Origin of the sequence: Kitasatospora sp. NPDC091207 (assembly GCF_044768625.1) — a bacterium.
Taxonomy (GTDB): Bacteria; Actinomycetota; Actinomycetes; order Streptomycetales; family Streptomycetaceae; genus Kitasatospora.
Genome location: NZ_JBIVVS010000005.1, coordinates 282,309 through 335,456, shown reverse-complemented (window position 1 = coordinate 335,456; position 53,148 = coordinate 282,309). Strand labels below are relative to the sequence as shown.

Annotated in this window: 45 protein-coding genes, 2 rRNA genes and 2 riboswitches (1 of these 49 cut by a window edge); of the genes, 30 read left to right on the top strand and 17 right to left on the bottom strand. The window is 73.0% G+C overall.

What is annotated here, in order from left to right; genetic code table 11:
• The 13 genes from ACIQTO_RS13045 to ACIQTO_RS12985 all read left to right on the top strand — a co-directional run.
• Positions 1–93 (top strand): 23S ribosomal RNA (locus ACIQTO_RS13045); the annotation flags it as partial.
• Between the two features lie 84 nt (positions 94–177).
• A 5S ribosomal RNA gene (rrf, locus tag ACIQTO_RS13040) occupies positions 178–294 on the top strand.
• Between the two features lie 98 nt (positions 295–392).
• Positions 393–1,013: a CDP-alcohol phosphatidyltransferase family protein gene (locus ACIQTO_RS13035; RefSeq protein ID WP_402386959.1), complete on the top strand. Its 621-nt coding sequence runs from the start codon at positions 393–395 to the stop codon at positions 1,011–1,013.
• A 124-nt stretch (positions 1,014–1,137) separates the two neighbouring features.
• Positions 1,138–3,633: a sugar phosphate nucleotidyltransferase gene (locus ACIQTO_RS13030; protein WP_402386956.1), complete on the top strand. Its 2,496-nt coding sequence runs from the start codon at positions 1,138–1,140 to the stop codon at positions 3,631–3,633.
• Between the two features lie 173 nt (positions 3,634–3,806).
• Positions 3,807–4,910: a DUF881 domain-containing protein gene (locus ACIQTO_RS13025; protein WP_402386953.1), complete on the top strand. Its 1,104-nt coding sequence runs from the start codon at positions 3,807–3,809 to the stop codon at positions 4,908–4,910.
• Entirely contained in the window at positions 4,907–5,239 is a 333-nt protein-coding gene (locus ACIQTO_RS13020) for a small basic family protein (protein ID WP_030062488.1), read from the top strand. Before ACIQTO_RS13025 ends, ACIQTO_RS13020 begins: the two co-directional genes overlap by 4 nt.
• Complete coding sequence (locus tag ACIQTO_RS13015) at positions 5,223–6,431, top strand: DUF881 domain-containing protein (protein ID WP_402386950.1); 1,209 nt, start codon at positions 5,223–5,225, stop codon at positions 6,429–6,431. The genes ACIQTO_RS13020 and ACIQTO_RS13015 overlap by 17 nt, the downstream gene beginning before the upstream one ends.
• A 553-nt stretch (positions 6,432–6,984) precedes the next feature.
• The gene (locus tag ACIQTO_RS13010; protein WP_402386947.1) at positions 6,985–7,527 is read left to right on the top strand and encodes an FHA domain-containing protein; all 543 of its coding nucleotides are present in this window, start codon (positions 6,985–6,987) and stop codon (positions 7,525–7,527) included.
• A 182-nt stretch (positions 7,528–7,709) separates the two neighbouring features.
• The gene (locus ACIQTO_RS13005) at positions 7,710–8,402 is read left to right on the top strand and encodes a MerR family transcriptional regulator (protein ID WP_402386995.1); all 693 of its coding nucleotides are present in this window, start codon (positions 7,710–7,712) and stop codon (positions 8,400–8,402) included.
• A 74-nt stretch (positions 8,403–8,476) separates the two neighbouring features.
• Positions 8,477–8,953, top strand: coding sequence for a bifunctional nuclease family protein (locus ACIQTO_RS13000; RefSeq protein WP_360185161.1), 477 nt, complete (start codon positions 8,477–8,479; stop codon positions 8,951–8,953).
• Between the two features lie 292 nt (positions 8,954–9,245).
• Complete coding sequence (locus tag ACIQTO_RS12995; protein WP_402386944.1) at positions 9,246–9,890, top strand: MerR family transcriptional regulator; 645 nt, start codon at positions 9,246–9,248, stop codon at positions 9,888–9,890.
• Between the two features lie 91 nt (positions 9,891–9,981).
• Entirely contained in the window at positions 9,982–10,710 is a 729-nt protein-coding gene (locus ACIQTO_RS12990) for a vancomycin high temperature exclusion protein (RefSeq protein ID WP_402386941.1), read from the top strand.
• Between the two features lie 52 nt (positions 10,711–10,762).
• Positions 10,763–12,181: a DNA polymerase IV gene (locus ACIQTO_RS12985; RefSeq protein ID WP_402386938.1), complete on the top strand. Its 1,419-nt coding sequence runs from the start codon at positions 10,763–10,765 to the stop codon at positions 12,179–12,181.
• Between the two features lie 143 nt (positions 12,182–12,324).
• On the opposite strand, the gene ACIQTO_RS12980 is transcribed toward ACIQTO_RS12985, so the two are convergent.
• Both ACIQTO_RS12980 and ACIQTO_RS12975 read right to left on the bottom strand, forming a co-directional pair.
• A complete protein-coding gene (locus ACIQTO_RS12980) occupies positions 12,325–13,815 on the bottom strand; it encodes an MFS transporter (RefSeq protein ID WP_402386936.1) in 1,491 nt (496 codons plus the stop codon).
• A 142-nt stretch (positions 13,816–13,957) separates the two neighbouring features.
• Positions 13,958–15,247: a DUF2382 domain-containing protein gene (locus ACIQTO_RS12975; RefSeq protein ID WP_402386933.1), complete on the bottom strand. Its 1,290-nt coding sequence runs from the start codon at positions 15,245–15,247 to the stop codon at positions 13,958–13,960.
• Between the two features lie 223 nt (positions 15,248–15,470).
• A riboswitch (glycine riboswitch) is annotated at positions 15,471–15,574 on the top strand.
• 239 nt (positions 15,575–15,813) lie between these two features.
• Here ACIQTO_RS12975 and gcvP point away from each other — a divergent pair.
• Positions 15,814–18,714, top strand: a complete 2,901-nt coding sequence (gcvP, locus tag ACIQTO_RS12970; RefSeq protein ID WP_402386930.1) for an aminomethyl-transferring glycine dehydrogenase — start codon at positions 15,814–15,816, stop codon at positions 18,712–18,714.
• Between the two features lie 99 nt (positions 18,715–18,813).
• Here gcvP and ACIQTO_RS12965 read toward each other — a convergent pair whose 3' ends face one another.
• Together ACIQTO_RS12965 and ACIQTO_RS12960 are read right to left on the bottom strand one after the other, a co-directional pair.
• Positions 18,814–19,005 (bottom strand): DUF5999 family protein, encoded by a 192-nt coding sequence (locus ACIQTO_RS12965; RefSeq protein ID WP_329490880.1) that lies wholly within the window; start codon positions 19,003–19,005, stop codon positions 18,814–18,816.
• A gap of 351 nt (positions 19,006–19,356) precedes the next feature.
• Entirely contained in the window at positions 19,357–19,929 is a 573-nt protein-coding gene (locus tag ACIQTO_RS12960; RefSeq protein WP_402386927.1) for a hypothetical protein, read from the bottom strand.
• 366 nt (positions 19,930–20,295) lie between these two features.
• On the opposite strand from ACIQTO_RS12960, the gene ACIQTO_RS12955 reads away from it, so the two are divergent.
• Positions 20,296–21,801, top strand: a complete 1,506-nt coding sequence (locus tag ACIQTO_RS12955) for a glutamate--cysteine ligase (protein WP_402386924.1) — start codon at positions 20,296–20,298, stop codon at positions 21,799–21,801.
• A gap of 154 nt (positions 21,802–21,955) precedes the next feature.
• A complete protein-coding gene (locus tag ACIQTO_RS12950; protein WP_402386921.1) occupies positions 21,956–22,744 on the top strand; it encodes a CPBP family intramembrane glutamic endopeptidase in 789 nt (262 codons plus the stop codon).
• Here ACIQTO_RS12950 and ACIQTO_RS12945 read toward each other — a convergent pair.
• The 6 genes from ACIQTO_RS12945 to ACIQTO_RS12920 all read right to left on the bottom strand — a co-directional run bounded on the left by ACIQTO_RS12945 (position 22,722) and on the right by ACIQTO_RS12920 (position 28,350).
• Positions 22,722–23,255, bottom strand: a complete 534-nt coding sequence (locus ACIQTO_RS12945) for an HAD domain-containing protein (RefSeq protein WP_402386918.1) — start codon at positions 23,253–23,255, stop codon at positions 22,722–22,724. The genes ACIQTO_RS12950 and ACIQTO_RS12945 overlap by 23 nt on opposite strands.
• A 101-nt stretch (positions 23,256–23,356) precedes the next feature.
• Complete coding sequence (locus tag ACIQTO_RS12940) at positions 23,357–24,634, bottom strand: MFS transporter (protein WP_402386915.1); 1,278 nt, start codon at positions 24,632–24,634, stop codon at positions 23,357–23,359.
• A gap of 71 nt (positions 24,635–24,705) precedes the next feature.
• Complete coding sequence (locus ACIQTO_RS12935; protein ID WP_402386912.1) at positions 24,706–25,407, bottom strand: dienelactone hydrolase family protein; 702 nt, start codon at positions 25,405–25,407, stop codon at positions 24,706–24,708.
• A gap of 108 nt (positions 25,408–25,515) precedes the next feature.
• Positions 25,516–26,928: a sugar porter family MFS transporter gene (locus tag ACIQTO_RS12930; RefSeq protein ID WP_402386910.1), complete on the bottom strand. Its 1,413-nt coding sequence runs from the start codon at positions 26,926–26,928 to the stop codon at positions 25,516–25,518.
• A 122-nt stretch (positions 26,929–27,050) separates the two neighbouring features.
• A complete protein-coding gene (locus ACIQTO_RS12925) occupies positions 27,051–27,674 on the bottom strand; it encodes an FMN-binding negative transcriptional regulator (protein WP_402386908.1) in 624 nt (207 codons plus the stop codon).
• A 13-nt stretch (positions 27,675–27,687) separates the two neighbouring features.
• Positions 27,688–28,350, bottom strand: a complete 663-nt coding sequence (locus ACIQTO_RS12920) for a pyridoxamine 5'-phosphate oxidase family protein (RefSeq protein WP_402386905.1) — start codon at positions 28,348–28,350, stop codon at positions 27,688–27,690.
• A gap of 34 nt (positions 28,351–28,384) precedes the next feature.
• Between ACIQTO_RS12920 and ACIQTO_RS12915 the strand changes: the two genes are divergently transcribed.
• Together ACIQTO_RS12915 and ACIQTO_RS12910 are read left to right on the top strand one after the other, a co-directional pair.
• Positions 28,385–29,722: an aminotransferase class I/II-fold pyridoxal phosphate-dependent enzyme gene (locus ACIQTO_RS12915; protein WP_402386902.1), complete on the top strand. Its 1,338-nt coding sequence runs from the start codon at positions 28,385–28,387 to the stop codon at positions 29,720–29,722.
• 156 nt (positions 29,723–29,878) lie between these two features.
• Positions 29,879–31,075 carry a GDSL-type esterase/lipase family protein gene (locus ACIQTO_RS12910; protein WP_402386899.1) on the top strand — a complete coding sequence of 399 codons (1,197 nt, stop codon included), beginning with the start codon at positions 29,879–29,881 and terminating at the stop codon, positions 31,073–31,075.
• 55 nt (positions 31,076–31,130) lie between these two features.
• Here the strand turns inward: ACIQTO_RS12910 and ACIQTO_RS12905 are convergent, their stop codons facing one another.
• Positions 31,131–32,489, bottom strand: coding sequence for an NAD(P)/FAD-dependent oxidoreductase (locus tag ACIQTO_RS12905; protein WP_402386896.1), 1,359 nt, complete (start codon positions 32,487–32,489; stop codon positions 31,131–31,133).
• Between the two features lie 170 nt (positions 32,490–32,659).
• Between ACIQTO_RS12905 and ACIQTO_RS12900 the strand changes: the two genes are divergently transcribed.
• The 4 genes from ACIQTO_RS12900 (at position 32,660) to purB (ending at position 35,939) form a co-directional block, all read left to right on the top strand.
• A complete protein-coding gene (locus ACIQTO_RS12900) occupies positions 32,660–33,415 on the top strand; it encodes a HipA family kinase (protein ID WP_402386992.1) in 756 nt (251 codons plus the stop codon).
• Positions 33,412–33,828, top strand: coding sequence for a DUF3037 domain-containing protein (locus tag ACIQTO_RS12895; RefSeq protein WP_402386894.1), 417 nt, complete (start codon positions 33,412–33,414; stop codon positions 33,826–33,828). The genes ACIQTO_RS12900 and ACIQTO_RS12895 overlap by 4 nt, the downstream gene beginning before the upstream one ends.
• A gap of 91 nt (positions 33,829–33,919) precedes the next feature.
• Complete coding sequence (locus ACIQTO_RS12890; protein WP_402386891.1) at positions 33,920–34,375, top strand: MarR family winged helix-turn-helix transcriptional regulator; 456 nt, start codon at positions 33,920–33,922, stop codon at positions 34,373–34,375.
• Between the two features lie 133 nt (positions 34,376–34,508).
• Positions 34,509–35,939 carry an adenylosuccinate lyase gene (gene purB, locus ACIQTO_RS12885; protein ID WP_402386888.1) on the top strand — a complete coding sequence of 477 codons (1,431 nt, stop codon included), beginning with the start codon at positions 34,509–34,511 and terminating at the stop codon, positions 35,937–35,939.
• A gap of 7 nt (positions 35,940–35,946) precedes the next feature.
• Here the strand turns inward: purB and ACIQTO_RS12880 are convergent, their stop codons facing one another.
• Complete coding sequence (locus ACIQTO_RS12880) at positions 35,947–37,488, bottom strand: MFS transporter (protein ID WP_402386989.1); 1,542 nt, start codon at positions 37,486–37,488, stop codon at positions 35,947–35,949.
• A gap of 313 nt (positions 37,489–37,801) precedes the next feature.
• Positions 37,802–37,962: riboswitch (cyclic di-AMP (ydaO/yuaA leader) on the top strand.
• Between the two features lie 4 nt (positions 37,963–37,966).
• Here ACIQTO_RS12880 and ACIQTO_RS12875 point away from each other — a divergent pair.
• Entirely contained in the window at positions 37,967–39,010 is a 1,044-nt protein-coding gene (locus ACIQTO_RS12875) for a peptidoglycan DD-metalloendopeptidase family protein (protein WP_402386886.1), read from the top strand.
• A gap of 470 nt (positions 39,011–39,480) precedes the next feature.
• Here the strand turns inward: ACIQTO_RS12875 and ACIQTO_RS12870 are convergent, their stop codons facing one another.
• Positions 39,481–40,200 carry a DUF2470 domain-containing protein gene (locus ACIQTO_RS12870; RefSeq protein WP_402386883.1) on the bottom strand — a complete coding sequence of 240 codons (720 nt, stop codon included), beginning with the start codon at positions 40,198–40,200 and terminating at the stop codon, positions 39,481–39,483.
• Positions 40,201–40,398: 198 nt separating this feature from the next.
• Here ACIQTO_RS12870 and ACIQTO_RS12865 point away from each other — a divergent pair, with 198 nt between their 5' ends.
• Entirely contained in the window at positions 40,399–41,655 is a 1,257-nt protein-coding gene (locus ACIQTO_RS12865; RefSeq protein WP_402386880.1) for an MFS transporter, read from the top strand.
• 63 nt (positions 41,656–41,718) lie between these two features.
• On the opposite strand, the gene ACIQTO_RS12860 is transcribed toward ACIQTO_RS12865, so the two are convergent.
• The 3 genes from ACIQTO_RS12860 to ACIQTO_RS12850 all read right to left on the bottom strand — a co-directional run bounded on the left by ACIQTO_RS12860 (position 41,719) and on the right by ACIQTO_RS12850 (position 44,269).
• Complete coding sequence (locus ACIQTO_RS12860) at positions 41,719–42,126, bottom strand: RidA family protein (RefSeq protein ID WP_380578178.1); 408 nt, start codon at positions 42,124–42,126, stop codon at positions 41,719–41,721.
• A 113-nt stretch (positions 42,127–42,239) separates the two neighbouring features.
• On the bottom strand, positions 42,240–42,992 hold the full coding sequence (locus tag ACIQTO_RS12855) for an IclR family transcriptional regulator (protein WP_402386876.1): 753 nt from the start codon (positions 42,990–42,992) through the stop codon (positions 42,240–42,242).
• Positions 42,989–44,269 carry a sugar kinase gene (locus tag ACIQTO_RS12850; protein ID WP_402386874.1) on the bottom strand — a complete coding sequence of 427 codons (1,281 nt, stop codon included), beginning with the start codon at positions 44,267–44,269 and terminating at the stop codon, positions 42,989–42,991. Before ACIQTO_RS12850 ends, ACIQTO_RS12855 begins: the two co-directional genes overlap by 4 nt.
• A gap of 123 nt (positions 44,270–44,392) precedes the next feature.
• Here ACIQTO_RS12850 and ACIQTO_RS12845 point away from each other — a divergent pair, with 123 nt between their 5' ends.
• The 5 genes from ACIQTO_RS12845 (at position 44,393) to ACIQTO_RS12825 (ending at position 51,085) form a co-directional block, all read left to right on the top strand.
• Positions 44,393–45,697 (top strand): alanine racemase, encoded by a 1,305-nt coding sequence (locus ACIQTO_RS12845; protein ID WP_402386871.1) that lies wholly within the window; start codon positions 44,393–44,395, stop codon positions 45,695–45,697.
• The gene (locus ACIQTO_RS12840) at positions 45,697–47,319 is read left to right on the top strand and encodes an amidohydrolase family protein (RefSeq protein ID WP_402386868.1); all 1,623 of its coding nucleotides are present in this window, start codon (positions 45,697–45,699) and stop codon (positions 47,317–47,319) included. Before ACIQTO_RS12845 ends, ACIQTO_RS12840 begins: the two co-directional genes overlap by 1 nt.
• Positions 47,316–47,981: a bifunctional 4-hydroxy-2-oxoglutarate aldolase/2-dehydro-3-deoxy-phosphogluconate aldolase gene (locus ACIQTO_RS12835; RefSeq protein ID WP_402386866.1), complete on the top strand. Its 666-nt coding sequence runs from the start codon at positions 47,316–47,318 to the stop codon at positions 47,979–47,981. The genes ACIQTO_RS12840 and ACIQTO_RS12835 overlap by 4 nt, the downstream gene beginning before the upstream one ends.
• Positions 47,982–48,224: 243 nt before the next feature.
• Positions 48,225–49,841, top strand: coding sequence for an alpha-amylase family glycosyl hydrolase (locus tag ACIQTO_RS12830; protein WP_402386863.1), 1,617 nt, complete (start codon positions 48,225–48,227; stop codon positions 49,839–49,841).
• A gap of 173 nt (positions 49,842–50,014) precedes the next feature.
• Positions 50,015–51,085, top strand: coding sequence for a hypothetical protein (locus ACIQTO_RS12825; protein WP_402386860.1), 1,071 nt, complete (start codon positions 50,015–50,017; stop codon positions 51,083–51,085).
• Between the two features lie 153 nt (positions 51,086–51,238).
• Here the strand turns inward: ACIQTO_RS12825 and ACIQTO_RS12820 are convergent, their stop codons facing one another.
• Positions 51,239–52,762, bottom strand: coding sequence for an APC family permease (locus ACIQTO_RS12820; protein WP_402386858.1), 1,524 nt, complete (start codon positions 52,760–52,762; stop codon positions 51,239–51,241).
• Between the two features lie 144 nt (positions 52,763–52,906).
• On the opposite strand from ACIQTO_RS12820, the gene ACIQTO_RS12815 reads away from it, so the two are divergent.
• A protein-coding gene (locus ACIQTO_RS12815; RefSeq protein WP_402386855.1) for a FadR/GntR family transcriptional regulator crosses the window boundary here: on the top strand, positions 52,907–53,148 show its 5' end (the start). Its footprint extends 511 nt past the window's final position; 242 of the gene's 753 nt are visible here — the first part of the coding sequence; the start codon lies at positions 52,907–52,909; the stop codon falls past the right edge of the window.

The following is a 53,148-nucleotide window of genomic DNA, read 5'->3' as shown; positions in this document are numbered from 1 at the left end:
GGCTCCCAGTAGACGACTGGGTTGATAGGCCGGATATGGAAGCCCTGTAAGGGGTGGAGTTGACCGGTACTAATAGGCCGAGGGCTTGTCCTCAGTTGCTCGCGTCCACTGTGTTGTTCTGAAACAACGACCCCATGCCCTGGCCAGGGTGTGGTGCGGTTGACAGTTTCATAGTGTTTCGGTGGTCATAGCGTGAGGGAAACGCCCGGTTACATTCCGAACCCGGAAGCTAAGCCTCACAGCGCCGATGGTACTGCAGGGGGGACCCTGTGGGAGAGTAGGACGCCGCCGAACAATTCTTCTAGAGAAGCCCCCGCCGGGGAACCGGACGGGGGCTTTTCTGTTGTAGGGTCAACATGCAAAAGTTGTCACACGGTACAGGAGGCCCCCGGGTGGAGGTCCAGGAGACGCGGGTCCAGACCGATCGCGTCCTCACCATCCCCAACCTGCTGAGCATGGGCCGGCTGGTCGGCGTTCCGCTCTTCCTCTGGTTGATCCTCTGGCCCGTGTTCGGCGGGCCGAACAATGACGGTTGGGCGTTGCTGATTCTGATGCTCAGTGGCATCAGTGACTACCTCGACGGAAAGCTTGCCCGCAGGTGGGGGCAGATCAGCCGGGTCGGTCAGTTGCTCGACCCGCTGGCGGACCGCCTCTATGTGCTCTCCACCCTGCTGGGTCTGACCTGGCGTGAGATCCTGCCGTGGTGGCTCACGGCGATCCTGATCGCGCGTGAGCTCTTTATCGCGGCACTCCTTCCGATTCTGAACCGGCACGGCTACGGCCCGTTGCAGGTGAGTTTCCTGGGGAAGGCCGCGACATTCAATCTGATGTACGCGTTTCCGCTTCTGCTGCTCGGTAGCGGTGACACCTGGATCGCACGGCCGGCCGAGGCCGTCAGCTGGGCCTTCATCTGGTGGGGGACCGCGCTGTACTGGTGGGCCGGCATTCTCTACGCCGTCCAGGCGCGGCAGATCATCCGGGCGGGCTCCGCCTCCTCCGCGTCCGCAGTCTGAGACGTGATCTGAGAGAAGTCCCACGCCACCACGGTGCGTCGGACGATATCTTCCGGGTAGAGAACCTCTGGAACGGTTTGATGGACCTGCAGGGTCCACCACCGAGAAGGAGGACGCACCCGTAATGAAAGCCGTTGTAATGGCAGGGGGCGAAGGCACCCGACTCCGCCCGATGACCTCCAGCATGCCGAAGCCGCTGCTTCCGGTGGCCAATAGGCCGATCATGGAGCACGTGCTTCGGCTGCTGAAGCGGCACGGCCTCTCCGACACCGTCGTCACCGTCCAGTTCCTCGCCTCACTGGTCAAGAACTACTTCGGTGACGGCGAAGAGCTCGGTATGCATCTGACATACGCGAACGAGGAGACGCCACTCGGTACGGCGGGAAGTGTCAAGAACGCCGAGGACGCGCTGAAGGACGACTCCTTTCTGGTGATCTCCGGCGACGCGCTGACCGACTTCAATCTCTCGGAATTGATCGAGTTCCACCGCAGCAAGAACGCTCTGGTCACCGTCTGTCTCACCCGGGTGCCGAATCCGCTGGAGTTCGGCATCACGATCACCGATGACGAGGGCCGGGTCGAGCGCTTCCTGGAGAAGCCGACCTGGGGGCAGGTCTTCTCCGACACGGTCAACACCGGTATCTATGTCATGGAGCCCGAGGTCTTCGACTACGTGGCGGCGGGTGAGTCCGTCGACTGGTCGAGTGATGTGTTCCCGCAGCTGCTGAAGGAGGGCAAGCGGGTCTACGGGTATGTGGCCGAGGGCTACTGGGAGGACGTGGGCACCCACGAGAGCTATGGCAAGGCCCAGGCGGACGTCCTGGAGGGCAAGGTCGACGTCGAGCTCGACGGGTTCGAGATCTCGCCCGGCGTCTGGGTGGCGGAGGGGGCCGAGGTGGACCCGGACGCGGTGCTCCGCGGTCCGCTCTACATCGGGGACTACGCCAAGGTCGAGGCCGGTGTGGAGATCCGCGAGCACACCGTGCTCGGCAGCAATGTGGTCGTCAAGCGCGGGGCCTTCCTGCACAAGGCGGTCATCCACGACAACGTCTACATCGGGCCGCAGAGCAACCTGCGGGGCTGCGTGGTCGGCAAGAACACCGATGTGATGCGGGCCGCGCGGATCGAGGACGGGGCGGTGATCGGCGACGAGTGCCTGGTCGGCGAGGAGTCGATCATCGGCGCCAATGTCCGGGTCTACCCGTTCAAGACCATCGAGGCCGGCGCGGTCGTCAACACCTCGGTGATCTGGGAGTCCCGCGGCCAGGAGCACCTCTTCGGGCTGCGCGGCGTCTCGGGCATCCTGAACGTCGAGATCACGCCGGAGCTGGCCGTCCGGCTGGCGGGCGCGTACGCGACGACGCTGAAGAAGGGTGCCACCGTCACCATCGCGCGTGACCACTCGCGTGGCGCGCGGGCCCTCAAGCGGGCGATGATCTCGGCGCTGCAGACCAGTGCGATCGATGTCCGTGACCTGGAGAACGTGCCGATGCCGGTGGCCCGGCAGCACACCGCCCGGGGGAGTGCGGGCGGGATCTTCCTGCGGACCACACCCGGTGTGCCGGACTCGCTCGACATCCTCTTCTTCGACGAGCGCGGCGCCGACCTCTCCCAGGCCGGGCAGCGCAAGCTCGACCGGGTGTACGCCCGCCAGGAGTACCGGCGCGCGTTCCCGGGCGAGATCGGTGACCTGACCTTCCCGTCCAGCGTCTTCGACTCCTACGCCGGCAATCTGCTCCGGGCGGTGGACACCACGGGTGTCCGCGAGGCGGGGCTGAAGGTGGTGGTGGACACGGCGCACGGCAGCGCCGCGCTCGTCCTGCCGAGCATCCTGGGCCGGCTCGGTGTGGAGGCGCTCACCGTCTCCAGCGGGCTGGACGAGGCGCGGCCGACCGAGGACGCCGAGGAGCGGCGTGCGGGGCTGGCCAGGCTCGGCGAGCTGGTCGCCTCCTCCCGGGCGGCCTTCGGCGTGCGGTTCGACCCGGTCGGCGAGCGGGTGGCCTTCGTGGACGAGCTGGGCCGGGTGATCGACGACGACCGGGCGCTGCTGGTGCTGCTCGACCTGGTCGCGGCCGAGCGCCGGAGCGGGCAGGTGGCCCTGCCGGTGACGACCACCAGGATCGCCGAGCAGGTCGCCGCGTACCACGGCACGCAGGTCGTCTGGACCACGACCACACCGGACGACCTGGCGAAGGCGGCCGCGGCCGAGGGCACGGTGTTCGGCGGCGACGGCCGTGGTGGTTTCGTCGTGCCGGAGTTCAGCGGTGTGCTGGACGGGGCGGCGGCGTTCGTCCGCCTGGTCGGACTGGTGGCCCGGACCCAGCTCACGCTGAGCCAGATCGACGCGCGGATCCCGCAGGCGCACATCCGCCGGCGGGACATCGCGACGCCGTGGGCGGCGAAGGGCATGGTCATGCGCTCGGTGGTGGAGGCGGCCGGCAACCGGCAGCTCGACACCACGGACGGCGTCCGGGTGGTCGAGGCCGACGGGCGCTGGACGCTCGTCCTGCCCGACCCCGCCGAGGCGGTCACCCACCTCTGGGCGGAGGGCCCGGACGACGAGGCGACCGAGGCGCTGCTGGACGAGTGGGCGGCGGTGGTCGACGGCGCCGGGCGGTGATCACCGGGCCGCGGTGACGCGGCCGGGGCGGCGGAGCGGCGCGGTACTCGCCGCACGCTCCGCTGCTCCGGCTGCCCGTTTTGCGATCCTTGGTCATGATCTGTCGCTTATGGCGAGTTTGCAGGTCAGGGGGTGTGCGCCGACCCCTCCGCGGACATGGGACGATGGTCCGCATGCCAGCGACGCCGAGTGCCAGTGACGGACGGTACAACCGTCCGGACGCCTCGATGTCCCTGCTGAACAGCGTGATGAACCACAGCCTGGACGAGGGCTACGCCGAGGCGGCCGCGGCGCGGGGCGGCGACCGCGACAGTCGGATACCCGGCACGGCCCGCGGCCTGCTCACGCTGGGCCTCGGGCTGGCCCTGGTCGGGGCGGTGGTGACGGTGGGCGCCGTGAACGCGCACAAGGCCGAGCCCACGCTCGCCAAGGAGCGCGATGCGCTGATCCACCGGATCAACGACAGCAACGGCTCGGCGGAGCGCCTGCAGCAACAGGTCCAGGAGCTTCGGCGCAAGGTCGACACCACCCAGCAGCAGGCGCTGTCGCCGGGGGACGGCGACCCGGCCGCGCTGGCCGGCGCGGTGGGCCTGGCCGAGGTCACCGGGCCGGGCGTCAAGCTGGTCCTGGAGGACGCCTCCGGCACCGGTGCCGGCGGGAACGTCGACCCGCGCGCCGGTCAGGGCTTCTCCAACAGCGGCCGGCTGCGCGATCGGGATTTGCAACTGGTGGTGAACGGGCTCTGGGAGTCCGGCGCCGAGGCCGTTTCGATCAACGGGCAGCGGCTCACCGCGCTCTCCGCGATCCGGGCCGCCGGTGAGGCGGTGCTCGTCGACAACCGGCCGCTGGTACCGCCGTACAGCGTGCAGGCCCTGGGGGACGGGTCGAAGCTGGTCGCCACCTTCGAGAGCAACATGGCGGGTCAGTACCTCCGGCTGCTGCAGGAGAAGTACGGCATCAAGTCGACGATCTCCGCGCAGAAGAAGCTGACCCTGCCCGCCGCCGTCGGCGTCACGCTGCGGACCGCCCAGCCGGCCACGCCGGAGGCTTCGCCGACGGCGAGTCCGTCCGCTCCCGCGCCGACGTCCCCGAGCCCGACGGCGTCCGCCGAGGGTTCGCAGAGTCCGTCCGCCGGACCTTCGCGGTCGGCCACGGCCGGTACCTCGCCCTCGGGCAAGCGCACGCCGAGCGGCTCCGCCAAGACCACGACAGCCCACTCGCCCGCGGCGTCCACGACCGGGGCGCCCGCCGCAGGGACAGGAGCAGCTAGACCGTGATTGCCGTACTGGGTCTCGTGATCGGGGTGGTCGTCGGGCTCTTCGTCCAGCCCGAGGTGCCCGACGCCGTCGTGCCGTATCTGCCCATCGCGGTGGTGGCGGCGCTGGACGCGGTGTTCGGCGGTGTCCGGGCGATGCTGGACGGCATCTTCAACGACAAGGTGTTCATCGTCTCCTTCCTGTCCAACGTGGTGGTGGCGGCCCTGATCGTCTTCCTCGGGGACCAGCTCGGGGTCGGTTCCCAGCTGTCCACCGGTGTGGTGGTCGTCCTCGGCATCCGGATCTTCTCCAACGCCGCTGCGATCAGGCGTCATGTCTTCCGCGCCTGACCCCGGCCGGGAGCCGGCACAGCAGGAGGCGGACGAACGGGCAGGAGAAGGCGTGCGCGAGGACGGGAGCGGGGAGCGGGAGGCGGCTGCGGCGGCGGGGAGCGCGCCGCGAGAGCCCGCCGAACAGGTGAAGTCGGCCGGGCCGGACGACTTGCCGGGGCCGGACGACTCGCCCGGGCGCGACCGGGCGGTCACGCCGGAGAAGTCGTCCGCGCTGAAGAAGCCGTCCGGGCTGCAGAAGCCGGAGGCTCCGGCGGAGCCCGTGCGGGCGGACCCGTCGGAGGAGCGTGACGGGGAGCCGGCCGAGCCGGAGCCGGCGGAGGAGCCGAAGCGCGCCCCCAAAACGGAGGCAGCCCCGACGGAGCCGGTGCCCGAGGCGGCCGCCGCGCCGCGAGCGGTGTCCGTGCCGGTGGAGGAGCCCGAGCCCGGGCAGCAGCCCGAGCCGGTGGCGGCGGCCGACGACCGCAGCGCCGGCCGGCGGCGGCTGAAGGCGGCACTCTGGCCGCCGCGGCTCTCCCGGGGGCAGCTGGTGGTCGCGGTCCTGCTGTTCTCGCTCGGCCTCGCGCTGGCCATCCAGGTCCGCTCCACCAACGACCACCACAGCCAGCTGCGCGGCGCGCGGCAGGAGGACCTGGTGCGGATCCTCGACGAACTGGACGGCCGCCAGCAGCGTCTCCAACAGGAGAAGGCGGAGTTGGAGCAGTCCCTGGCCAAGCTGGAGAACAGTTCCAACCAGGCCAAGGAAGCCCAGGAGCAGACCAGGAAGAAGGTGACGGAGCTCGGCGTGCTCGCCGGCACCGTCAAAGCCACTGGTCCGGGCATCGTACTGACGGTCGATGATCCCCAAGGGCAGGTGAAGGCGGATATGCTGCTGGACACCCTGCAGGAACTCCGAGCGGCGGGGGCGGAGGCGATTCAGATCAACGATGTGCGCGTGGTGGTCAACACCTACTTCACGGACGTGTCCGGCGGCGGTGTGCAGATCGACGGGAAGAAGGTCTCGCAGCCCTATCGCTTCACCGTGGTGGGGAACCCGCAGGACCTCACACCCGCGCTGAACATTCCGGGAGGTGTGGTCCGTACTCTTGAGAGTCATCAGGCCCGCGCGACCATCTCCCCGCAGCAGAAGGTGCTCGTCGACGCCCTCGTCGACCTGAGGACGCCGCAGTACGCCAAGCCGGCTCCGAAGTGATGACGTACCTGCCGCACGGTCCGTCATCCGCGGCTGCACCCCGGTGCGGGGTGCCGCCGTCAGGTGGGCGAGACTGGTCCGCACCAGCACAAGCCGGAACATCACACGTCGGAGCACCGCTCCAGCAGGCCCGATCCGCGACCGGGCCCGCAGCCTGTCCGAGGTTCTCACCCTGCCCCGCGGGCGGGTCTGTCACACGCAAGGGGATTCGCCCGTGAGTTTCTTCTCGAAGTTGTTCGGTCGTAACAAGGGCCGTGACGCGGCTGCCGTGGAGGCACCCACCGCGCGTCACCGCCGGGCCGACGAAGAGCCCGCAGTGCCGGGCATGCGTCCCGCTCCCGAGGGCGTCGAGTACGCCGAGCGTCCGATGTTCCGGGACGGTGCCGACGCGCAGTACGCGGGCAATCCGGCGGGCTACGGCGCGTCGGTTGACCCCTCCGGCGCCCCGCGCATAGGTTTCCCGTCAGGACCCTCAACCTCTGGTGGAGGGTTTGCCCCGGACCCGTACGCCGGGCACAACCCGTCGGGTGTCCCGCGCCAGGAGGCTGTGAACATGGCTGGCCCCACTCCGTGCCCCAGGTGCGGTAACCAGAACCCGGCCGCGGCCCGCTTCTGTTCCAACTGCGGTACGGCGTTGCGTGGTGGCGCGCTGCCCGAGGGGGCGGCGGAGACCACGTCGACCATCTCGATCTCCGGCCTGGAGTCCTACGACCCCAACACCACCACCGGCACCGGTACGCCGGCCCTGTCGGCGGAGGTGCTGTCGGCGATCGACGCGCTGCCGCCGGGCTCGGCCCTGCTGATCGTCCAGCGCGGCCCGAACTCGGGCAGCCGGTTCCTGCTGGACTCGGACAAGACCACGGCCGGGCGTCACCCGCAGGGCGACATCTTCCTGGACGACGTGACCGTCTCGCGCAAGCACGTGGAGTTCCGCCGCACGCCCGGGGGCGGCTTCACCGTCGCCGACGTCGGCAGCTTGAACGGGACGTACGTCAACCGTGAGCGGATCGACGAGGTGCCGCTGAACAACGGCGACGAGGTGCAGATCGGGAAGTACCGGCTGGTGTTCTTCGCCAGCCACCACCGGGGGTACTGAAACCAACGTCGGCAGGAGCCCGAGTGAGCGCGAACCCTCCTTCATCTCTCGGGGCGGCCAACCCCGCGTCGCCCGGTCCGCTGCCGGACCAGGGCGCGCGGGGAGTGGTCGCGGCCCCCAGGCAGCCGGTCCGTCCGGACCGGCCCGCCGGGGGCGGCCGACGGCGCGGCGGCGACGAGCTGCTGAGCATCGGCGCGGTGCTGACCTCCCTGCGGGACGACTTCCCCGAGGTCACCATCTCGAAGATCAGGTTCCTGGAGGCGGAGGGCCTGGTCGAGCCCCAGCGCACACCGTCGGGGTATCGCAAGTTCAGCCCGGCCGACGTCGAGCGGCTGGCCTACGTGCTGCGGATGCAGCGTGACCACTATCTGCCGCTGCGGGTGATCCGCGAGCACCTGGACGCGATCGAGCGCGGCGAGACCCCGCCCGCGCTGCCCGCCGCCGAGGCCCGGCCCGGGCCGATGGAGGAGGCGGACCGCGAGCTGGTGGCGGCCGCCGAGGCCTCGGCGGGAGTCCGGCTGGGCCGTGCCGAGCTGCTGGCCGCCGCCGAGGCGGGTGAGCGCGAGCTGGTCGAGTGGGAGTCGTACGGGCTGGTCGTGGCCGGTTCGGACGGCGGCTACGACGGCGAGGCGCTGCAGGTGGCCCGGCTGGTGGCGGAACTGGGCCGCTACGGACTGGAACCGCGCCACCTGCGGGCCATGAAGGCGGCCGCTGACCGCGAGATCGCGCTCGTGGAGCAGGTGGTGGCGCCGCTGCGCCGGCACCGCAACCCGCAGACCCGGGCGCACGCCGAGGCCACGGCACGGGAGCTGGCCACCCTCTCCGTCCGGCTGCACGCCGCCATGGTGCAGGCCGGTCTGCGGCCTCGCTCGTGACGCGCCGACCCCGCTGACCAGCGCCGTCGGCTCTGCGCTTTCATATCCGGGGCGAGGGCCATAGGGTTGCGTGTGTGAATGAGCTCGACGTCGTGGGTGTCCGGGTGGAGATGCCTTCCAACCAGCCGATCGTGCTGCTTCGGGAGGTCGGGGGCGATCGGTACCTGCCGATCTGGATCGGTCCCGGCGAGGCGACCGCGATCGCCTTCGCCCAGCAGGGCATGACGCCGGTGCGCCCGCTGACGCACGACCTCTTCAAGGACGTCCTGGAGGCCCTCGGGCAGCAGCTCACCGAGGTGCGGATCACCGACCTGCGCGAGGGCGTGTTCTACGCCGAACTGGTGTTCGCGGGCGGGGTCGAGGTGAGTGCCCGGCCGTCCGACGCGATAGCGCTGGCGCTCCGGACCGGTACGCCGATCTACGGGAGCGAGGAGGTGCTCGCCGAGGCGGGCATCGCCATCCCGGACGAGCAGGAGGACGAGGTCGAGAAGTTCCGCGAGTTCCTCGACCAGGTCTCGCCGGAGGACTTCGGCGGCGGCACGCCGCAGTAGTACGGACCCGGCACGGACGGCCATCGCGGACGGTCATCAGGGACGGCGATGGAGCCGGCAGTGGGGTTGACGGCCGCCATCATGCCGAATACGTTCGTCCGTTTTGCCAAATAGCGTCCACTTACCCACACTAGGGGCACGAAAAACCACTCTCCTGAGTGACGCGGTTTGTGCTGCCCGGCGTGGCGATCGTTGACGGCTCATAGGGGACTGCCTACCGTCAGGAGTGGCTGCCCGGGTGCCTGTCGCCCGCAGTCTGGGTTGCCCGCAGGACGAGTGGACGGAGGTAGGCATGACCGGCACCGGCGATGAAGCGGCCGTGGGAGGCCTGTGCACCGTGCACATGCCCCGCGCCGCCCGCAGTGTGGCCGAACTGCCCCGGATGGGCCGGTTCCCGGCCGTGCAGCCGGGCCAGCCCGCCATCGAGCGGCTCGCGCCCACCTCCGAACTGATCGGCTACCGCGGCCCGACGGCCTGTGCGGCGGCCGGCATCACCTACCGCCAGCTGGACTACTGGGCGCGGACGGGTCTGTTGGAGCCCAGCGTCCGCTCGGTCTACCCGGCGAGCAGCCAACGGCTGTACAGCTTCCGCGACATCCTGCTGCTGAAGATCGTCAAGCGGCTGCTGGACGCGGGGGTGTCCTTGCAGAACATCCGGGTGGCGGTCGCCCATCTGCAGTCCGTCGAGAGCGGCGACCTGACCGGGCTGACGCTGATGAGCGACGGCGCGACCGTGTACGAGTGCACCACGCCGCAGCAGGTGGTCGACCTGCTGAAGGGCGGTCAGGGCGTGTTCGGCATCGCCGTCGGCGCGGTCTGGCGGGAACTGGAGTCGGCCCTCGGGCGGCTGCACGCCGAGCGGACCGACACCGGCGAGACCGTGACCGGGCACGACCCCGGGGACGAGCTGGCGCAGCGCCGCAACCGGGCGGTCTGAGCCGCGGAACTGACGAGGCCGCGGGCCCGGACGGGGAACCGTCCGGGCCCGCGGCCTCGTCGTGCCTGGTGGATCGATCAGGGGAGGGCATGTGCGGTTCGGCTCCGGGATACCCGGCCTGCTGCGGCGGCGGGCGCTGCGGCTCGGCGTCCGGCTGCGGCGCCGGCGCACCCAGCGCAGGATCTTCCAACTCGTCACCGTCTTCTGCTCCCTGGCCCTGGCGCCGAGCGCCTGGCTGTGGATCTCGGCGGGGGACGGGGTCGGCACCGTGGAGAGCGCGCCGAACGCGCCGGTGGCGGTGGTGTTCGGCGCGGGGCTCTTCGAGGGCAGGCCGTCGCCGTACCTGGCGCACCGGCTGGACGCGGCGGTCGACCTGTACCGGGAGCGGAAGGTCCAGGCGATCCTGGTCACCGGGGACAACGGGCGGGACAGCTACGACGAGACCGACGCGATGCGGCAGTACCTGGTCGAGCACGGGGTGCCGCAGGTGCGGGTGGTGGGCGACTACGCGGGCTTCGACACCTGGGACTCCTGCACCCGGGCGCACCGGGTGTTCGGCGTCGACCGGGCCGTGCTGGTCAGCCAGGACTTCCACGTCCGGCGGGCGCTGGCGCTCTGCCGGGCGGCCGGTATCGACGCGTACGCGGTCGGGGTGCCGGAACTGCACGACGCCACCTGGCTGTACGGCGGGCTGCGGGAGATCCCGGGCGCGGGCAAGGCGGCGCTGAACGCCTGGCTGCGGCCGGACCCGTTCTTCCTCGGGCCCCGGGAGGACGGCATCCCGAAGGCGCTGGCCGACGCGGGTACGGCGCGGGACTGAGGCGGAGGACGGGTTCGGCCGCACTGTCGGACCCGTGCGGCATGATCGGCGGGTGCGGTCACTGCCGAGCATCATCCACCTCGACATGGACGCCTTCTTCGCGGCGGTGGAGCAGGCGGCCAAGCCCAGCCTGCGCGGGAAGCCGGTGATCGTGGGCGGCCTGGGCGGGCGCGGGGTGGTCTCCACGGCCTCGTACGAGGCGCGGAAGTTCGGGGTGCACTCGGCGATGCCGATGGCGCAGGCGCGTCGGCTCTGCCCGAACGCGGCCTTCCTGTCCGGCCGGTTCGAGGCCTACCGGGCGGTGAGCGAGCTGGTGATGGGCCTGCTGCGGGAGCTGTCGCCGTTGGTGCAGCCGCTCAGCCTGGACGAGGCCTTCGTCGACCTGGAGGCGGGTCCGTACGGGCCGGCGCTGGCGGCGGCGGACCACGGGACGGGGGAGCGGCTGGTGCTGGCCCTCGCCGAGGACCTCCGGGCGGACATCCACCGGCGCACCGGGCTGACCGCCTCGGTCGGGGCGGCCGGGTCCAAGCTGATGGCCAAGATCGCTTCGGAGCAGGCCAAGCCGGACGGGCTGGTGCTGATCGAGCCGGGCCAGGAGCGGGCGGTGCTGGGGCCGATGCCGGTGCGGGCGCTGCCGGGCATCGGCCCGGCCACCGAGCAGGTGCTGCGCCGGGCGGGGCTGAACACGGTGGCGGATCTCGCCGAGGCGGGGGAGGCCGAGCTGGTGCAGCTGTTGGGGAAGGCGCACGGCGCCGGTGTCCACCAGATGTCGACCGGGTTGGACGAGCGGCCCGTGGTGGCCGACCAGGACGCCAAGTCGGTGTCGGTCGAGGACACCTTCGAGGTGGACCTCGCGGACCGGGACCGGGTGCTGCGCGAGGTGGACGTGCTGGCCGCGCGGTGCGTACGGCGGCTGCGGGCGGCCGGTCGGTCGGGGCGCACGGTGGTGCTGAAGGTGCGGCGGTTCGACTTCTCCACGCTGACCCGTTCGGAGACCTTGCGCGGGCCGACGGACGAGGAGGCGGTGATCGTCGAGACGGCCCGCCGGCTGGCCTCCCAGGTGGACATCACCGGTGGGGTGCGGCTGCTCGGGGTCGGGGTCTCGCAACTCGCGGACTACACCCAGGAGGACCTCTTCGCGCAGGCCGTCCGGGAGGAGCCGGGGGAGCCGGGGGTGGTCGAGGCCGAGAGCGAGGCCGGGGGCCAGGAGCCCGAGGTGCCCGCCGCGCGGCACTGGATGCCCGGACAGGACGTACGGCACGCCGAGCTCGGACCCGGGTGGGTGCAGGGCAGTGGCGTCGGCCGGGTGACGGTGCGGTTCGAGACGCCGTGGAGCGGGCCGGGCCGGGTGCGGACCTTCGCGGTCGAGGACCCGGCGTTGGAGCCGGCGCGTCCGCTGCCGCTGCGTGGGGACGGCGTCGGGCCCGAGGACGAGGTCGGGCCCGGGGACGGCGGTCCGGCGGCGGGCTGAACGCACGAAGCGGCCCCACCCGGCAGGGGGGCCGGGTGGGGCCGCGTGCGGTGCCGGGCCGCCGGCGGTCGCGATGCCCTCGTCGACCGTTCGGGGACCGGTCCCCCGCGCCCTGTCCCTGGGCGCGGGGGGTGGACGCCTCGTCAGGCGTCGGTCTTGACCAGCTCGGGGCCGGACGTGAGGTTCGCCGTCGCGTTGCCGTCGGCGACGGTGACGGCGGGCTTGACGCTGCGGATCAGGAAGGGGACGACCGCGGCGACCGCGCAGACCGCGGCGGCGACCCAGAACGCGTGCTTGTAGGCGTCCAGGGTGGGCAGCGCGATCGGGATCGGCAGCTTCATGGTGTCGCCGGTGAGGATCGCGGCCATCACGGCGGTGCCGATGGCGCCACCGACGGTGCGCAGCACGGCGTTCATGCCGTTGGCGATGCCGCTCTGCTCGACCGGGACGGCGCCGTTGATGTAGGCCGGCATCGCCGAGAAGGCGAGGCCGATACCGAGACCGAAGATCGCCGAGGCGGTGTAGATGTCGGCCTCGTGGCTGTGGCGCACGGCCAGGTAGGCCATCGCGACGGCGCCGAGGACGCCACCGAGGACGAGCGGCAGGCGCGGGCCGCGGCGGGCGATCAGCAGGGCGCCGACCGGGGCGGCGACCATCGAGCCGAGCGCGGACGGCAGCAGCATGACACCGGCGTGCAGCACGGTCGCGGTGAACCCGTAGTGGGCGAACTTCTCCGGGGTCTGGGCGAAGTTGCTGATCACCATGAACGAGCCGTACATGCCGAAGCCGATCAGCAGGCCGGCGAGGTTGGTGAAGGCGACGGCCGGACGGGACATCATCTTCATGTCGACCAGCGGGTGCTTGACCTTGACCTCGATGACGCCCCAGATCAGGGCGACCACGGCGGCGACGGCGAACAGGCCGAGCGTCTTGGTGGAGGTCCAGCCCCAGGTGTTGCCCTGGCTGACCGCGACCAGCAGGGCGGAGAGCCAGCCGGCCAGCGTGATCGCGCCGAGCGGGTCGGCGCCGCCCTCCTTGTCGGTCACCGGGTCGCTGGGCACCCGGAAGGCGACCAGGGCGACCGCGAGCAGGCCGAAGAACAGGCCCATCCAGAAGATCGACTTGTAGCTCCAGTGCTCCAGCAGCAGGCCGGTGGCGACCAGGCCGAGGCCGCTGCCGACACCCATCGAGGCACTGATGGCGGCGACGCCGCCGGTGACCTTCTGCTTCGGCAGCTCGTCGCGGACGATGCTGATGGCCAGCGGCAGCACGCCACCGCCGGCGCCCTGGAGGACGCGGGCGACGACCAGCCAGGTGAAGGAGTGGGTGCTGACCGCGAGCGCCGAGCCGGCGACGAGGCCGGCCAGCGAGATCAGCAGCATCGGCTTCCGGCCGCGCAGGTCGCCGAAGCGGCCCAGCAGGGGGGTCAGCACGGCCGCCGAGAGCAGGTTGGCCGTCATCAGCCAGGTGATGCTGGAGCCCGAGACGCTGAGCTCCTTGGCCAGCGAGGGCAGGATCGGAACGACCGCGGTCTGCACCACGCTGAACGACAGCATCGCCAGGATGAGGGCCGGCAGGACCCGGGCGCTGCTCTGCTTCTCGGCCGCGGTGGTGGGCTGTGGTGCCTCACTCACGGTTGCTTCCTCCCGTACATAGTGAATGAACTGAAGTAACCATGCAGGGAGATACTTCAGTGTGTCAAATATCGATTGGTGAAGCTTTGGCAAAGCCGAAGGACCCCGGACCGTGGAGGTCCGGGGTCCCTGTGTCCCGCCGTCAGGCGAGCGGCCTCAGCGGGGCCGGCCGGGACGACTCGCCGGCGCCCGCGTGCTCGCCGTTGGCGAGGTGTTCGCCGGTGCCCGGGCGCTCGCCGGTGCCCGGGTGGGCGGGGGCCGGGGCGTGCGCGGACGAGGGGGCCGGGGTCGAGGCGGCCGCGGTGTTGTCGTGCACCTCGACGTGCTCGCGCCGCAGCTCGTCCCGGATCACCTCCTCGGCGGTGTAGCGCTCGACCACCAGGCGGACCCGCTCGATCGGGGCCAGGTACTTGCGGACGACCGGCCGCTCCTCGCGCAGGGTGACCTCCTCCACCGCCTCGGCGATGTCCTTGTCGCTCAGCGAGGCCCGCTCGGCCTCGCCGACCGGCATCCGCTCCACCCGGACCCGCTCGCGGACCACCGGCACCCGGCGCTCCACCGCCTCGCTGGTCACGTACTTGCGCAGCTTCGCGGTGCCCAGCACGTGCCACTCGGTGGTGATGTCCAGCCGCTCCTCGCGGCAGGTGATCTCCACCGGACCGCTGGGCGCCGAAGAGGCCGGGCCGGTGGTGCCCGGCGTCGCGACCGCGGGCGCCGACGCGGCGGCGCTGTCGTGGCCGGCGACGAGCGGAGCCGCCGACGGGCGCCGCTCCGGTGCGGTGGGTGTCGAGGGGGCGGCGGGCGCGGTCGCGCTCAGGGTGCGCACGTTGGCCTCCGTGGCGGGTTCGGACGGCCTGCCGGGGTCGGCGGCCGGCGGGACGGCGGGGGACGGGGGTGTGCTGTCGGCCGAGTGGAAGGCGAGCGGCTTGGCCGGGGCCGCGGCGGCCGGCCGGTCCACCGGCCCCGGTGCGACGGCCGGCCGCTCCGCGGACTTCGGTGCGGCGGCCGCGGCAGCCGCGGTGCCCGCCGCTGCCGCCGGGGCGGCCGCCGGCAGGGTGCCGAAGTCCAGGTCGGCCGGTTCGGAGCCGGAGCCGTCGCCGGCCGACGGCCGATCGTCCAGCCGGGTGTCCAGCCCGTAGTAGCGGTAGAGCTGGAGCTCCTGGGCGGGTGACAGGTGCTGGCCCACGCCGAAGTCCGGTGACTCCTTCACCAGTGACTTGTCGTACGGCACCCGCAGTTCGTCGCCGGAGAACTCGCTCGTGGTCAGGGGGACGAAGGCGTCCCGGCCGAAGATGCCGGTCCGGACGGCGGCCCACTCGGGCTGTCCGGTGGCGTCGTCCAGGTACACCTCGTCGACCGTGCCGATCTTGTCTCCGTTGCGGTCGACCGCCTTGTGGCCGATGAGGTCCCGGGGGTCGATATCGGTCTGCACTCTTACCTCCAGTGCGCTGCGCCTGCGGAACGCCCGCAGGCCGGCGGCCGGCCCGCCCGTCCCATCCGCCACTTCACACCAAAAGCCATGAAGCGGACACGCGCGACCGGGGTGAGGCCGGACGGGCCCGGTGCTGCGCCGTACGGGTCACGGGCCGGGCTGTACCGTGACCGGACGCCCCCGTGATGGAAGGGCCTCCCGCTGGTACCCTGGGCGCGACCGCCGAGCCCGCTCGGGAGAGTCCCCGAGAGCGGAAACCGCTGGTCGGGGCGCCGAAGGAGCAACTCCTCCCCGGAATCTCTCAGGCATCCGTACCGTGTGGGATAGGTCACTCTGGAAAGCAGGGCAGGACTGCCGGCGAGGGAGCCGGTGGGCACCACCCTCACCGACGGTGCAAGCCGGCGGGGCGCCACAGCGCTCCGCGCGGGCGAAGCTCTCAGGTCCCGATGACAGAGGGGGAGGCCTGTCGGGTTCGTCCGCCCAGGTCTGTCCGCTGTCCTCCACAGCGGCCGTTCCGTCCGGCGTGCGTACCCCCGCCGGTCCGTGACCAGGAGGCCTCGACCACCATGAACGCCCAGCCGAACGCGGGACGCCCCACCACCCCCGTGACCCTCACCGAGCTCGAGCAGGCCAGTCCCTTCGAGAACCGCCACATCGGCCCCGACGCCGCGGCGCAGGAGAAGATGCTGGCCCAGGTCGGCTACGGCTCGCTGGACGAGCTCGCCGCCACCGCCGTACCCGAGGCGATCCGCTCGATCACCGGCCTGGACCTGCCCGCCGGCCGCAGCGAGGCCCAGGTCCTCGCCGAGCTGCGCGAGCTGGCCGGCCGCAACACCGTCCTCCAGCCGATGATCGGCCTGGGCTACTACGGCACCTTCACGCCGCCGGTGGTCCTGCGCAACGTCATGGAGAACCCGGCCTGGTACACCGCGTACACGCCGTACCAGCCGGAGATCTCGCAGGGCCGCCTGGAGGCGCTGCTCAACTTCCAGACCGTGGTCTCCGACCTGACCGGCCTGCCCACCTCCGGCTCCTCGCTGCTGGACGAGGGCACCGCGGCCGCCGAGGCGATGGCCCTGGCCCGCCGCGTCACCAAGGTCAAGGGCGGCGTCTTCCTGGTCGATGCCGAGACCCTGCCGCAGACCGTCGCGGTGATCCGGACCCGCGCCGAACCGACCGGTGTCGAGGTCGTCGTCGCCGACCTCTCCGCCGGTGTCCCGGCCGAGATCGTCGAGCGCGGTGTCTTCGGTGTGCTGCTCCAGTACCCGGGTGCCACCGGTGTGGTCCGCGACCTCACCGCGGTGATCGAGCAGGCCCACGGCCTCGGTGCGATCGTCGCCGTCGCCGCCGACCTGCTGGCGCTGACCCTGCTGAAGTCCCCGGGCTCGCTGGGCGCCGACATCGCCTGCGGCACCTCGCAGCGCTTCGGTGTGCCGATGGGCTTCGGCGGCCCGCACGCCGGCTACCTGTCGGTGCGCGCCGACTTCGCCCGCTCGCTGCCCGGCCGTCTGGTCGGCGTCTCCGTCGACGCCGACGGCAACCGCGCCTACCGGCTGGCCCTGCAGACCCGCGAGCAGCACATCCGCCGCGAGAAGGCCACCAGCAACATCTGCACCGCCCAGGTGCTGCTCGCCGTGATGGCCTCGATGTACGCCGTCTACCACGGCCCGGACGGCCTGGCCGACATCGCCCGCCGCACCCACCGCTACGCCGCCGCGCTCGCCGAGGGCCTGCGCGCCGGTGGCGTCGAGCTGCTGCACGGCGAGTTCTTCGACACCGTCACCGCGGTCGTCCCCGGCCGCGCCGCCGCGATCGCCGAGGCCGCCCGCGAGCACGGCATCAACGTGTACCAGGACGGCGAGGACCGGATCTCGGTCTCCACCGACGAGACCACCACCCGCGAGCACCTGGCGGGCGTCTGGGCCGCGTTCGGCGTCGAGGGCGTCGAGATCGCCGAGAGCGCCGAGGCGCTGCCGGCCGCGCTGCTGCGCGAGGACGAGTACCTGACCCACCCGGTCTTCCACAGCCACCGCTCCGAGACCGCCATGCTGCGCTACCTGCGCCGCCTGTCGGACCGGGACTACGCGCTGGACCGCGGCATGATCCCGCTGGGCTCCTGCACCATGAAGCTCAACGCGACCACCGAGATGGAGGCGGTGACCTGGCCGGAGTTCGGCCAGCTGCACCCCTTCGCGCCGATCGAGCAGGCCCAGGGCTACCTCACCCTGATCCGCCAGCTGGAGCAGCAGCTGGTCGAGGTGACCGGCTACGACGCCGTCTCGATCCAGCCGAACGCCGGCTCCCAGGGCGAGTTCGCCGGCCTGCTGGCCGTCCGCGCCTACCACCACGCCAACGGTGACACGCAGCGCGACGTCTGCCTGATCCCGTCCTCCGCGCACGGCACCAACGCGGCCTCCGCCGTGATGGCCGGCATGCGCGTGGTCGTGGTCAAGACCCTGGTCGACGGTGACGTCGACGTCGAGGACCTCAAGGCGAAGATCGAGCAGCACCGCGACAACCTCGCGGTGCTGATGGTCACCTACCCGTCCACCCACGGCGTGTACGAGACCCAGATCACCGACATCTGCGCCCTGGTGCACGAGGCCGGCGGCCAGGTCTACGTGGACGGTGCCAACCTGAACGCCCTGGTCGGCCTCGCCAAGCCGGGCAAGTTCGGCGCGGACGTCTCGCACCTGAACCTGCACAAGACCTTCTGCATCCCGCACGGCGGCGGCGGCCCGGGCGTCGGCCCGGTGGCGGTGCGCGCGCACCTCGCGCCGTACCTGCCGAACCACCCGCTGCAGGCGGAGGCGGGCCCGGCCACCGGCGTCGGCCCGATCTCGGCCGCGCCCTGGGGCTCGGCGGCGATCCTGCCGATCTCCTGGGCGTACGTCCGGCTGATGGGCGGCGAGGGCCTCAAGCGCGCCACCCAGGTGGCGGTGCTGAACGCCAACTACATCGCCAAGCGCCTGGCCCCGCACTTCCCGGTGCTCTACACCGGTCCCGGCGGCCTGGTCGCGCACGAGTGCATCATCGACCTGCGCCCGCTCACCAAGGAGACCGGCGTGACGGTGGACGACATCGCCAAGCGCCTGATCGACTACGGGTTCCACGCGCCGACGATGTCGTTCCCGGTGGCCGGCACCCTGATGATCGAGCCGACCGAGTCCGAGGACCTGCACGAGATCGACCGCTTCTGCGACGCGATGATCGAGATCCGGGCCGAGATCGAGAAGGTCGGCTCCGGTGCGTGGCCGGCCGAGGACAACCCGCTGCGCAACGCCCCGCACACCGCCGGCATCCTGGCCGGTGACTGGGCGCACGGCTACTCGCGGCAGGAGGCGGTCTTCCCGGCGGGCGTGAACCCGGCGGACAAGTACTGGCCGCCGGTCAGCCGGATCGACGGCGCGTACGGCGACCGCAACCTGGTCTGCTCCTGCCCGCCGCTGGACGAGTACGGCATCTGAGCGAGCGGAGGTACGGCGGGGCCCCGGCGGATCGTTCCGCCGGGGCCCCGCCCGTTGGTGTCCTGCGTCGCTCGGTGGCTGCCCCCCGCGGCCGGCCGGTCAGGCGGCGTGGGCGACGGGGCGGCGCGGGGCGATCACCCGGCCGTCGGGCAGCAGTTCGCCGGTGTCCTCGAACACCAGGACGCCGTTGCAGAGCAGGCTCCAACCCTGCTCCGGGTGGCAGGCCACCGGTACGGCCGCCTCGCGGTCCTCGGACTCCGCCGACGGGCACTCAGGACGGTGCTGGCACATACGCGTACCCTCGCTTCGCTTGGCGATCCTCCCCGTGATGCGGCGCCGCCGGATGACCGGCGGGAGCCGCCGCGGTAGTCGGATCCTGTCCGGCGCCGGGCTAGGTGTGGGCCGACGCTCAAGTGGGTAGGACAGGTGGTCCTTCCACGCTGGTTCCCAGTGTCGGCATCCGGGGGCGCTCGCGCAGCAATTTCGTGACATGCGCCACAACTACCGGGCAGAGATCACCCGTTCAGGTGGCGGCAGGCGGAAATGGCTACCGGACGGGTCAGTGGGCGGCTGACCCGATTCGGCCATGCCCGATGACCCGTCCGGGTGGGTACGGGCAGTGCGGGGGTGACGGGGGAGCGTTCAGGAGGAGCCGAGCAGCAGCGGCCTGGCGAGCGGCGTCCGGGTGAGCAGCGGCAGCAGATCGGCGGCGGGGTAGGCGCGGTGCGCGGTGACGCCCAGCGGGGCCGGGGCCAGTGGGATCAGCTGGTCCGCGTCCGGGCCGGAGTCCGGGCTGTGCAGCCAGAGCGCGGTGGCGTACTGCCCCGGGAAGGTGAGCAGCCGGGGCTGCTGGCGGGCCCGCGAGGCCTGGGCGAGCTGCCAGGCCTGGCGCAGTGCCCGGACGGTGGAGTCCAGGTACGGCCCGGCGGTGAAGTGGGAGAAGGCGTGGCCCTCGACGCCCTGGACCACCTCGGCCGCGGCGGCCACCTCGGCGCCGTCCTTGATCAGGAAGCGCCAGCCCGTCCGCCGGGCGGCGCCGAGCTCGGGGCGCGGCCCGTCCAGGACGTGGACCGCGAGCGGGTGCGCGGGCAGCAGCGGGCCGGTCGGATGACGCAGCGCGGCGGCGGCGGGCTGGCGCAGCGCGGTCTCCGAGTCGAGCGCGGCGAGGACCGCGCGCAGAGCGCTGGGCGGGGGCTGGGGAGTCTGCAAAGTCATGGCGGGGTCGCCTCTCCGTGCGAGATCGGCGTGCGAGTGCGGCATACCGGCATGGCGCGGTGTGTCGTCGGTGACGGAACCTGGCCGTGTCCGGTTGTGCATGATCGCGGTGCGGGCGCCGCCGCTGCCGTCGACGAGGGTTTCGGAGCGGCAGCGGGCCGGCCTTGGCGCAGTGCGAATTCTATCGAACAGGTGCACAGGGTGACCTGTTTATCACAGGCGGTGGCGCCGGGCAAGTCGAGGGATGTGCTGAAAGACCATCAGTTCCCTTGCATTGCAAGCCGTTCGAAGCAATCGGGTATCGATCTTCGGGGTGGGCATGATGCTTGCACGGTCGGTCGGCCGGCCGCTCAGGAGGAGGGGACCATGGGCGAGAAGGTCGTGGCGACGCGGGCGGACCTGTCGGACCGGCAGCTGTACCGTCGCAAGCTCCAGTCCTGCCAGGACGCGTTGGGGCGGATGCTGCGCGAGGACCGTTTCGACCGGCCGCGGGCCGTGATGGGCCTGGAGATCGAGCTCAACCTGGCCGACGAGCAGGGCCTGCCGGTGATGCGCAACGCGCAGGTGCTCAGCGCGATCGGCTCCAGTGACTTCCAGACCGAGCTGGGCCAGTTCAACATCGAGGTCAACATCGCCCCGCACCGGCTCTGCGGCCACGTCTTCGAGGAACTGCGCGAGGAGATCGACACCGGGCTGCGCTACGCCGACCGGCGGGCCGCCGAGGCCGGTGCGCGGATCGTGATGGTGGGCATCCTGCCGACCCTGGAGCACGACCACACGGGGCTGGACGCGATGTCCCACAACCAGCGGTACAACCTGCTCAGCGACCAGATCCTGGCCGCCCGGGGCGAGGACATCACGCTGGACATCGAGGGCGTCGAGCACCTCCAGCTGGAGTCGATCACCATGGTCGCGGAGGCTGCCGCGACCTCGCTGCAACTGCACCTGCAGGTCACCCCGGAGCGGTTCTCCTCGGTCTGGAACGCCGCCCAGGCGATCTGCGGCCCGCAGCTGGCGCTCGGCGCCAACTCGCCGTTCCTGTTCGGGCGGGAGCTGTGGCGGGAGACCAGGCCGGTGCTCTTCCAGCAGGCCTGCGACACCCGTTCGGCGGAGCTCAAGGCGCAGGGCGTCCGCCCGATCACCTGGTTCGGCGAGCGCTGGGTCGACTCGGCGTACGACCTCTTCGAGGAGAACCTGCGGTACTTCCCGGCGCTGCTGCCGATCTGCGACGACGAGGACCCGGTGAAGGTGCTCGCCTCCGGCGGTGTGCCGCGGCTGGCCGAGATGCGGCTGCACAACGGGACCATCTACCGGTGGAACCGCCCGGTGTACGACGTCAGCGGCGGCGTGCCGCACCTGCGGGTGGAGAACCGCGCGCTGCCGGCCGGCCCGACCGTCGCCGACACGCTGGCCAACGCGGCCTTCTACTACGGGCTCGTCCGGGTGCTCGCCGAGCAGCCGCGGCCGATCTGGACCAGGCTGCCGTTCGAGCGGGCCGACGAGAACTTCCAGCAGGCCGCCCGGTACGGCGTCGACGCCGTCTTCCAGTGGCCGCGGCACGGCCGGGCCGGCCGCGGCGGGGGGCCGGCCACCGTGCCCGCGGTCGACCTGGTGCTGAACGAACTGCTCCCGATGGCCTACCAGGGCCTCGACGAGTGGGGCGTCGAACCCGCCGACCGGGACCGCTACCTCGGCATCATCGAGCAGCGCTGCCTGCGCCGGGTCAACGGTGCCTCCTGGCAGAGCGCCACCTTCCACCGGCTGCGCGAGCAGTTCGGGATGGACCGGTCGGCCGCGCTCGCCGCGATGACCCGGCGCTACATCGAGTACATGCGGACGGGCGAGCCCGTGCACACCTGGCCGGTCGGGTAGCGGCGCGGCTCGCGGACCGCCGCCGCCGGGGCGACGCGGCCGACGTGCGGCCGCCCCGCGGCGCCGGGCGGGGCGGCCGCCGGAGGCTGTGGAAGGATGACCGCTCCGGCGGTCGGCCGACGGCCGGAGCGACGCCGGACCGCTGGAGCACCCCGTGACCACCGCCCCGACCGAACCGGAGACCGCGCGGCCCACGCGCCGGCTGCTCGGCGTGGAACTGCTGATCGTCCTGGGCCTCTCCCTCGGGGCGAGCGGCATCGGCGCGCTGATCAGCTTCACCGGCTCCCTGACCGAGACCCTCGAACTCGGCAAGCAGGTCGCCACCCTCAACTCCTCGCGCGCGCCGGGCCGGCCCTGGCTGGACCTCGCCTGGCAGCTCTACTACGTCGCGCGCGGACTGATGCCGGTGGTGCTGGTCGGCTATCTGCTGGTGCGTGAGGGCACCTCGCTGAGGGTGCTCGGCTTCGACCTCGGACAGAAGTCGCGCGACCTCGGCCGGGGCGCCGCCGTCGCGGCCGGGATCGGCGGCACCGGGCTGGCGCTCTACCTGGCCTCGCAGGCGGCCGGCTACAACCTGACCGTGGCGCCCTCAGGCCTGCCCGACGTCTGGTGGCGCATCCCGGTCCTGGTGGCCTCCGCCTGGCAGAACGCCATCCTGGAGGAGGTCGTCGTCCTCGGCTACCTGCTGCGCAGGCTCGGGCAGCTGGGCTGGTCGTGGCCGGCCGCGCTGGTGGCCAGCTCGGTGCTGCGGGGTTCGTACCACCTGTACCAGGGGGTGGGCGGGCTGGTCGGCAACATGGTGATGGGCGCGGTGTTCTGCCTGCTCTACCGGCGCTGGGGGCGGGTGATGCCCCTGGTGGTGGCGCACGCGCTGATCGACACGGTGGCCTTCGTCGGGTACGCGCTGCTGGCCGGCCACGTCAGCTGGCTGCCCACCGGCTGACCGGCGGCCGGACGGCCAGGGCGCGCGGCGGTCGGGCGAGCAGGCGGTCCACGTGCCGGCGCTCCAGGCCCTGGCCGGGGTCGATCGGCAGCAGGAGGCGGTCGCGGCGCCAGAGCGCGTTGCGGACCAGCCGGGCCGGGATGACGTCGTCGATCCAGGCGAAGGGCCGGCCGGCGGCGTACCGCAGCAGCGGGGCCCACTTGTGGGCGGAGAACAGCTCCATCAGCGGGACCCTGGGGTCGCCGGGCCGGGGGACGTAGCCGGCGAAGCGGACCACCGGCAGCCGGGGCAGCCCGATCGCCGGGGCGATGTGGGTGTTGGCCTCCTCCTCCCAGGTGGTGGCCCAGACCAGTTCGTACGGGCCGGCCAGCTCGCGCAGCCACGCGCCGTGCCGGGCGGAGAGCAGGACGCTGTAGCCGAGCAGGGTGTGCACGTCGAACCCGGCCTCGGGTCTCGGGCAGACCGGGTTGAGCACCCCGTCGACATCCAGGAACAGCAGTGGCTTCGGCACCGGGCGCCCCCCAGGTAGGACCTCGTCGTCACCTGGTCGGACGAGCGGCGCCCGCCGGTGGTTGCCCACCGGAGGGCGCACACAGGGGGCGCACGGGGCGCTCAGCGGGCGGCGGCGGGTTCGCCGAGCAGCGGCGCGGAGCCGACGGCGGAGCGCCGGGAGAGCCGGCGGACCTGTGGCTCCAGCAGGACGACGGCGCTGAGCAGCAGGCAGAGCGCCGCGCAGGCCCAGAGTGCGCCGGAGAGGCCCAGCGCGTCCGCGGCCGGGCCGGCCAGCGCGGTGCCGACCGGGGCCAGCGACAGCGAGCCGAGATGGTCGTACGCGGAGACCCGGGAGAACATCTCGACCGGGATCTCCTGCTGCAGCGCGACCATCCAGTTGACGCCGAACACGGTGACCCCGGCGCCGGACAGGAACATCGCCACGACCAGCACCGGCAGCGGCGCGGCCAGCGCGAGGGCCAGCGCCGGCACGCCGAAGAGGAAGACGCCCCAGTTGCCGACCAGCAGGATCCGCCGGGGCTGCCAGCGGACCATCACCAGCCCGGTCACCACCAGGCCGGTCCCGTGCGCGGCGAGCGCCAGGCCCCAGTCCCGGGCGCCGCCCAGCCGCTGCTCGGCGACGATCGGCCCGTACACCGCGTCCACGGCGGTGATGCAGGCCATCAGCACGGCGAACTGGAGCACGATCACCCAGAGCCAGCGGCGGGAGGCGAACTCCTGCCAGCCCTCGCGCAGGTCGCGGAGCATCCCGCCGCCGGCCGCGGCGGGGGCGGCGGGCTCGGCCTCCAGGAAGAAGCGCAGCGCGGCGGCGACCAGGAAGCAGCCGGCGTCGACCGCGAGCACCCAGCCGGGGCCGACGGCGGCGGTCAGGGCGCCGCCGAGCGCCATGCCGCCGATCTGGGCGGAGTTGAGCGCCAGCCGGAAGACCGAGAAGGCCCGGCCGGCGTGTTCCGCGGCCACGCTCTGCATGATCATGCCTTCGGACGCGGGGGCGTAGAAGGCGTGACCGGCGCCGCCGGCCGCGGAGAGCACCATCAACTGCCAGAGCTGCGCCTGGCCCGCCAGGACCAGCGCGGCCAGCACGGCCTGCGAGACGGCGCTGAACAGGTTGGCGGCGACCATCACGTGGTGGCGCGGCAGCCGGTCGGCGAGCGCGCCGCCGATCATCAGCAGCAGGACGACCGGGACCAGCCGGGCGGCGGTGACGTAGCCGACCTCGGCGGTGGAGCCGCCGCTCGCGATGACCGCGAAGGCGGTGGCGATCGGAGCCCCCGCGTTGCCGAGGCCGCTGACGACGGTGGCGGCGGTCTGGATGCGGAAGTTGCGGCCGGCCCAGGGGAAGCGGCGTCGGTGCGGGGGTGGGGGTTGGCTGTGCACCCGGCGACTATGCCGGGGGAGGCGTCAGCTGTCCAGCGACTTTCACACCTTACGGGGGCGGTCGTGGCGGCTCAGCCGAGGTGGCCCCAGAGGAAGCTGAGGGTGCGCCGCCAGGCCGTCCGGGCCTGGAGCCGGTCGTAGGTGCCGAGCGGGTTCTCGTCGTTCATGAAGGCGTGCCCGGCCGGATAGAAGTGGATCTCGGGCCGGACGTCGGTGGCCTCGCCGATCCGGATCGCCGCCTCGTCGACGGCGGCCATCGGGATCGAGCGGTCGTGCTCGGCGTAGTGCCCCAGGACATGGGCGGTGAGGCCGCGGTAGTCGAAGTCCGGATCGGGCGGCAGCCCGTAGAACGGGACCGCGGCGGCCACCCGGTCGCCCTCGGCGGCGGCCAGCAGCAGGGCGAAGCCGCCGCCCATGCAGAACCCCACCACGCCGACCGCGTCACCGACCACGCCGTCCAGGCCGAGCAGGTACCCGACCGCACCGCGCAGGTCCGGTACGGCCCGCTCGACCGGGAGTTCGCGCTTGAGCCGGGCCGCCTCGGCGCTGTCGTGGGTGGTCGTGCCACCGAAGAGGTCCGGGGCGAGCACGGTGAAGCCCTCGGCGGCGAAGCGGTCCGCCATCGCCGCCACGTGGGAGGTGAGCCCCCACCACTCCTGGACCACCACCAGGCCGGGGCCGACGCCCTGCGGAGGGCGGGCCAGATAGCCGTGGGCCTCGCGGCCGCCGGCGGGGAAGGTGACGTTCTGCCGGGAGCCGCCCTGCTCAGGCATGGCTTCCTCTCGGTGGGGACGGGCCGCGCGCGGCGCGGCGGGGGCTGCGGGGTACCGCGTACCGGTCGTGGTGCCGGCGGTGCTCGCCCGCCGCGCCGGTGCGGTGGATCAACCCATCTCCTCCAGCGCACGGCCCTTGGTCTCCTTGATGCAGAAGACCACGAACGGGATCGAGAGCAGGGCGAAGACGGCGTAGATGACGTACGTCGCCGACAGGTTCCAGTCGGCGAGGTCGGGGAAGCTGACGGTGATCGCCCAGTTGGCGATCCACTGCGCCGAGGCGGCGACCGACAGGGCGAGCGCCCGGATCCGGTTGGGGAACATCTCGCCGAGCAGGACCCAGACCACCACGCCCCAGGAGAAGGCGAAGCAGAACACGAAGACGTGCGCGGCGACCAGCGCCACGGTGGCGTAGGTGTCGTCCAGGGTGGCGGAGTCGCCGGTGCCCTGCCGGTAGGAGAACGCCCAGGCGGCGGTGGCCAGGGCCACCGCCATGCCGGCCGAGCCGGCCAGCGCGAGCGGCTTGCGGCCGATCCGGTCGACCAGCACCATGGCGACCACCGTGCCGACCACGTTGACGATCGAGGTGGAGAGGCTGATCAGCAGGGAGTTGGCCTCGTTGATGCCGACGGACTGCCAGAGGAACGACGAGTAGTAGAAGATCACGTTGATGCCGACGAACTGCTGGAACACCGAGGCGCCGATACCGACCCAGATGATCGGCAGCAGCCCGAAACGGCCGCCCAGCAGGTCCTTCGCCCGGGGCTTGTGGGAGGACTCCAGCACCGCGCGGATCTCGGCCACCCGGGCGTCCAGGTCGACGTTCTCGCCCTCCACCTCCACCAGCACCTTGCGGGCCTGCTCCTCGCGCCGGTCGGCGATCAGATAGCGGGGCGACTCCGGGATGGCCAGCGCCATCAGGCCGTACACCAGCGCCGGGACGGTCTCCACGCCGAGCATCCACTGCCAAGCCTGGATACCGCCCAGGTGGCCGGTGGACTCGCCGCCGGCCGCCTGGTTGAGCGCCCAGTTGGCGAGCTGGGAGACGGTGATGCCGAGCACGATCGCCATCTGCTGGAAGGAGGCCAGCCGGCCCCGGTAGGCGGTGGGCGCGACCTCGGCGATGTAGGTCGGGGCGATCACCGAGGCGATGCCGATCGCGACACCGCCCACCACGCGCCAGGTGGCCAGCACCTGGATGCTCGGCGGGAACATCGAGCCGACGCCGCTGATCGCGAAGAGCGTGGCGGCCAGCAGCATGGTGCGGACCCGGCCGAAGTGGTCGGCGAGCCGGCCGGCCGCCACCGCGCCGGCGGCCGAGCCGAGCAGGGCGATGGCCACCACGAAGGCGGTCTCGCCGTTGCCCACCGCGAAGTGCTTCTGGATGCCGGTCACCGCGCCGTTGATCACCGCGCTGTCGTAGCCGAACAGGAAGCCGCCCATCGCGGCGGCCGCCGAGATGAACACGACGTGCCCGAGATGTGCCTCGCCGGAGGCCGGACGGGATGTGGCTGCGGACACGCGCGCTCCCCGGTGGACGGGCCCACCGGTACGGCAGTGGGCAGGATTCGTCACACATTCGATCAGCGGCTTCCCGGCTTCGCCCGAAATCGAGCCGATCGGGTGACGTGGCGTCAGCGCTGCTACCCCGTGCGCCGCGCGTTACGCCGCAGGAGTTGGGTGCGGACGGCGGCGTCCAGGCCCTGGCCGCGTTCGGCCAGCCGGTCGGCGAGGGCCCGCTGGTCCGCGACGGTCTTCTTGTCGTCGTACTTGAACTTGGCCCGCACCGTGCGGACGGTGAGCCGCAGCCCGCGCAGGCCCGACAGGAGCCGGCCGAACGGCTCCTCGCCGGGCGCGACCCGGAGGGCGGGGGTCTCCGGCTGGAAGTGCGCCAGCTGGCGGTTGAGGATCGCCGCCTTGCCGGCCGCGTCCTCGACGATCTCGGCCGTGCAGGTGAACTGGACGGAGGCGTAGTAGCTGGTGGGCGTACCCGGCTCGCCGCGCCAGTGCCCGGGGGCGAAGGCGTAGTCGTCGGTGACCGCGAGGGTGACCTCGGGGTCGGCCCGGACGGCGGCGAACAGCGGATTGGGCGCGGCGAGATGCAGCAGTACCTCACCCCGCTCGACGTCCAGCAGGAAGTGGGTGGGGACCAGGACGGGCCCCTGGCCGGGCAGGCCGTTGGCGGCGAGCAGGCCGAAGTCGCGGCCCTGCGCCAGCCAGGCGCGCCACTCGGCGTCGTCGCCCCGGTCCCAGGATCTGATCAGCATCGGTGGGCCGCCGTCAGCGGGTGAGGTCGCGCAGGTGCGCGGGGAGCGGCACGGTGCTGGAGGCGTCCGGGACGGGGGCGCCGTACCCCGTGGTCACCGGTACCACGCCGGACCAGTACGGCAGGTCGAGGTCCGCCTCGTCGTCCTCGGCGCCGTCGGCGCGGGTCTTGGCGGAGACCTCGTCCAGGTCGAGCCGGACGACGGCGGTGGCGGCCAGTTCCCTGGCGTTGGCCGGGCGGACCTCGGCGGACCGGCCGGGGACGGTCTGGTCGACCAGCGCGTCCAGCGCGACCGAGAGCTCCGCGGGGTCGGTGACCTGGTGGGCCGTGCCGTGGGCGACCACCGAGCGGAAGTTGACCGAGTGGTTGAACGCCGACTTGGTCAGCACCAGGGCGTCGACCAGGGTGACGGTGACGCAGACCGGCAGGCCCTGGTCGCCCTTGGCGCCGCGCAGCGGGCGGCTGCCGGTGGAGCCGTGGATGTAGAGGCGGTCGCCGACCCGGGCGAAGACGGTCGGCAGGACGACGGGGGCGCCGTCGGCGACGAAGCCCAGGTGGCAGAGGTAGGTGCTGTCGAGGATCGCGTGGATCGCCGCCTGCTCCCAGGTCGCGCGGTCCTTGTAGCGGGTCGGGGTGGTACGCGGGGTGCGGGCGTAGGACACGGCGCCGTCTGACATGACAACCTCTATGTACTAGTGCATAATCTCTTTTGTGCTAGGAGACTATCCGATCAAGGGACGACGCGCCAGCGAAATCGCGGCCGACGTCGAGCAGGGCGTCAGTACCGGACGGCTCGCGCCGGGCACCGCACTGCCCCCGCTGCGCGACCTGGCCGGCGAACTCGGCGTCAACCCCAACACCGTCGCCGCCGCCTACCGGCTGCTCCGCGACCGGGGGGTGATCGAGACCGCCGGTCGCAAGGGCAGCCGGATCCGCCCGCGACCGGCACTCACCCCGCGCGACGAGATCCGGCTCCCCGTCCCGCCGGAGGCCCGGGACCTCGCCAACGGCAACCCCGACCCCGCGCTGCTCCCGGACCTCACACCGGCCCTGGCCGCGGCGGCCGAGGCCGCCCGCCGCGACCCGGTGATGTACGGGCGCCCGCCGGTCGACCCCGGGCTGCTGGCCCTGGTCGGCGCGGGCTTCCGCGCCGACGGCCTGCCCGACGCGCCGATCGCCATCGCCTCCGGTTCGCTCGACACCATCGAGCGGATCCTCGCCACCCGGCTGCGCCCCGGTGACGCCGTCGCCGTCGAGGACCCGGGCTGGGGGAGCCTGATGGACCTGCTGCCGGCCCTGGGCCTGCGGGCCGCCCCCGTCCGGCTGGACGACGAGGGCCCGCTGCCGGAGGCGCTCGCCGAGGCGCTGGCGGGCGGCGCCCGCGCGATGGTGGTCACCAGCCGCGCGCAGAACCCGACCGGCGCGGCCGTCAGCGCCGCCCGGGCGGCCGCGTTGCGCGCGGTGCTGGCCGGCCACCCCGGGGTGCTGCTGATCGAGGACGACCACGGCCACGGCATGGTCGACCAGCCGTTCCACTCGCTGGTCGGAGCCGGGCCGGAGCACTGGGTGGTGGTGCGCTCGGCGGCCAAGGCCTACGGGCCGGACCTGCGGCTCTCGTTCGCGGTCGGGGACGCGGACACCATCGGGCGGGTGCGGGGGCGGCAGCGCCTCGGGGCCGGCTGGGTCAGCCATCTGCTGCAGGGCACCGTCGCCGAGCTGTGGCGCACCGACGCGGCGCCGGTCGCCAGGGTGGCCGCCGCCTACCGGGAGCGGCGGGACGCCCTGCGGGGGGAACTGGCCGCGCGCGGCATCGAGGCGCACGGCGCGAGCGGGCTGAACGTCTGGGTGCCCGTCCCGGACGAGACCACGGTGCTCGCCGCGCTGGTGCAGCGCGGCTGGGTGGTGGCGCCGGGCGCGCGGTTCCGCCTGCAGTCCGCGCCCGGCCTGCGGATCACCGTCGCCCGACTGGACCCGGCCGACGCGCGGCGGCTGGCCGACGACCTGGCGGCCGTGCTGGGAACGGGCGGTGCCGACGCGCGGCTGATCTGAACCGGTCGGTAACAGAGTGAGAAACCTGGTGCAGATACCTAGCGGTAACAAGCGCGAGCATGTCATCTTCATCGCGCCACCGGCCGGCGGCCTACCCTCACCTCCGTGTCTCCCCGCCCCCAGACCGCGGGCGAGACCGACCGCAGGAGTTCCGCCGTGCCCGAAAACCGTTCGAGCATCACTCGCAGAACCACCAGCCTCACCCGGCGGCTGCTCGTCGCCGCCCTCGCCCTGCCGCTCGGCGCGGCCGGCCTGATCACCGGTGCCGCGGTGCCGGCCTCGGCCGCCACCGCCGCACCTGGCGGGCCGACCGCCTCCGTCACCCTGGGGGACAGCTACATCTCCGGCGAGGCCGGCCGCTGGAAGGGCAACGCGGTTGTCACCAGCGGCAGTCGGGCCGGCACCGACCGGGCCTGGACCGGCAGTGCCTACGACCCGAGCCGGATCTACGGCGCGACGTACACGAGCGGGTGCGACCGCTCGGACGTCGCCGAGGTGCGCAGCGCGCCGTCGGTGGCGCAGAACCAGATCAACCTGGCCTGCTCCGGAGCCGTCGCCGCCAATGTCTTCCGGGCCGCCAACGGCGGCCAGTCGTTCAAGGGCGAGGCCCCGCAGGCCGACCAGCTCGCCACGGTGGCGGGCCAGTACAACGTCAAGCTGATCACGCTGTCGATCGGCGGCAACGACCTCGGCTTCGGCGACGTGATCAGCACCTGCGTCCAGGACTACCTGGTCTGGTACTCCTACTGCCACGACGATCAGCAGTCGGCGATCGACTCCCGGATGCCCGGCGCGATGGCCGGCGTCGGCAAGGCGCTGGACGAGATCCGGGCCGTGATGTCGGGCGCCGGCTACGCGACCGGTGACTACCGCGTCGTGCTGCAGTCCTACCCCTCGCCGATCCCGCGCGCGGCCGAGATGCGCTACCCGGAGAGCGGCTGGAGCCGGTCCGACACCGGCGGGTGTCCGTTCTGGAACGGCGACGCCGACTGGGCGCGGGACTCGTTGGTGCCGCAGATCTCGCGGGCGCTGGCGGGCGTCGCCGCCGCGAAGGGCGCGCAGTTCCTGGACCTCGCGGACATGATGCAGGGGCGCGAGGTCTGCTCCAAGGCGACCCGGCAGGCGAGTTCGACCAGCGCGCCGTCCGCCGTCACCAGTGAGTGGGCGCGGTTCGTCGACGGCGGGCTCAACTCCTCGCAGGGCGCGCTGCAGGAGTCGATGCACCCCAACTACTACGGCCAGCAGGCCCTCGGGCAGTGCCTGACCCTGCTGTACGCACGGCCGAGCGGCAACTTCGGCTGCCGCAACACGGCGGGGAAGGACGCGAGCGGGATGTACCTGACCGCGCGCTGACGCACGGCGCGGCCGGTCCCCGCTCCACCCGGAGCGGGGACCGGCCCGCGGTGTGTCACCCCTTGGCGAGCAGGGCCTGGGCGTGTGCCCGGACCTGATCCTTCGTCAGATAGGCGTCGGTGTACTCGAAGTCCCGCAGCCGGGCGGGCTGGCGGGCCAGGAAGCCGGTCCGGACGAAGTCGTCGCCGGCGGTGGCGTTCAGCAGCCAGTTGGCGCCGACCCGGAACTTGGCGGCGTTGGTGCGCATCGCCATCAGGTGGTAGCCGCGGGCGACCACCTGGGCGGGCACGCCGCGGAGTTCGATGCCGATCGGCTTGGACACCGCGTCCTTGCCGCCGAGGTCCACCACCAGCCCCAGGTCCTTGTGGTAGTAGGGCTCCAACGGCTGGTTGCGCAGCGCGGCGATCACGTTGTTCGCCACCGCCCGGCCCTGGCGGGCGGAGTGCTGGGCGGTGGGCGGGCAGACCGCGCCGTCGCCCTTGGCGAGGTCCGGGACGGCGGCGGCGTCGCCGAGCGCGAACACGCTCTCGAACTGGGGCACCCGCATCTCGGCCGTGACCGCGATCCGGCCGCGGACCGTCTCGGCGTCCAGGGTGCCGATCAGCGGGCTGGCCGCGACACCGGCCGTCCAGATCAGCGTCCGGCAGGGGAGCGTCCGGCCGTCGGTGAACTTCACCGACTCGGCGCCGACCTCGGCCACCGAGACGCCCAGCGAGACCTCGATGCCGCGCTCGCGCAGCACCTCCAGCGCGGCGGTGCCGAGGGCGTCGCCGAGCTCCGGCATCAGCTTCGGGGCGATGTCGATCAGGTGCCACTTGATCTGCCGGGCGTCCAGCCGCGGGTAGCGGCGGGCGGCCGCGGTGGTCAGCCGCTGCAGGCAGGCGGCCGTCTCGGTGCCCGCGTAGCCGCCGCCGACCACCACGAACTGCAGTCGGGACTCGCGCTCCCGCTGGTCCAGGGTGGCCGAGGCGAGGTCGAGTTGGGCGATCACGTGGTCGCGGACGTAGGTCGCCTCGGCGAGCGTCTTCATGCCGCGCGCGTAGTCGGTCAGGCCCGGGATGTCGAAGGTGCGGGTCACGCTGCCCGGGGCGAGCACCAGGTAGTCGTACTTCTGCGCGACGACCTCGTCGGTGATCTTGCGGACCACGCAGACCTTGGAGCGCGGGTCGACGCCGATCGCGCCGCCCGGGACGATGTGGGTCCGGCGCAAGGTCCGGCGGAGCGAGACCGCGACCGACTGCGGGGTCAGCACCCCGGCCGCCACGTGCGGGAGCAGCGGCAGATAGAGCTGATAGCTGAACGGCGTGACCAGCGAGATCTCCGCCTCCGAGGGCGTGAGCTTGCGTTCGAGACGGCGAGCGCACTCCAGCCCGGCGAAGCCGCCGCCCACGATCAGGATCCGAGGTCGTTCCATCGTTCATCCCTTACCGTGCAGTTCGTACCGTGAAAGGTCCCCACTACTGTCCGCCACACTCGCACGGAGCAGCGGGGGGTGCCACCGGGGCGGCGCGGATGGCGCAGACGGGGACGGCGGGTGCGGCACGCGGCGCCCGGTGCGCGCATATGCCCGATAGGCTGTCCGGCGTGCTCACCGAGGTGACGGCGGTCCGATACGTGACGCCACTGCGAGAAGGCGGCTCGATGCCGGGCCTGGTCGAGGCCGACGACCGGCGGCTGTACGCGCTGAAATGGGTCGGCGCCGCACAGGGCCGCAAGGCGCTGGTCGCGGAGGTGCTGGCCGGGGAGCTGGGCCGCCGGCTCGGGCTGCCGGTACCGGAGCTGGTCACCGTGGACCTGGACCCGGTGCTGGCCCGCAGCGAGCCGGACCCGCAGATCCAGGACCAGATGCGGGCCAGTGGCGGCCTCAACCTGGGGATGGCCTTCGTCAGCGGCGCGCTCAACTTCGACCCGCTCTGCTTCGAGGTGGACGCCGGGCTGGCCGGTCAGGTGCTCTGGTTCGACGCCCTGATCGGCAACGTCGACCGCTCCTGGCGCAACCCCAACCTGCTGGTGGCGACCGGTGGGCTGCGGCTGATCGACCACGGCGCCAGCCTGATCTTCCACCACCACTGGGCGGGTGCGGCCGGCTGGGTCCGCCGCCCGTACGACGCCTCCGACCACGCGCTGCTGCGGGCCGAGCCGGACCTGGTGGCCGCGGACAAGGCGCTCGCCCCGCTCGCCGAGGCGGCGGTGGAGGAGGCGGTGGCGCAGATCCCCGACGCCTGGCTGCTGGACGAGCCGGGCTTCGACTCGCCCGAGGAGGTGCGCGCCGCGTACCGCGCCCAGCTGACCGAGCGACTGGCCGGTCCGCGCGACTGGCTGCCGGAGGTGTCCGTATGACCGACTCCCTGCCGTCGGCCCCGCCGGCCGTCGCCGAGCTGCACGACTACGAGTACGCGGTGATCCGGGCGGTGCCCAGGGTGGAACGCGGCGAGTGCGTCAACGTCGGGGTACTGCTGTACTGCCGGCAGAGCGCGCACCTGGGCGCGCGGACCCACCTGGACCAGGCCCGGCTGCTGGCGCTGGACCCGGTGGCGGACGTCGCCGGGGTGCGGCGGGCGCTGCACGGGATCGAGGCGGTCTGCGCGGGCGGGCCGGCGGCCGGTCCGGCGGCGGCGGACAACCCCGGGCAGCGGTTCCGCTGGCTGACGGCGCCGCGCAGCGCGATCGTCCAGCCGGGGCCGGTGCACACCGGGCTGACCGGTGACCCGGAGGCCGAGCTGCGGCGGCTCTTCGACCAGCTGGTGCTCTGAGCGACGGCTTCGGCGGTCGAGCGGTTGACCTACGGACTTTTGCCCTGGTCAAAGCTTGAGTTGGTGAAGCACTCGGTCGTACGCTGGCCCCATGGGTTCGACAGCGACGACGACCGTACCGACCAACGCCGAGTTGATGGAGGCGCTGGCCGCCGTCGGCGCCGCCTACTTCCAGGACTTCGCGGCGGCGGCGGCCCGGCACGGCCTCTCCTCCTCGCAGGCGAAGGCGCTCGGCGCGGTGCAGGAGCCGGTGCCGATGCGGGCGCTGGCCGGCCGGCTGGGCTGCGACGCCTCCAACGTGACCGGGATCGTCGACCGGCTGGAGTCGCTCGGCCTGGCCAACCGTGAGGCGGCGGCCGGTGACCGGCGGGTCAAGATCGTGGTGATCACCGGGCAGGGGCGCGAGATCCTCGGGCTGATCCGCGGCGAGATGAGCCGCACCCACCAGGCCTTCGAGGCGATGACCGACGAGCAGCGGGTGTCGCTGCACTCGATCTGCGCGCAGGTGCTGCCGGTGCTCGCCGGCCGGCCGGTCGGCGCCGCGTAGGTCGCGGGGCCGTGCGGGCCGGGCGCCCCTCCGGTCACCGCGGCGTGCGGTTCCGGCCCCGGTCGGGAGCGGCGGGCGGTGGGGGCCGGTCCGCCGACGCTCGCGCTGACCTCGGCTGTTAGGCTTGCGAAGCGTGAGCGCGAAGCCCCAGATCCCCAATGTCCTGGCCTCCCGGTACGCTTCGGCGACCCTGGCCCAGCTGTGGTCCCCCGAGCACAAGGTGGTCCTTGAGCGCCATCTGTGGCTCGCCGTCCTGAAGGCCCAGCAGGACCTCGGCGTCGAGGTGCCGGCCGGTGCCGTCGCCGACTACGAGCGGGTGATCGACCAGGTCGACCTCGGCTCGATCGCCGCCCGCGAGCGGGTCACCCGGCACGACGTGAAGGCGCGGATCGAGGAGTTCAGCGACCTCGCCGGCCACGAGCAGATCCACAAGGGAATGACCTCCCGGGATCTGACCGAGAACGTCGAGCAGCTGCAGATCCGCCAGTCGCTGGAGCACGTCCGCGACCGCACGGTCGCCGTGCTGGTCCGCCTGGGCCGGCTCGCCGCCCAGCACTCCGAGCTGGTCATGGCCGGCCGGTCGCACAACGTCGCCGCGCAGGCCACCACGCTGGGCAAGCGCTTCGCGACCGTCGCCGACGAGCTGCTGGTCGCCTTCCGGCGGCTGGAGGAGCTGATCGCCCGCTACCCGCTGCGCGGGATCAAGGGCCCGGTCGGCACCGCCCAGGACATGCTGGACCTGCTCGGCGGCGACACCGAGAAGCTCGCCGAGCTGGAGCGCCGGGTGGCCGGCCACCTCGGCTTCGACAACGTGCTCATCAGCGTCGGCCAGGTCTACCCGCGCTCGCTGGACTTCGAGGTGCTCACCGCCCTCGTCCAGCTCTCGGCCGCGCCCTCCAGCCTGGCCAAGACGATCCGCCTGATGGCCGGCCACGAGCTGGTCACCGAGGGGTTCAAGGAGGGCCAGGTCGGCTCCTCCGCGATGCCGCACAAGATGAACACCCGCTCCTGCGAGCGCGTCAACGGTCTGGCCGTCATCCTGCGCGGCTACGCCTCGATGACCGCCGAGCTGGGCGGCGACCAGTGGAACGAGGGCGACGTCTCCTGCTCGGTGGTCCGCCGGGTCGCGCTGCCGGACGCCTTCTTCGCCTTCGACGGCCTGCTGGAGACCTTCCTGACCGTCCTCGACGAGTTCGGCGCCTTCCCCGCCGTGATCGAGGCCGAGCTGGACCGCTACCTGCCGTTCCTGGCCACCACCAAGGTGCTGATGGGCGCCGTGCGCGCGGGCGTCGGCCGGGAGACCGGGCACGAGGTCATCAAGGAGCACGCCGTCGCCTCGGCGCTGGCGATGCGTGCCGGCGCGCGGGAGAACGCGCTGCTGGACCGGCTGGCCGCCGATGAGCGGATGCCGCTGGACCGGGCCGCGCTGGACGCGCTGCTGGCCGACCGGCTCTCCTTCACCGGTGCGGCCGGTGCCCAGGTCGCCGAGGTGGTCCGCCAGGTGGAGGCCGTCGCGGCCGCCTACCCGGAGGCCGCCAAGTACGCCCCGGGTGACATTCTCTGACGACTCGTCAGGCCTTCGTGGGCCCCGCCGCCGATCCGGTGGCGGGGCCTTCGCCGTGGTCGGCGCCGACATGGCCCGGATCGAGCGGCGGGCCGTTGGTGCCGCAGGTGTAGCGGCAGTCCGGCTCGGCGACCGGGTGGTCCTCGGGAGCCAGCACGTTGCCCCGGACCGTCGTGAAGGCCGTCACTCCGCCGGTGGCCAGCAGCCCGGCGCAGATCAGCATGGCGATCCGGAAGGCGGAGTCCACCGAGGCGGGCACCTGGTACGCGTCGCCGCTGAGCCCGGCCAGCGCGGGCAGGGCCGCCACCGCGAGCAGACCGGCCGCGCGGGCGGCGGCGTTGTTGACGCCGCTGGCGATCCCGGCGTGCCGGACCTCCACCGCCGCCAGCACCGTCGCGGTCAGCGGCGCCACCAGTAGGACCATCCCGCAGCCCATCACGGTGACGGCCGGCAGCACGTCCGTCCAGTACGAGGCGTCCGGGCCGATCCGCAGCATGAGCAGCACGCCCGTCGCGCAGATCAGCGGCCCCACGGTGAGCGGCAGTCGCGGGCCGATCCGCTTGCCGAGCCGGCCGGCCCGGGCGGACAGCGCGAGCATCAGGACGGTGATCGGCACCAGGGCCAGCCCGGAGACCAGCGGGGAGAACCCGGAGACGATCTGCAACTGCACGACCAGCAGGAAGAACACGCCGCTGAAGGCCGCGTAGACGCAGAGGGTGACCAGGTTCACCGCGGTGAACAGCCGGGAGGAGAAGAGGCCGAGTGGCAGCATCGGCTCCGGGACACGGCGCTCGACCACGACGAAGGCCGTGCCCAGCAGCAGCCCCGCCGCGCCGGCCAGCCAGACCTCCGGCGAGAGCCCGCCGCCCGCGGCCGTCAGGGCATAGGTGACCGAGCCCAGGGCCAGCGCGGCCAGTGCCGCGCCGAGGGCGTCGAACCGGCCGGTCGCGCTCTCGTCCCGGCTCTCCGGGACGTGCCGGGAAGCCACCGCGATCACCAGGACGGCGAGCGGGACGTTCAGCAGGAAGATCCACCGCCAGCCGGGGCCGTCCACCAGCCAGCCGCCGAGGAACGGGCCGATCGCGGCGGACACCCCGCCCAGACCGGACCAGAGGCCGACCGCCGCCGACCGGTCGTCCGGGTGGAAGACGGCCTGGAGCATCGCCAGTGAGCCGGGGGTGAGCAGTGCCCCGCCGATGCCCTGCACCGCGCGGGCGGCGATCAGCACCTCGATGGTGGGCGCCGCGGCGCACGCCGCCGAGGCGGCGGCGAACCAGAGCACACCGATCAGGAAGACGCGGCGCCGTCCGTAGCGGTCGCCGAGGGCGCCGCCGAGCAGGATGAGGCCGGCCAGGGTGAGCAGATAGGCGTTGAGCGTCCACTGCAGGGCGGCGAGCGGGGCGCCGAGATCGGTGCCGATCCGGGGCAGGGCGACGTTCACCACGGTGCCGTCGAGCATCGCCATGCTGGAGCCGAGCACCGTCGCCAGGAGGACCCAGCGGCCCTGCGCGGTGCCCAGGCGCAGGGTGCCGGCCTCGGAGGGGGTCATCACCGCCCGATCGTGCGCCCCGGGAGACGACGTGACAAGGCTCACCGGGGGTGTGTCGGCAGATGGCTTTCCGTAGGTGATCGCATGCGGACGGACATCGAAATCGGCGGAGCGTCGCGGATCAGTGGCACGCGGTGAATCGATTGTGCACATACTGTGCAGCCGATCATTCGGAGTGTCACGATCTTTCCGGCATTGGTTGTCGATTCAAGAGATCGACATTGCTTCACCCGGGTGGATGGGCTTTAGTTCAGCGACCGCCCGGCATTGGCCCGGGTGGCCACCGGGTGGAACGCCTAGTCCTGCCGCTGCCCGGTGGTACGAACCGAACTCTGTACGGCAGGAGCGGGGGACCCAAAGGTAAGTCGCCGGACCGGAATTCACGGTCCGGCTTGGGGTGAAGCCGCGCTATGCGGCCGGGCAACTCCAGCCCGAACCCGACAGCTCACCTCGCAGGCGTCGGAGAGGACAGTTCCCCATGCCCGCACAGGCTCGTCGTATCGCCCTGCCCCGCGCCGCCCGCATCGGCATCGCCACCGCCGTGACCGGCGCCGCCTTCGCCCTTCCGCTGGTGACCACCATCAGCGCCCAGGCCCACACCGCCCCGGCCGCGAAGCCCGCGCAGACCAGCACCTGGACCGGCGCCACCAGCGTCGACGCCACGCCGGCCGCCGCTGCCCAGGCCGCCGCTCCGGCCGCCGCCGAGGCCGCCAAGCCCGCCGCCGCTCCGGCCGAGGAGACCTACAAGGTCGCCGGCGGGGACACCCTGTCGAAGATCGCCGACGCCAAGCAGGTCGAGGGCGGCTGGCAGGCGCTGTACGACCACAACCGCTCGGTCGTCGGCGCCAACCCGAACCTCATCTTCCCGGGTCAGCAGCTCGCGCTCGGCGCCAAGGCCGCCGCGGCCCCGGCCGCCCCCGCCGCCAAGCCCGCCGCCCCCGCCGCCAAGCCGCAGGCCTCGCAGGACTCGGTGCAGCCGGCCGCCAAGGCCGCCGCGCCGAAGCCGGTCCAGGCCGCCAAGCCCGCGCAGGCCCCGGCCACCAAGCCGGCCGCCCCCGCCGCGAAGCCGGCCGCGCCGGCCGCCACCCAGGCCCCGGCCGCCGTGGCCGCCACCTCCGGCTACGTCGCCCCCGTCGCCAACCCGAAGCTCGGCACCGCCTACGGCGTGGCCGGCTCGATGTGGTCCTCCGGCCACCACACCGGTGCCGACTTCGTCGCCTCCACCGGCACCCCGCTGCGCGCCATCGCGGCCGGCACCGTGGTCAAGGCCGGCAACGGCGGCGCCTACGGCAACGAGGTCGAGATCAAGCTCGCCGACGGGAAGTACGCCCAGTACGCGCACCTGTCCTCGATCGGCGTGAAGATCGGTCAGACCGTCACCGCCGGCCAGCAGATCGGCCTCTCCGGCGCGACCGGCAACGTGACCGGCCCGCACCTGCACTTCGAGGTCCGCACCGGCTCGGAGTACGGCTCGGACATCGACCCGATCGCCTACCTGCGGGCGCACGGCGTCTCCATCTGACCTGAGGTCGGACCACCGCTGGGTGCGGGGCGAACGACCTCCCGGGATGGTCATGTCGGGTGACCGCTCGACCGGGTGATCGCCGCACCATCAGTGGATCATGGGCGCGGGACACGCCCAGGCCGGCCCGGCTCACGAATTTCCTTCGTGAGCCGGGCCGGCCATTGCGCGTTTCCGCCACCGGATATCGGGTGCCGGTTCTGATGTCCGTTCACCCCCCCTGTCGCGATGGGTTTTCTTGGGGCGGCCGCGTTGGCCCTCCAGGGCTTTTCGGGGTCAGCGGACGGCTGTCCGGGCCGGAGGCCGGATGGGATCGGACGGAATGTGACCGGACCGCCGGAAATGCGGTTGGCCCGCCCGGAATGCGGTCGGCCCGCCCGGAATCGGACGGGCCGTCACCCTGTGGTCGGTGGGTACCGGGTGGGGCGTTCGGTGTCGCTCCGTCCGGTGTCGATCCGTCCGGTGTTCGGTCAGGACCGGTGGGCGGGCAGGTCGCCGTGCGCGGCGGTCAGCAGCTGGTGCACGCGGTGGCCGAACTCGTCCGCGTCGCGGGCCGGTTCGGGGAAGACCAGGCGGACGTCGCGGTGGCCGTACGGGTGGTCCAGGCGGAGCACCAGGCCGTGCCGGTCGAGGGCGAGCGGGCGGACGTCGGGGCGTCCGGCGAGCAGCTCCGGGTCCAGCAGCCGGGTGAGCAGGTCGAGGGCGTCCGGGTGGTCGTCGGCGAGGTGGGTGAGCATCGCGGCCTCGAAGCGGGCGAGCGGGTCGGGCGCGGCGAGGGACAGGTCGGCACCGGTGAGGGCGGTGGTGCCGTACGGGGTGGAGAGGACGGCGTGCGCGACGTCCAGTCGCAGGTGGACGCTGAGGCCGTCGTCGGCGAGGTGTGCGAGGTGGAGCCGGCCGGCCAGGGTGAGGCGGCCGCGGACCCGGTCGCGGACGGCGACCGGGGCGATGTCGGTGAGGTCCAGGACGACGGCGAGGCCGTCCTGTTCGCGGGTGACGGCGAGGGTGAGCGGCGCGTCGAGCGGGGCGCGCAGGCGCAGCCGGGAGCCGTGCACCGATACCGGGGTGTCCAGGTCGTGGTGCTCGCCGCAGGCGCGGATCACCACCGAGGAGGTGGCGCTGAGCAGGCTGCAGACCCGTTCGGCGGCGGTGGGTTCGGGCGCCTCGACGTCGACGGGGCTGGGGCTCATGACGACCTCCGTTAGTTAGGTGAGCCTAACCTAATCACTTCGACGAGGGAGGGCAAGGTGCGGGGGCGGACGGGTGTGGTGCCGATGCCATTGCAGATGGAGATAGGGGGCGCTTGCAAGTATCAGGCGCGCGGTCGTATTGTCGACGCTGGTAGTTGCGCACGCAATCGTCTGTTCGCTCCGGAAAGCGGTCCCCTCATGCCCCTCGCGCTCCTGGCGCTGGCGATCAGCGCCTTCGGCATCGGCACCACCGAGTTCGTGATCATGGGCCTGCTGCCCGAGGTCGCCGGCGACTTCTCGGTGTCCATCCCCAGCGCCGGCCTGCTCATCTCCGGCTACGCACTCGGCGTCGTGATCGGCGGCCCGCTGCTCACCGTCCTCGGCACCCGGATCCCCCGCAAGGGGATGCTGCTGATGCTGATGGGCCTGTTCATCGCCGGCAACCTGGTTTCCGCCGTCGCGCCCGCCTTCGGTCTGCTGCTGGTCGGCCGGGTGCTCGCGGCCTTCGCGCACGGTGCCTTCTTCGGCATCGGCTCGGTGGTCGCCGCCGACCTGGTCGCCCCGCACAAGCGGGCCGGCGCCATCGCCCTGATGTTCACCGGGCTCACCGCCGCCAATGTGCTCGGCGTCCCGATGGGCACCCTGCTCGGCCAGCACTTCGGCTGGCGCTCCACCTTCTACGTGGTCGCGGCGCTCGGCGCGATCGGCTTCGCCGGCATCGCGGCCCTGGTCCCCGTCCAGCCGAGGGTCGCGGACACCCGGCTCGGTCCGGAGCTGGCCGTCTTCCGCAAGCCGCAGATCTGGCTCGCGCTGAGCATGACGGTGCTCGGCTGGGGCGGCATCTTCGCGATGTTCACCTACATCACGCCGATGATGACCGAGATGGCGGGCTTCGCCCCCTCCAGCGTGACCTGGCTGCTCTTCCTCTTCGGCGTCGGCCTGTTCGTCGGCAACCTGCTCGGCGGCTGGTTCGCCGACCGCGCGCTGATGCGCAGCCTGTACGTGATCCTCGCCGTGCTGGCGGTGCTGCTCTTCGCCTTCACCCTCGCCTCGCACAGCAGGACCGGCGCGATCGTCGCCATCCCGTTGATCGGGGTGTTCGGCTTCGCGACCGTCGCGCCGCTGCAGAAGCGGGTGATGGACCAGGCCGCCGGCGCGCCCACGCTGGCCTCGGCCGCCAATATCGCGGCCTTCAACCTGGGCAACGCGCTCGCCGCCTGGCTCGGCGGGCTGGTCATCTCGTCCGGCCTCGGCTACGACGCGCCGAACTGGGTGGGCGGGCTGATGGCCGCGCTCGCCCTGGGGATCGCGCTGCTCTCCGGTGCGTTGGAGCGGCGGGCCGGCGGTGCCGGCGGCCGGGTCGTGGCGCGTGGCGGCGCGGCGGTGGCGCCCGGTGGTGCGGTCGCGGCGCCCGGTGGTGCGGGCGTCGAGGAGGCGGCCACCGTCGGACGGTGACCGTGCGGTGCGCGAAGGGGGGCCGGACGAGCGTCCGAGCCCCCCTTCGCGTCGCGTCGCGGCTCAGCCGATCACGGCCTGCGCGTCGATCTCGACCAGCATCGGCTCCTGCGGCAGCTCGACGAAGATCGTGGTGCGGCAGGGCTTCACCCCGCCCGGCTTGACGTTCTCCTCGATGAACGCGGCGTAGACCTCGTTCATCAGCGGGAAGTCGGCCCGCTTGGTCAGGTAGACGCGGAACATCACCACGTCCTCGATGGTGGCGCCGCCGGCCTCCACGATCGCCTTCACGTTCTCCAGGGTCCGGCGGGTCTGCGCCTTCACGTCGCCGTGGTACAGGTACTCGCCGGTGGCCGGGTCCTGCGGGCCCTGGCCGGAGACCTGCAGGATGGGGCCCTTGCGGACGCCCTGGGAGAACATCCAGGCCGGGGCGGGGGCGCCGTCGGTGCGGATCTCGGTCTTGTCGCTCATGAGGTTCCTCGGTTGGTGGGGCGGGGTGGCGGTTCGGGCGGTTCGGGAGCCGGCCGGTCAGCGGGGTCGGCCGGTTCGGGTCGGCCGTCCGCGGGGTCAGCCGGTCCGGGGGGTCAGCCGGTCCGGGGGGTCTGGCCGCAGTCGGCGGAGACGGCGCGGGCGGTGGCGAGCAGTTGGGGCAGCAGCTCCAGCACCTGCTCGTAGGGGAGGACGACGTCGGGGACGGAGATCGAGGCGGCGGCGACCACCCGTCCGCTGGCGTCCCGGATCGGCGCGGCCACGCAGTTGATGAAGGCCTCGTGCTCGGCGTGGTCCTGCGCCCAGCCCTGGGCCGCGACCTTGTCCAGTTCGGCGAGCAGCGCCTCGGGAGTGGTCAACGTGCGGGCGGTGTGCGGGGTGAAGTCGATGCCGGCCACCACCCGGCGCCGCTCGGGCACCGGAAGGTCGGCGAGCAGCACCTTGGAGACGGCGGCACTGTGCAGGGCCGCCCGCAGGCCGATCCGCGAGTACATCCTGACCGGGTGCCGCGAGTCGTACTTGTCGATGTAGACGACCTCGCCGCCCTCGTACGCGGCCAGGTGCACGGTCTGGCCGGTGGCGGCGTTCAGCTCGGCCAGGTGCGGGGCGGCGATCCGGCGGACGCCGCGCTGCTCCAGGGCGAGGCCGGAGAGGGCGAAGAGGCCGGCGCCGAGGTGATAGCGGTAGGCCTGGTCGCGGTAGACGAAGCGTTCCTCCTCAAGGCTCTGGAGCAGCCGCAGCACCGTGGTCTTGTGCACGCCGAGCACCTCGGCGAGCTGGTCCAGGGAGCGCTCGCCCTCGCCGAGTTCGGCGAGGATGCGCAGGGCGCGGGTGACGGTCTGGCTCATCGTGCTCCAAGGGCCGGGGAGGCGGCCGGTCGGTGGTCGGGGGCCCCGCCCCCGGTCGCCGACCCCGCCGACGCGGACGGGACCGGCCCGGGCGGCACCGCCGCGGGCAGTACGGGGGACACGATGCCATCCGCCGAGACGCGGGTGGCGGTCCAGTCCCCGGGGGAGGCGTTCAGCAGTGCGGTGACCACCGGTGCGGGCGGCAGCTCGGCCTGGTCCCCGTGGGCGGTGAGCGCGCAGGCGGCGCTGAGGTGGCCCAGCCGCAGCCGACGGTGCTGGTCCAGGCCGCGCAGGGTGGCCGCGAGGTAGCCGGCGGCGAAGGCGTCGCCCGCTCCGGTGGCCTCGACCACCTCGACGGCGAGGGCCGGCTCGGTGACGGCCGTGCCGTCCCGCTCCAGCGCGGTGACCGTCCGGGCGGCGTCCTTGACCACCACGGTGGCGGGGGAGGGGAAGCGGCGGCGCAGTGCCAGCGGGTCGCCGGTGCCGAAGGCGGCCTCGCCCTCGTCGGCGCCGAGCAGCAGCAGATCGGCCGCGTCCAGCAGCGGGGGGAGGACGGCCGGGTCACGGTCGAGCCAGAGGGCGGGGCGCCAGTTCAGGTCGAAGCTGGTCAGCCGGCCGGGCCGGCGCTCGGCGAGCAGGGCGCGCAGCAGGGCCAGGCAGTCGTCCGACAGGGCCGCCGTGATGCCGGACAGGTGCAGCAGCCGGGCGCCGGCCAGCAGCCGGACGGCGGCCGGGTCGTCCAGCAGGGCGGGGGAGAGCGCGGAGGCGGCGGAGCCGCGCCGGTGGTAGTGCAGCCGGCTGCGCCCGGGGCCGAGGTCGTGCCGGGCGCCGCTGGAGCCGCCGACCTCCTTGAGGTAGAGGCCGGTCGGGCGGTGCGGGTCGACGGCGACCGCCGAGACGTCCACCCCGCGGGCGGCGACCTCGCCGACCAGGCGGCGGCCGAAGCCGTCGTCGCCCACCCGGCTGATCCAGGCGCTCGACACGCCGAGCGCCGCCAGGGCGCCCGCCACATTGGACTCGGCGCCGCCGACCGAGAGGTGGAAGTTCTCCACCGCCTCCAGCGGGCCCGGCCGGTCCGGCAGCAGGACGGCCATCGACTCGCCCACGCAGACCGCCGTCGGGGAGGCCGCCGACGCGGCCGGTGCCCAGGCGTCCGGCGCCGACGTGTGCGGCGCCGACGTGTCCGCTGCCCGTCCGGCCCGCGCCGCCGGGCTGTCCGCCGTCGGGCTGTCGAGCGGCGGGGTGCCCGAGCTCACGGCGGCGTCCTGTCGGGGCATCTGGTGGGCTCCTCGTGTGCTGCGGCTGACCGTTTCCGTTGACCTTCGTCCGGCGCCGATGCTAGAACCGTGATGCCAGCATGTGCAACCCTCGTTGCACATGTTGCAACACGTAAGGAGAAGATGGTGGACCAGACCTTCGCAAGCAGCGGCACCGGGCCGGGTATCGACACCGGCGCGGTGGCGGCCCTCGCCGACGAGGTGCTCGACTGGCGCTTCAAGGCGCTGCCGCCCGCCGCCTGGGGGTCGACGGTGCGCGACTACCTCGCCACCGGCCCCACCCTCGCCGGGTTCGGCACCCCGCTGCTCACCCTGGACGCCGCCGCGCTCGACCACAACGTGCGGACGATGGCCGACTGGTGCGCCAAGGCGGGCGTCGCCCTCGCCCCGCACGGCAAGACGACGATGGCGCCCGCGCTCTGGCAGGCGCAGCTCGACGCCGGCAGCCACGGCATCACCCTGGCCAACCTGCCGCAGGTCCGGGTGGCGCGGGCGTTCGGCGTCCAGCGGATCCTGCTCGCCAACACCCTGCTCGACCCCGCCGGGCTCGGCTGGCTCGCCGCCGAACTGGCCGCGGACCCCTCGTTCGCCTTCGTCTCCTGGGTGGACTCCACCGAGAGCGTCCGGCTGATGGACGAGGCGCTGCGCGCGGCCGGCGCCGAACGGCCGGTCGAGGTGCTGGTCGAACTCGGCGGCCCCGGCGGGCGCACCGGCACGCGGGGCGTGGACGCGGCCGTCGAGGTCGCCGCTGCGGTGCGGCGCGCGCCGACGCTGCGGCTGGCGGGCATCGGCGGCTACGAGGGCGCGCTGGCCCACGACGCGACCGCCGACGGACTGGCCACCGTCCGCGGCTATCTGCGCGCGCTCGCCGACCTGCACGGGCGGTTGGCCGGCGCCTACGCCGACGGGACCCGGCCGATGGTCACGGCCGGCGGCAGTGCCTACTTCGACCTGGTGGTCGAGGAACTGGCCGCGCTGCCGGAGGCCGCGGTCGTCCTGCGCTCCGGCGCCTACATCGCCCACGACGACGGCTTCTACCGGGGGATCTCGCCCCTGGTCCGGGGCGCCGGTCCGGCGGCCTTCCGCGGCGCGCTGCACGGCTGGGCGCGGGTGGTCTCCCGGCCCGAGCCGCAGCTGGCGCTGCTGGACGCCGGAAAGCGCGACCTGCCCTTCGACGAGGGCCTGCCGGAGCCGCAACTCGTCCGGGGCGGAGCGGTGCTGACCGGAACGGCGGCCCGGATCACCGCGCTCAACGACCAGCACGCCTTCCTGCGGGACGCGGGCGACCTCGCGCCGATCGGCGCCGTCCTGCGGCTCGGGGTCTCCCACCCGTGCACCGCCTTCGACAAGTGGACGCTGATCCCGGTGCTGGACGACGCCTCCGCCGCCGAGCCGAAGGTCACCGGCCTGGTCAGGACCTATTTCTGATGGATCGTCACCTCACGGGCGGCGACCTCGTCCTGAAGGGGGCCACCGTCGTCGACGGCACCGGGGCCGACCGGTACCGGGCCGATGTCCGGATCGGACAGGGGTGGATCACCGACATCGGGCACGGCCTCGGCGCCGCCCGTGAGGTGGACGCCGACGGCCTGGTGCTGGCCCCCGGCTTCATCGACATGCACGCCCACTCCGACCTCGCCCTGTTGCTCGAACCCGACCACCCCGCCAAGGTCACCCAGGGCGTGACCTGCGAAGTCCTCGGCCAGGACGGGCTCTCGTACGCACCGGTGGACGACCGCACGCTGCCGGCGCTGCGCCGGCAGATCGCCGGCTGGAACGGCGATCCGGAGGGCTTCGACTGGGACTGGCGCACCGTCGGCGGGTACCTGGACCGACTGGACCGGACCGGTCCGGCCGTCAACGCCTGCTACCTCGTCCCGCACGGCTCGCTGCGGATGCTCGCCATGGGCTGGGAGAACCGGGCGCCGAGCGCCGCCGAACTCGACCGGATGCGCGAACTGCTGGCCCAGGGCCTGGACGAGGGCGCGGTCGGCCTCTCCAGCGGCCTGACCTACACGCCCGGGATGTACGCCGACACCGCCGAACTGGTCGCGCTCTGCCGGGTGGTCGCCACGTACGGCGGCTACCACGCGCCGCACCAACGCTCCTACGGGGCCGGGGCGTTGGAGGGCTACGCCGAGATGGTGGAGATCGCCCGGCGGGCCGGCTGCCCGCTGCACCTGACCCACGCCACGATGAACTTCGGCGTCAACCAGGGGCGGGCCGGCGAACTGCTCGACCTCGTCGACCGGGCACTCGCCGACGGCGTCGACCTCACCCTGGACAGCTACCCGTACCTGCCCGGCTCCACCACGCTGGCCGCCCTGCTGCCCGGTTGGGCCACCGAGGGCGGCCCGCAGGCCACCCTGGCCCGGCTCGGCGACGCGGACGCGCGCGAGCGGATCCGGTACGAGGTGGAGGAGAAGGGCAGCGACGGCTGCCACGGGGTGGTCACCGACTGGGCGACCATCCAGCTCTCCGGCGTCCGCGACCCGGAGCTGGCCGGGGCGGTCGGCCGGACCGTCGCCGAACTCGCCGTCGAGCAGGGCCGCAGCGGGACGGAGGTCTTCCTCGACCTGCTGTGCCGGGACGAGTTGGCCACCACGATCCTCCAGCACGTCGGCCACGAGGAGAACGTCCGGGCGATCATGCGCCACCGCGCGCACACCGTCGGCAGTGACGGGCTGCTGGTCGGAGCCCGGCCGCACCCCCGCGCCTGGGGGACGTTCCCCCGCTACCTCGGGCACTACAGCCGGGAGTTGGGTGTGCTGACCTTGGAGCAGACGATCGCCCGGATGACCGGCCGGCCGGCTGCCCGGCTGGGGCTGGACCGGCGCGGCCGGATCGCTCCCGGATTCCACGCCGACCTGGTGCTCTTCGACCCCGAACGCGTCCAGGACGGCGCCACCTTCGAGCAGCCCCGGCGGCCCGCCGCCGGGATCGAGTACGTCTACGTCAACGGCACCGCCGTCGTCGCGCAGGGCCGCACCACGGGCGCCCGCCCCGGGCGCGCCCTGCGCCGAACCGATCGAGGAACCCGAGCCCTGTGAACCCGAACCCTGTGAACCCGACATCTTCCGTGCTCGCCCGGCTCCGGGCGGTGCTGGCCGCCTCGCCCGTCATCGCCGTCGTCCGCGCGCCCCGGATACCGGACGCCGTCGCACTCTGCGCCGCGCTCGCCGAGGGCGGCATCAACCTGACCGAATTCACGTACACCACACCGGATGTGACGACTCATCTGCGGCGCGCCGCACGGGAGGGCCGGCGGGTCGGGGTCGGTACCGTGCTGACCGCGGAGCAGGCCGAGGAGGCGATCGCCGCCGGTGCCTCGTTCCTGGTCACCCCCGGGCTCCGGCCGGACGTGGCACGGGCCGCGCACGCCGCCCGGGTGCCGGTCGTGCTGGGCGCGCTCAGCCCCACCGAGGTCGCCCAGGCCGTGGACCTCGGCGCCGCCGCCGTCAAGATCTTCCCGGCGCGGGCGTTCGGGCCCGGGTACTTCAAGGACCTGCGCGGCCCGTACCCGGACGTCCCGCTGGTCGCCTCCGGGGGCGTCAACGCGGGCAACGCGGCGGAGTTCCTCGCGCAGGGCGCGCTCGCGGTGTGCGCGGGGACGGACGTGGTGGCGCCGGACGTCGTCGCGGCCGGGGACTGGGCCGAGATCACCCGGCGCGCCAAGGTGTTCACCCAGGCCTGCGCGGTGGGCGGGCGGTAGCCGGCAGGGCGGGGCGTCCGGGGGCGGGTCGGGGGTCGGGACGCGGTTTCGGGGTCGGGGTTCGGGGTCGGGCCGGAGTGGGGGTGCGGGGTCGGGCCGGGGTCGGGAGGCGGGTTTCGGGGAGCGGGTCCGGGGGGCAGGGGCCGGCGAGCGGGAAGTGCCGGACGAGGACTGTCGGGACGGCCGGGATTGGACGAGAATCGGTGGATCCGGACCCCGGCACCCGGCAGGAGGCTCCACCCCATGACCTCGACCCGCCCCGGCCCCGACTGGCTGGCCGACGCCGTCCTCTACCAGATCTATCCGCAGACCTTCGCCGACTCCGACGGCGACGGCATCGGCGACTTCGCGGGCATCGCCGAGCGTCTCGACCACCTGGCCTGGCTCGGCGTGAACACGGTCTGGCTGAACCCCTGCTTCGACTCCCCGTTCCGCGACGCCGGGTACGACATCAGCGACTACCTCGCGCCCGCGCCCCGTTACGGGACCACCGAGGACCTGGCCGCGCTGGTCGAGGCGGCAGGGCGCCGGGGCATTCGGATCCTGCTCGACCTGGTCGCCGGCCACACCTCCGACCGGCACCCCTGGTTCCTGGCCGCCGCGGAGGACCCGGGCGACCACCGCTACATCTGGGCGGACCGGCCGGTCGACGGCTTCGTCGCCTCGCCCGGCAGCCGCCCCGGCTGGTACCGGCCGAACTTCTTCGACTGCCAGCCCGCGCTCAACTTCGGCTACGCGCGGAGCAGTTCGGACCAGCCCTGGCGTCAGCCGGTGGACGCCGACGGTCCGCGGGCCAACCGCGCAGCACTGCGCGGGATCATGGCGCACTGGCTGGACCTCGGCCTGGCCGGCTTCCGCGTCGACATGGCCTCCTCGCTGGTCAAGGACGACCCGGGGTTCGTCGAGACCGCCAAGCTCTGGACCGGGCTGCGCGACTGGCTCGACCGCGCCCACCCGCAGGCCGCGCTGCTCGCCGAGTGGGGCGACCCGGCCACCGCCGTCGCGGCCGGCTTCCACGCCGACTTCTTCCTCCAGTTCGGCGGCGCCGACCACGGCCTGCCGCTGCGTTCGCTCTGGAACAACGGCGCCGGCACGGTCGAGGAGTACTGGAAGCAGGGGCCCTGCTACTTCGAGGCCGAGGGCCGGGGCACCCCGCAGGTCTTCCTCGACGCGTGGCGCGACGCGGCCGAACTCACCGAAGGCGCCGGGTACATCGCGCTGCCCACCGCGAACCACGACTTCTCCCGGCTCGCCACCGGCCCGCGCACCGCCGAGCAGCTCGCCCCCGCCTTCGCCTTCCAGCTCACCTGGCCCACCCTGCCCGCGGTCTACTACGGCGACGAGATCGGCATGCGGTACCTGCCCGGTCTGCCCGACGTGGAGGGCAGCGTGCTCGGTCCGCGGTACAACCGGGCCGGCTCGCGCACGCCGATGCAGTGGGAGCCCGGGGTGAACGCCGGCTTCTCCACCGCTCCCGCCGATCGGCTCTACCTACCGGTCGACCCCGATCCGCACCGCCCGGACGTCGCCACCCAGCGGGCCGACCCGACCTCGCTGCTGCACACCGTCCGGCGTCTGATCGCGCTCCGGCGGTCGTGCCCGGGGCTGGGTGCGGGCGGCACGGTCGAGGTCCGCGGTGCCGGGTACCCGCTGGTGTACACCCGGGCGGGGCGGTACCTGGTGGTGGTCAATCCGCGGCGGGAGCCGGGCGTGGTGCCGCTTGGGTCGGCGCTGCCGGACGGCGCGGCCGGCGCGGCCGGCCGGGGCGTGGTGCGGCCGCTGGACGTGCAGGGGGTGCGGGTGGTCGACGGCGGGCTGCGGGCGGACGGGTTCTCGTACGGGGTGTTCGAGCTGGGGTGAGCCGGTCGGGGGTGGGGCCCGGTCGGGGGGCCGGTCGGGGGTGAGCTGCCCCGGGTGGGGCCCGCGGCGGGGGCCGGGGTTCCGCTCGCCCCGGAAGTAGTTGTGGACTGCATCCAGATAGTTGCATTTACCATCCTTTATCGGATGCGGCACCGAAGGACGAAACGAACGCCATGAGCTCACCCCGGACCACCGCCGCGGCGCCCACCCTGGGGCACTCACTCAAGCACCTCGCCGTTCACCTCCTCACCCCGCTGCTGATGTGCCTGGGCATGGCGCTCGCCTATCAGGGCGCGTTCCACCAGCCCGAGCCGCACCATCTGAAGGTCGCCGTCGTCGGCACCTCCGCGCAGGCCCAGGGGCTCGCGGACGCCGTCCGGGCCAAGGCCGGCCCGGCGCTCGACGTCAGCACCCTGCCCAGCCGGGAGGCCGCCGAGCAGCGGCTGCGCGACCGGGAACTGGTCGGCGCGTTCCTGCCGGACGCCCGGAGCCCCGAACTGATCGTCGCCAAGGGCGGGTCCGACACCTCGGCGATGGCGGCGGAGGCGGTCTTCCAGAACGTCACCGACACGCAGGGCGTGCCGTTGACCGTCACCGACCTGACCACGCCCAGCAAGGGCGACCCGACCGGTCAGGGCCTGTTCTTCCTGCTCGTCGCGCTCAGCATCGGCTCCTACGCGAGCGTCGCGGTGATCGGCGCGGCGGGCGCCGCGCTCGCCATGCGGATCCGGGCCCTGGTCGGGCTCGCCGTCTCGCTGGCGGTGAGCGTGATCGGCATCGTCACCGCCGGACCGGTCTTCCACGTGGTGGACCACGACCTGGTGGCCGTCTGGGCACTCGGCTGGCTGTACTCGGCGGGTGTCGTCGCGATCGGCATCGGCCTGCACAGCTTCCTGAAGCGCTGGACCACGCTGACCATGATGGTGCTGTTCGTGATGCTGAACTTCACCACCTCGGGCGGCATCTACCGGCCCGAGCTGCAGAACGGGTTCTTCGGCGGCCTGCACGCGTTCTGGACCGGCGCCGGATTCCTGGAGGGTGCCCGCAGCGTCCTGTACTTCGACGGCGGTGCCGGCCTCGGCGGGCACGTGCTGACCCTGGTGCTCTGGCTGCTGCTGGGCTGCGCGGTGATGGCCGGCGCGGCCGGGTACGAGCGGCGCGCCCGGGTCCGCACCGGTCGGAAGGCCGAGGCGGAGACGGCGGGGGAGGCGGAGGAGGAGATCGAGGAGGTGGTCGCGGTCTGACCGCGACGCCGGAAGGCTTCACCCGCCGCCACGGGCATCGGTGGCGGGTGGGGAGCGGCGGCCCGCGCCCGGCCCCGGACAGGCCGGGCGCGGGCCGCACCGCGGGCCGGTCGTGTGCGGGCCGGTCGTGTGCGAGGCGGCCGCGCGGGCCCGTCAGTCGGCGGCGGGGGAGCCGGCGAGCGCGTCGCCGGACGGCGCGTCCCCGCGCAGGTGCGGCCGGGCCGCCACCAGGTAGAGCCCGCCGGTGGCGAGCACGACCACCGCGGTGAGCAGCACCAGGTAGTTGTCGTACCAGGCGGCGTCCGGGGTGCGGCCCCAGCAGATGGTGACGATGGCCGCGACCCCGTACACCAGGGCGCCGATCGTCACCGGCAGGCCCCAGCGGCCCAGTCGGTACTCGCCGTCGGGCCGCCAGCCGCGCAGCCGGGCCCGCAGGGCGGCGAGCACCACCATCTGGAACGCCAGGTAGATGCCGATGCTGGAGAAAGAGATGATCTTCGTCAGGGCCCCGCCGGAGAGCGCCGAGGCGGACACGATGATCACGCCCGGCAGTGCGGCGGCAAGCAGCAGCGCGTACGGCGGCACGCGCAGCCGGTCGGAGACGGTGGCGAGGAGCCGGCTGCCGACGATCATCCGGTCCCGGGCGAAGGAGTACGTCAGACGACTGGCCGCGGCCTGCAGGCTCAGCACGCAGGACAGGAAGGACAGCAGCACCACGCCGATCACCACCCGGGCGCCGGTGGCGCCGAAGGCGTCGTGCAGCACCGCCGCCACCGGGTCGGTCTCGGCGCCGGAGACCACCGCGCCGATGTCGGGGATCGCCGTCACCAGGGCCAGGCTGACACCGATCGCGGCACTGCCGCCGACGTAGATCGTCCGCCGCATCGCCCTGGGGATCTGCCGGCCCGGGTCGGGCACCTCCTCGGCCACGTCGCCGCAGGCCTCGAAGCCGAAGTAGAGGAAGACCGCGATCAGCCCGGCGGCCAGGAAGGCGTCGGTGTACGAGCCGCCCTCGGCCGCGCCGAACCGGTCGAGGACCACGCCGAGCCCGTGGTGGCGGTGGGTGACCAACAGCCAGCCGCCGACCGCGAGCGCCCCGAGCAGTTCGGCCGTGAAGCCGAACACCGCCGCCGCCGAGAGCACCTTGGTCCCGCCGAGGTTGACCACCGTGGCGAGCAGCAGCAGGCCGAGCGCGCACCAGACGGTCGTCGCGGTACTCGGCTCGACGCCCAACAGCGCGGCCACGTAGGGTCCGGCACCGTAGGAGACGGCGGCGATGGTCGACATCAGCGCCACCAGGTACACCCAGCCGGTCATCCAGCCCCACTTGCGCCCCCAGAGCCGGCGCGACCACGGGTAGACGCCGCCCGCGACCGGGTACTGGGCGACCACCTCGCCGAACACCAGCGCGACGAGCAACTGGCCCACCCCGGCGACCAGGAAGCTCCAGATCATCGGCGGGCCGGCCGTCGCGAGGGAGGCGGCGAAGAGTGTGTAGACGCCGACGACCGGGGAGAGATAGGTGAAACCGAGGGAGAAGTTGGCCCACGGGCTCATGTCGCGCCTGAACTCGGAGGTGTAGCCGAGCGAGGCCAGCCGCCGCGCGTCGGCGTCCGGCGGCAGGGGAGGAGCGGACCGGCCGTCGTGGGTGGCGGCACATGCGCTGGCATCGGTCATGACCGGCTCCTGGGATCGTGACGTGACGCTCGGGGCGAGGGTGCGGGAAACATACGAGATTGAGTGTTCATCGGCAAGAGTGCCCGACCGGCCACGTCCACCCCGCCGGGCCACGTGGCAGGACGGCGCTCGGGGAGGTTCGCCGTGACGACCGTCGAGAGCGCGACGGCGCTGCTCAACACCGTTCTCGCGCCCCTCGCCGACCTCGGGCGGGCCGATGCCGTCGCCCGGCGGATCACCGAGGCGATCTCACTCGGACTGGTGACGGACGGTCAGCAGCTGCCGAGCGAGAACGAACTCGCCGAGCGGCTCGGAGTCGCCAACGGCACCCTCCGCGAGGCCCTCGCCCTGCTCCGCGACACCGGGCTGATCGAGACCCGGCGCGG

Excerpts from the sequence above, each read along its gene's own strand:
- ACIQTO_RS12960 (WP_402386927.1), bottom strand. The coding sequence starts at position 19,929 with ATGACTTTGCAGACTCCCCAGCCCCCGCCCAGCGCTCTGCGCGCGGTC.
- ACIQTO_RS12845 (WP_402386871.1), top strand. The coding sequence starts at position 44,393 with ATGGTGGACCAGACCTTCGCAAGCAGCGGCACCGGGCCGGGTATCGAC.
- ACIQTO_RS13025 (WP_402386953.1), top strand. The coding sequence starts at position 3,807 with ATGCCAGCGACGCCGAGTGCCAGTGACGGACGGTACAACCGTCCGGAC.
- ACIQTO_RS13015 (WP_402386950.1), top strand. The coding sequence starts at position 5,223 with ATGTCTTCCGCGCCTGACCCCGGCCGGGAGCCGGCACAGCAGGAGGCG.
- ACIQTO_RS12865 (WP_402386880.1), top strand. The coding sequence starts at position 40,399 with ATGCCCCTCGCGCTCCTGGCGCTGGCGATCAGCGCCTTCGGCATCGGC.
- ACIQTO_RS12850 (WP_402386874.1), bottom strand. The coding sequence starts at position 44,269 with ATGCCCCGACAGGACGCCGCCGTGAGCTCGGGCACCCCGCCGCTCGAC.
- ACIQTO_RS12925 (WP_402386908.1), bottom strand. The coding sequence starts at position 27,674 with ATGCTGATCAGATCCTGGGACCGGGGCGACGACGCCGAGTGGCGCGCC.
- ACIQTO_RS12965 (WP_329490880.1), bottom strand. The coding sequence starts at position 19,005 with ATGTGCCAGCACCGTCCTGAGTGCCCGTCGGCGGAGTCCGAGGACCGC.
- ACIQTO_RS12935 (WP_402386912.1), bottom strand. The coding sequence starts at position 25,407 with ATGCCTGAGCAGGGCGGCTCCCGGCAGAACGTCACCTTCCCCGCCGGC.
- ACIQTO_RS12870 (WP_402386883.1), bottom strand. The coding sequence starts at position 40,200 with ATGAGCCCCAGCCCCGTCGACGTCGAGGCGCCCGAACCCACCGCCGCC.
- ACIQTO_RS12920 (WP_402386905.1), bottom strand. The coding sequence starts at position 28,350 with ATGTCAGACGGCGCCGTGTCCTACGCCCGCACCCCGCGTACCACCCCG.
- ACIQTO_RS12825 (WP_402386860.1), top strand. The coding sequence starts at position 50,015 with ATGAGCTCACCCCGGACCACCGCCGCGGCGCCCACCCTGGGGCACTCA.
- ACIQTO_RS12855 (WP_402386876.1), bottom strand. The coding sequence starts at position 42,992 with ATGAGCCAGACCGTCACCCGCGCCCTGCGCATCCTCGCCGAACTCGGC.
- ACIQTO_RS12890 (WP_402386891.1), top strand. The coding sequence starts at position 33,920 with ATGGGTTCGACAGCGACGACGACCGTACCGACCAACGCCGAGTTGATG.
- ACIQTO_RS13030 (WP_402386956.1), top strand. The coding sequence starts at position 1,138 with ATGAAAGCCGTTGTAATGGCAGGGGGCGAAGGCACCCGACTCCGCCCG.
- ACIQTO_RS13010 (WP_402386947.1), top strand. The coding sequence starts at position 6,985 with ATGGCTGGCCCCACTCCGTGCCCCAGGTGCGGTAACCAGAACCCGGCC.
- ACIQTO_RS12955 (WP_402386924.1), top strand. The coding sequence starts at position 20,296 with ATGGGCGAGAAGGTCGTGGCGACGCGGGCGGACCTGTCGGACCGGCAG.
- ACIQTO_RS12830 (WP_402386863.1), top strand. The coding sequence starts at position 48,225 with ATGACCTCGACCCGCCCCGGCCCCGACTGGCTGGCCGACGCCGTCCTC.
- ACIQTO_RS12995 (WP_402386944.1), top strand. The coding sequence starts at position 9,246 with ATGACCGGCACCGGCGATGAAGCGGCCGTGGGAGGCCTGTGCACCGTG.
- gcvP (WP_402386930.1), top strand. The coding sequence starts at position 15,814 with ATGAACGCCCAGCCGAACGCGGGACGCCCCACCACCCCCGTGACCCTC.
- ACIQTO_RS12820 (WP_402386858.1), bottom strand. The coding sequence starts at position 52,762 with ATGACCGATGCCAGCGCATGTGCCGCCACCCACGACGGCCGGTCCGCT.
- ACIQTO_RS12895 (WP_402386894.1), top strand. The coding sequence starts at position 33,412 with ATGACCGACTCCCTGCCGTCGGCCCCGCCGGCCGTCGCCGAGCTGCAC.
- ACIQTO_RS12840 (WP_402386868.1), top strand. The coding sequence starts at position 45,697 with ATGGATCGTCACCTCACGGGCGGCGACCTCGTCCTGAAGGGGGCCACC.
- ACIQTO_RS12905 (WP_402386896.1), bottom strand. The coding sequence starts at position 32,489 with ATGGAACGACCTCGGATCCTGATCGTGGGCGGCGGCTTCGCCGGGCTG.
- ACIQTO_RS12875 (WP_402386886.1), top strand. The coding sequence starts at position 37,967 with ATGCCCGCACAGGCTCGTCGTATCGCCCTGCCCCGCGCCGCCCGCATC.
- ACIQTO_RS12860 (WP_380578178.1), bottom strand. The coding sequence starts at position 42,126 with ATGAGCGACAAGACCGAGATCCGCACCGACGGCGCCCCCGCCCCGGCC.
- ACIQTO_RS12880 (WP_402386989.1), bottom strand. The coding sequence starts at position 37,488 with ATGACCCCCTCCGAGGCCGGCACCCTGCGCCTGGGCACCGCGCAGGGC.